The organism is Mycobacterium sp. 1164966.3, assembly GCF_001665395.1.
GTDB lineage: Bacteria > Actinomycetota > Actinomycetes > Mycobacteriales > Mycobacteriaceae > Mycobacterium.
The window spans coordinates 1-55297 of record NZ_LZSG01000011.1 but is presented as its reverse complement, the minus strand read 5'-3'; the positions used below and the strand labels follow the sequence as shown (position 1 = coordinate 55297).

Below are 55297 nucleotides of genomic sequence, written 5' to 3'. Positions count from 1 at the left end.
AATCGCTGCGGCCGTTGTGGGATGCGTGGCTGCACTCGACGGAAGTGCCGTAACGCTACAGATTAGCCAAATCGTCGGGGACGTCGACTTTGTGCTCCAGCAGCGCCTCGAGCGGCACCACCTCGAGGGTGCGTTCGTTGGTGGACGCCAACACCACTGGGGCGGCGCAGCCGTCGTTGTGGGCTCGCAGCCAGTTCAGGGCTGTGACGCACCAGCGGTCGCCTGGCAGCAGGCCGGGAAAGCGGTACTCGGGCACCGGCGTCAGCAGGTCGTTTCCGATCGAACGCTGGTGTTCCAGAAACTCTGCGGTCACCACGACACAGATCGTGTGCCTGCCAATGTCCTCGGTGCCACTCGAGCAGCAGCCGTCGCGATAGAAACCGGTGAGCGGGTCGGTACCGCACGGTTCCAGCGGGCCGCCCAGCACGTTGCGATCAACCACTCGTCCAGTATTGCGCTGCAGGCGCCAACTTTGAAGCACCTTCGTTTAAGTGCCCGCGGTCTACGCCGCGGCCGCCGAGTCGCTGGGTGTCCCGAAAACGGCACGCGTGACGTTCGTGGGAGAAAGTGCAGTTGTCGCCTTACGCGCGAAGTCGTTGGGCAACGAAAGTCTGAAGATCTTCTTCCACGCCGAGACAACCTGTTTCGACAAGGGACCGTTGGTGTAGGTGAGCCCGTAGCGCTCAAACAGGTCCTGCACCTTCGGCGCTATCTCCTGGTAGCGATTGCTGGGCAGATCAGGGTAAAGGTGGTGTTCGATCTGAAACGACAAGTTGCCGGTCATGAAGTGCATCAGCGGGCTTCCGCTGATGTTGGCCGAGCCGAGCATCTGCCGCAAATACCACTGACCGCGCGTCTCGCCGACGATCGATGTCTTCTCGTAGATCTGGACGCCCTCGGGGAAGTGCCCGCACATGATGACGGAGTGTGTCCAGAGGTTTCGCACCAGGTTGGCGGTCAGATTGGCAGTAAAAGTGGTGAGGGCCGCCGGACCAGATAGCAGCGGGTGCAGCGCATAGTCTTTGCGCACCTGCTTCCCGATCTTGGCGAGCACTTCTTTGAGCTGGCGATGAAACACGGCCTTATCGGCCTTGCCCTTCAGGTAGTCGTCGATCTCCAGGTCGTAGATGGCGATTCCGTACTGGAAGATGATCGCGTTTGCGAGATTGGTCAGCGGCTGGATGAGATGAAGCGGTGTCCAACTCTGTTCTTCGTCGACGCGCAGGATGCGAAAACCGAGGTCTTTGTCCTTGCCCAGCACGTTGGTGTAGGTGTGGTGCAGTTCGTTGTGCGAGTGCTTCCACATTTCCGACGGCACGGCGATGTCCCACTCCCAGGTGGTGGAGTGGATCTTGGGATCGCGCATCCAGTCCCATTGACCGTGCATGATGTTGTGGCCGAGCTCCATGTTCTCGACGATCTTGGAGATCGCCAATCCGGCGGTGCCCAATACCCACGCGGGCGGAAGCAGTGAAAACAGCAGCAGCGCGCGGCTGGTCAATTCGAGCTTGCGGTGGCCATCGATGACCTTGCGGATGTAGGCGGCGTCGCGCTCACCCCGGCTGGCGATCACCTCGGCGCGGATGGCATCGAGTTCGGCGCCGATGTCCTCGATGTCCTGGTCGCTCAGGTGTGCCGTCGGGTCGTCGTGTTTGCGTTGGATGGCAGTCATTTTGAGTTGTCTCCTTTGGGATTCAAAGATCGATGTCGCAGTCGCCGGCGGCCGCGGATATGCAGGTCTGAATCTGGATGCCGTCGCCCTCGGCGGCGGTGATGACGTCGCCGGTGCGCAGGTCACGAACGCTGCCCTGGCGCAACGGCGCGACACAGCCGAAGCAAATGCCCATCCGGCAGCCCGAGGGCATCAGCACTCCGGCGGTTTCGCCGGCATCGAGCAGGGTTTGCGAATTCTCGGCGTCGACAACAGTGCCGGTCTTCGTGAACGTGACGGTGCCACCGTCGCCGGTCACCCGGATGGACGGACGGAAGCGCTCGGTGTGCAGGTGGTCGGCGCGGCCGTCGGTCTCCCAACGGCGCTCGAGGGCGTCGAGCAGCCCGACCGGTCCGCATGCCCAGGTCTGGCGGTCGGCGATGTCGTCGACGATGTCGTCCAGTCGCGCCACGTCCAGCATTCCGTCGATGTCGGTGTGCCGCTCCACCAACCGGATTTGGCCATTGCGCGCCAGCATGCGCAACTCGTCGCCGAAGATCACGTCGGCGGCCGTCGGCGCGGAGTGCACGACGACGATATCGAGGTCTATGTCGGTGTTGGCCAGGTTGCGCAGCATACCCATCACCGGGGTGATGCCACTGCCGGCGGTGAGGAACAGGACTTTGGCCGGTGGTTGCGCACCGAGGGTGAATTCGCCCGTGGCCTGGTCGAGATGGACCAGGGTTCCGACGGCCGCCTTGCGGACGAGGTAATTGCTGACGACGCCGTCCGGGATTGCCTTCACGGTGATCGCGATGCAGCCGTCACGCCGGCTGGTTTCCGAGGTCAGCGAGTATGCCCGCCACTGGCGGACGCCGTCGACGTCGACGCCGACGCGAACGTACTGGCCCGGGACATGGGTGCGCCATCCGCGACCGGTCTTGACCACGACTGTGACCGCGTCGCGGGTTTCGGCCTCGACGGCGACGATGCGCCCGCGCAGGGCCGCACCCGAGCGCAGCGGGTCGATGACGTCGAGATAGTCGGACGGCATCAAAGGGGTGGTGAATCGTTCAGCGAACTCGATGACGCGTTCGCGCAATGTGCCGACGATGGTCTGGCGCGGCGCTGTCGTCGTCATTCCTCAATTCTGGCTAAATTTGAGATAAATTGTTTGGTTGTGGTGCGTGAAGTCCGGGAGTCAATTTGTTCGCAGGAGACAATTATGCCGGAACCGGCATTGCGCTTCACCGGCCTTGATCTGGCCGAGGAGGTCGTCGCCGCGCTGCAGGCGGTGCTACCGAGGATGGCCGAGCGCACGGTGACTGCGGTGACGCTCGAAGTACCCAGCTATGCCGACGCGTTCAGCGGTCGGATGGGCCAGATCATCGAGAACGCCGTGGAGATGGCGCTCGGCGCCTTTCTGCACTTGGCAGTGAGTGCACACGGTTCGGACCCGGCCCCGACGCTGACGCCCGCCCTCGATGCGGCCTACGAACTCGGACGCGGCGAAGCGCGTCAGGGCCGGTCCATGGACGCGCTGTTGTCGGCGTACCGCGTCGGAGGCCGGGTCGCGTGGCGGGAACTGTCCGAGACCGCGGTCGCCGCCAAGATGCCCGCCGAGACGGTGGCCCGGTTCGCTGAGATGGTATTTGCCTTCATCGACGAACTATCGGCATCCAGCCTTGCGGGACACGCGGATGAACTGGCGACCACCGGGCTGGTGCGCCAACGCTATCTGGAACGACTGGCCAGACAGCTGCTAGTCGGCGAACCGGCGGAAATGCTGCAGTTCAGCGCCGAAAGGGCCGGTTGGAAGGCTCCGGAGACTTTGACCGCCGTACTGCTCGCCGACGATCAAACCCGCGGACTGACAACACTTTTCGGGCGATCGACGCTGCTGCTCACCGAGGATCTCCCCGGAATTGAGCCCTCGGAGCCTTTGGCCGCGCTGCTGGTTCCCGACGTGGACGACCGGGACCGCGGACCGCTGCGCTCCGCATTGCAGGGTCGTGGCGCAGTGCTGGGGCCCGCGCGCCCGTGGATGCAGGTGGAGTCGTCGTACCGACGGGCGCTGCGGGCGCGCGAGTTGCGAATCGGCGACGACGCCGCGGTGGTCGACACCGACGAGCACCTCGTCGAGTTGGTGCTGACGGCCGACCGCGAAGCGACCGAGGATCTGCGGCGGCAGGTCTTGGCGCCGCTGGCTGGACTGCGGCCCACCACCGCGGAGCGGCTGGCCGAGACGCTGAGATCCTGGCTTTTGCACCGGGGGCAGCGCGATGCCGTCGCCGCCGACCTTTACGTGCATGCGCAAACGGTGCGCTACCGCATGGGTCAGCTGCGTGAACTCTACGGCGAGCGGTTGAACGATCCGCAGACGATCCTCGGGCTCACCGTGGCGCTGGGGATCCGGTCCGTTGCGTGAACCGAAATGTCCGCGAGAGTGCAACTAGCAACGCATTTCCCGAGAATCCTCCGTCGTCACTTGCACTTTCGCGAACAATCAATTCAGTGCCGGCAACACGACGTCGGTCAAGAGTTGCACCGACTTCCACGCTTCGTCGACCGGCATGCCACCCACCAACGGGTGCAACACGATTGGCCCATAGTCATCTGCCCCGCCAACTTCGGCGATCAGCTGGTCGGGAGTCAGGAAGCGATATCGTCCGGATGCCTGTACCTCCTCCAGCGTCTGCACGCCTGGCAGATGCATCAAAGATCGCTCTTCGCTTGACCATCCGCCGTAGGTGACCGCCTCCCAAAGGATGTGCTCGCCGAGTTCTGCCCATGCCCGGTCCGGGTCTTCGTGCAAGAAGATCATCCCGCGGTTGGTCGCGGCCGGCATGATGACGAGCGGCTTGAGGCCTTCCTCGGCACACAGCTCGCGGTAGTAGGCGGCGATCTCCGGCAGGTGATCGGCCAGGCTGAGAGGCAACCCGAACCGCGCGGCCCGCCGCGCCGTGGCCCGCACGCCGCCGCCGACGAACAGCGGCGGATGCGGCCGCGTCCAGGTACCGGTGCAAACTCCCGCGTCAGCATCACTACCGCTCCACACCGACAGCATCCGCGCAACCAGGTCGTCCATCAGATTGCCGCGCTGGCTGAAATCCACTCCGAGAGAGTCGTATTCGACCGTGCGATATCCCAGCCCGACCGTGGTGAGTAATCTGCCGCCGCTCATGTTATCGACGAGCGCGATGTCTTCGGCCAGCCGGACGGGATTCCATAACGGGCCCAGCGCACAGTCGACACTCGCCATCATCGTCGAGGTGCGGGCCAGGAACATCGCCGCCGCCATGATCGGATTGCAGCTCCATCCGTGTCCGGTGACGTGATGCTCGTCGACGCTTATCGAGGTGATCCCCCGTGTCTCACCCCACTGCGCCAGCTCGAGCGCGGTGTTGATCAACGCGCTCTGCTTGCGGGGTTTCCCTTGCGGTGAACCGAAATTGAAGCGCAGGACGGTTATCGGCATGTTCGGCTACCGATCGGAGGTCTGTGATTGCAGGAAGGCTTGCCAATCGGGAAACAGCGCGCGGTCGACGATCTCGATCCGAGTGCCGGATGCGTCGACGTAGTAAGCAAATAGCGCCAGCTCGGATTCCGACACGGCGGCGGTAGCTTCGAAGGTGAACCCGCTATCCTCCAACGCTCTCGCGCCGTCGGCCAGGTTGTCGGTGAAGTAGCCAAGATGGTGGACCGCATTGCCGGGTGCGGCCACCCACGGACTCCCGGGAACCTCTTGGATGAGTTCGATGTGCGGACTGTCTATGGAATAGACGATGGTTGAGGTGAATTCGTGGGTTCCGGCTGCCGCGGTGCGAAATGGAAGCGTGTAGGACAGCGGGGTGATCCACCGGTATCCGGCCAATGTGGTGAAGCGGGCCACGGCGGCCTCGAGGTCGGGCACCACGATGCCCGTGTGGTAGAGATCTTCGGATCGCAGTGTCATGAGTTCCTCGCTATCTGCTGCCGGAGCCAGGCAGTTTCCCAGAAATTCGTGCTATCGGCCAACAGAGCTTCGTGGGCCGCCCGAAGTATCTCGCGCGCACCACGCTGGTCTTCGGAAACGAGCTCGGCGAGATGAATGGCATGCAGTGGACGGCCCGCGCCGAGATGCGCCCGCGCCCGATCCACGAGTGCGTCGGCGCCGGCAAGCTCGACCACGTCGGCAGCGACCGCGTCGAAACCGACGGGGTAGAGCTCGGTCGTCGACCGGTGGTGGAACCAACCGGAGTAGTTTTCCCAGATGGCGCGCACATCCCAGGAGACCTTGCCGTAGCCTTGGCCCACTTCGTATTCCGCGGGCAAGGCGATTTCGCGCATCAGCGTCAGCACGTCCTTGCCGGCGTTCATTCCGGCGACGGTCTGATCGTGCACATACTGGATCGCGTCGCGCAGTCGGGTCAACTCGGCGTCGATGCGGTTCGCTCCCGCAATGGGGCCGAAGTGGCCGGTCACCAAGAGCTCCGGCTGCAGATTGCGCACCCGTTCCACGGATGCGACGGCGGACAGCGCGTCGCGGTAGCGATCACCCCGTATGGTGACCAGATTGGGGATATGTCCGAAGACAGGACCGAAGGTATTGCCACACAAGCAAATCCGCTCCTCCGGCAGCCACACCACCACCGAGTCGGTGGTTTCCCCGCCGGGCACCGAGATGAGCTCCAGCCGCCGCGCGCCGACCTCGAGGGTGAGCGTGTCCTCGAAGTCGAGATCAACCTTCGGGACGCTCTGGCCGGGCAATCGCGAGCTACCAAGACGTCGTTGAGTGGCCTGGATGCCGGCCGCCAATGTGTCTTTGAAGGCGAATGCGCTGCGGCTTGCGCGATACGGGATGAGGCGTTCGTTGTCGTCTCGCCATAGTGTCCAGTTGGCTTGTGCGACAACGGTTGTGTCTGGGTCGCGCACGCTGTCCAGGCCACCGACGTGGTCGACGTGTCCCTGGGTGAAGATGATGTAGCGTACGGGCGACGAGTCGACGGCGTCGAAGTTCGCCCGGTGTACCGGACCCTCGAAGCCCATCCCGGTGTTGACGATGACCCGCCCCTCGGCGGTGGTCAGCAGATAGGTGTTGGACAAACCTGGTGAGCACCAAAGCCCCGGAGCGATCTGCTCCGCCTGCTCGGCAGAAGCCGGGCGCATCGCGTCGGCGCCGGGGCGGGTGCGATAGATCGGTTCGAACATCGCTGGTGTCTCCTTCATTCGGCGCGGACGTCAAACCTGTTGAAGTAGAAGTCGAACCGCTCGCGGAGTTCGTCGGCCGTGATGCCGAAATGCCGTTGCAGCTCGTAGCGGATGCGGCCGTGCTTGCCACGTGGGTTGTTGTCCAGATACTCCTGGAACCGGCCGCGCACCTCCGGTGTCAATTCGACTCCACCGCGGCGATAAAGGTCTTCCAGCAACGGCATTTCGTTGCCGTTGAGATTGTGGAAGCCGATGTCGATGCTGCGTTCGGCGGGCACCAGCTCGCGGTCACGCACACACGCGCTCAACAGTCGGTGCACCCGGTCGCTCCAATAGTCCAGTAGCCAGTCCGAGTCGATGCTGGTGCGGCGCAACCGGTCGGAGTAGGCCATCATCGTGATCGCCGACTGGATGACCGCTGCTGGGTCACGGTGCGTGAAAGCCACGGTCGCGTCGGGGAAGGTCGTCATCAGCGGGCCCAGCTGTTCAGAGTGCTGAGGGCTCTTGAGCACCCAGGTGCGCGGGCCGCGCAGGAATGTCAAGGCCTGCAACACTTTTCTCATGTAGGCGTAGTGCCGCGTCTGATCCAGCCCCAGGTAGTAGTCACGCCAGTCCGGCACCCGCGCATGCCACTCCAGGACGTAGCCGGCCATATCGAGGTCCAGGAGTTCGACTTCCTCCTCGATCGCCTCGGGGAACCTGTCGTGCATTGCGGCCACCACGGGTGCACTCGCCATCAGCGCGTCGTGTTCGGCCTTGGCCCGCGTATAGCGGGGATCGACTCCGAAAATGTCGGGACCCTGGCCGTATGCCGGTATCGGTTCCTGGCTCTCCCAGTACGGTAGTGCGCGCCGTCGTGGGTCGGCCGCAACGAGATTCACCAGATGCGTGGTGCCCGACCGCGGCATGCCGACCACGATCAATGGCGTCTCGATCGGGATCGACTCGATCTCGGGATATCGCTTGACGAGGTCGGTCAACGACAACCGGTTCCGCAGCAGTCGAACCACCCGTTGCCGCAACGACGAGCGCGTCAGCTGGGTCAGCCCGTCATCGGCTTCGATCGCGGCCACGTGGATGCTCAAGCGCTCGCCGAAGCCATCCGTGTCATCCAGATCGTCGGCACCGGCCTGCTCTGCGGCCTCGGCGATCATCGCGTCCATGTCGAAGTCGACGTGCCTGGCTTCGGTGTACCGCAGAATCTGACGTTGCACGTCGGTCAGCTCAGGTGACGTCAGATCGTCGAAGTCGATGTCTTCGAAACTCTGGACGGCGTGGATCTCCTGGCCCGCTGAACCCACACGGCCTCCTCGACGTGCCTGGGCGAATATCACACCGACGCTAGCCGTGGACACGACCCGCCGCTAACCCGCCTCCCGCTGAGCGGAGTAGCGTGTGGACGCCACATGTAGAGGGGGTTAGCGATGGCGATGCCGAACCAACCTGTAAACCCGTCCGACCCAGGCGGGGAAGGCCAGTGGGGTTACCCGGGCCAGCCGTCCCATCAGTACGCCGGCTATCCCGGACCTGGCTACGCGCTCGATCCGTCTGCACCCTATGGACGCGATCCAGTCACCGGGATACCCCTCTCGGACAAGTCCGCTGCAGCCGCCGGCTGTCTGCAACTGTTCTTCGGCGTCTTCGGTGTCGGCCGGTTCTATATTGGTTCGAATTCGATCGCCATCGCGCAGTTGTGCCTCGGCCTGTTTGGGTTCTTCTTCAGCTTTTTGCTGGTGGGTCTTCCGGTGCTGTTGGGCGTCGCAATCTGGGCTTTCGTCGACGCGATCATGATGTTCACCGGGAGCGTCCGCGACGGCAACGGCCGGAAGCTGCGCTGAGACCATGCGGCGGTACCCTGCAGCGCGAACCAACCTGGAAACCCGCCCGATACCCCGGGCCGATGCGATCATTGAGTCTCCAAGCGCCCGCTATAGCGTTTGGTGAGTTTTGCTGCCGGACTGTACGGGGTGAACATGACCGATGCTCACGGCGCGAATGCCGAGTTGAGCGCGAAGAGGGCTCAGTGGCAGGAGTGGGCGCGTCAACAATTCAGTGGCAATGAAAGCCAGGTCCAAGCCGCTGCCGACGCGGCTCTACGCGCGGCACTAGCGGGTGCTTCCAGCCAGGAAGCCGCAGCTGCGGCCCGCGAGGCCGCCGGGCGCGCAGGCGCCACGCCGGTCGAAGGCCCGTCCGGCGGCAGGCAGCCTGCTCCACCGTCACCAGCCGGCGGCACCCCGATGCCGTCCGGTGACAACGCGCCGATCACGCGACCGTCGTCTCGAGTCCCGTGGTATCGCAAGCCGCTCGTGCTGCTGACAATCGCAGCGCTAGTCGCAGTTCTGATCGGCGTGGCGATCTGGGCCATTTCGTTGCGTGAGTCGGGCCCCAGTACCCCGCAGACATCCGTCGTTCCGACGACGAGCACGTCGAACCCGACCACGACAACGAAGCGAACGAGGAAACCCAAGACAACCAGCTCGACGTCACCGACCACGGGCGCAGCGAGCACTGGGGGCGTGACAATCACGATCCCGTAACAGTTTCCTGACCGCGGCATCTACTTTCTCGATTCCGGCCCGCCGGTACGCGGGCCGCCGTACTCTCACCAAACCAGTTGTCACAAGCGGCATTAAAGGAGTGCCGCCCAGGGGGTTGGGGGTTCCGATGGTTTGTGTTCTTGTGGCTGCCACGACCGGTTTCGGTGTTATTGGACCGCCGTAGCGGAGACGATACGGCCTACGTTCCAAAGCTCGACGCGACAACGACGGGATCGCCCGCGAGTCACGCTGGTGACTCGCTCCGCGTGTCGACGGCCTTCTCGCCCAAACACAGTGAATACTGCTGGGTGACAACGAGATAACAATTCTCCACCTCGAGGGATTGCGAATCCAGCATGCCCGCAGGGCAACATTATCGTCGCTACGTGCCCCGCCGAACGGCGCTGAAGCTGCCGCTGCTCCTGGCAGTTGGCACGGCATTGGCCCAAATGCCCCGTGCCTCAGCGGAAGAGAGCCGTTGGTCGACGGACCGGGTAAATCGCTGGTATCAAGGGCAAGGATGGCTCGTCGGGGCCAACTACATCACCTCCAACGCCATCAATCAGCTCGAGATGTTCCAGCCGGGCACCTACGACCCGCGGCGCATCGATGCCGAGCTCGGCTTGGCCCGCTTGCATGGGTTCAACACCATGCGGGTTTTCCTGCACGATCAGCTCTGGGCGCAGGACCGCCAACGGTTCCAGACGCGTCTCGCACAGTTCGTCTCCATAGCGGCCCGCCACGGCATCAAGCCGCTTTTCGTCCTATTCGATTCCTGCTGGGATCCGTTGCCCAAGCTAGGCCCCCAGCGCGCGCCGAGACCGGGCGTACACAACTCGGGCTGGGTGCAGAGCCCAGGTGCCGAACGCCTCGGTGACCGGAGCTACATCGCCGTCATGCGTGACTACGTGACGGGCGTGTTGAGCCAATTCCGCAACGACAATCGCGTTCTGGGTTGGGATTTGTGGAATGAACCCGACAATCCGGCTCGCGTGTATCGCAAGGTGGAGCGGGCCGACAAGCTGGAGCGTGTCGAGGAACTGCTGCCACAGGTTTTCCAATGGGCGCGTTCGGTCGACCCTGGTCAACCATTGACCAGCGGCGTATGGGACGGGGCCTGGGGAGATGCGGGGCGCCGCAGCGCCATCGCCAGTATTCAACTGGACAACTCCGACGTGATCACCTTTCACAGCTATGCGCCGCCAGCTGAGTTCGAGAGCCGAATCAACGAACTTTCCCCGCTGGGACGGCCGATCATGTGTACCGAATACATGGCCCGCTCCCAGGGCAGCACGGTGGAATCCATCCTGCCAATTGCCAAGCGGCACAACGTCGGTGCGATCAATTGGGGATTCGTAGCGGGCAAGACTCAGACTTATCTGCCGTGGGATTCCTGGGACCACCCGTACACCACGCCCCCGAAAGTTTGGTTCCACGACCTCCTGCAACCCGATGGGCGGCCCTACCGGGACAACGAAGTGCAGACGGTTAGGGGCCTTTCGGGCAATGTGTTGTTCGCCCAGGACCAGGCCGCCGGGCGCACACGGTAATTGTCGTGGGCCGCGTCGACGGCGGGGTGACCTGCCAGGTGCCCGTCACGACCTGATGTCCTGAAGCGAGCGCGTCGAACGTGGCTGGTATGCACGCGTTTTCGGGGTGTTCGACGAACGGCTCGCGACTAGGCCCGCGACGACCAGCAGCGCCGCATAGACGATCAGGTGGAGGTTTTCCAAGGGCTGCCATCCGACCAGTTTGGGCGCGAACAGGTACAGACCGATGCGCGGCGCGGGGTCGTGCGGCAACGAATGGGCCCATGAACCCATCACCGCCAGCAATGCCGCTACCCCGAGCCACCACCACGAGTTGCTCAGTGCCCGATGCACGAAGTAGACGATCATCGGTACGAGCCACACCCAGTGATGGCTCCAGGTGAACGGTGACACCGCGGAGGCGCTCAGTCCGGCCACGGTGATTGCGAGCAAGGATTCTCCGCGCCGGTACAGGCGCACGGCGATCCACATGCTGAGCGCCACCACGCACACGTCGGCGCCCAGCCACAACCACGGGGGCGGCACTGCAATGGTGAGTCGGGCAATCCCTCCGCGGACAGACTGGTTGGCGACGTGGAAGAGGGCTTTATTGAGTGGGCTGGAGTCGACGAACTTTCCGTGCCAGTACTGCCACGAGTCATTGGGCAGGACGAGCCAGCCCAGCCCTACTGTCGCGACGAAAGTGCCGAAGGCGACACCGGCGGCTCGCCACTGCCGCAAGAGAAGGTAGTACAGGACGAAATAAGCGGGAGTGAGCTTGATGCCCGCCGCGAGCCCGATGCCGATCCCTTTGAACCGGCTGCGCTCGCCCCGCGCGGCGTCCCATAGCACCATCAGCATCAGCAGCAGGTTGATCTGCCCGAAGAACAACGTGGTGCGCACCGGTTCCAAGAACGCGCACGCTATCGCGAGCAGCGCGGAGACGGCCGCGAGATACCGGGTCATGCGGTAGCCCTGTATCCGAAAGCACAGCATCACGGCTACAGCCAGCAGCACGACGTTTATCACCAACCAGATGAACTTGTCTGCGCCGTCGGGTAACCAGACCAACGGCGCGAAGAAGAGGGCCGCGAACGGTGGGTAGATGTATTCGAATTTGCAGTATTCCGGCTTCGCGTACAGCGGCACATCGTTGAGTGCATGCCGACCCCCGTCGCGGTAAATACAGAAATCCCACCCACCTGCGAGCAGGCCGACGTCGCGCGCCCAGAGCGTCACGAGCGTGGTCAGCAGCACACCGGAAAGGGCGGCTGTGACCAGCAGGATCGCGACCGTCGACCATCGGAATTCGAGCTGTCGACCTTCGGACTGAAAGTGCCCTTCCCGTTCCTGCGCGTCGGCTTCGCGCATCTTGCTCCCCCCATAGACGGTCATCGTTACGAGCCATACCCAGTGATGGCCGGGGTAATGCAGCTTGCCCGATGGCGCCTTGGGTCAGTAAATGTGGTCCTGACTTGTCGACAGGCCGTTGTCGCAGGTGATGGTGACGTGCCAAGTGGTCCCTGTCGCGGGGCCACGACGATCGATCCTCGTCTCCGCCGAGCCGGTCACGGTGAAATTGACGCTGTCGTTGTAGTTGATCTTGGTGGCGGGACCCGCGACCGCTACGGCCGTATAGACGCAACCGACCGGCGGTTTGTCTGCGTTATTGGTGATCGCGACGAAGGCAGGTATCCCATTGGGCGACGGGTCGCCGTACCACAGCCTGAGCTCTGAAGGCGGCGGAGGCGGCGGAGGCGGAGGCGCTGCCCTTGGGGGCGCCGCCGCCGGCGGCGGTGCGGTTTCGGGTGCCAGCGTTGAGGCCGTCGGCTCCGGCGTTTCCGAATCGCTCGCAACGAGCGAGAAGCTCGCCGCGCCGGTGCCGGCAGGCGCGGTGCCCGGCTCGTCCGTCGCCGACACGACAATTCCGACCTCGGCGATCAACGCAGCAAACGCAGCCGCAATGAGAATGCGCCGGTATCCCACGGCTGCTTCCTGGTGGCAGGAGTGACTGATGAATCTTTTCATCGCGCACGCCTCCTCGGGCCTGACGCCCCCAAAGGGGTTCGTTTAGCATACGAGCTGCCGGTCGGCAAGAGGCGCCAGAGATTCGGCTCGGACGCCCTCACGTATGTGCTCTATTGCGAATCGGTCTTCAGCTCTGCTCGGGCCTGGTCGATTTGGTCGTAGGCATAAGCCGCCATCGCGGCGGTGGTCATCGCCTCACCGCTGCAGGCTAGCGATTCATAGTTTGAAGCGCCGAGCACCTCACGAAGGTGTGCGATCGCAGCGTTGATCTCGGGTATCCAAGCTTGAGTGACGGGATTCGACGCAGAACCAGCGATGCGTGCGGCAGGTTCGTAGCGTCCAATCTTGTCCAGGAGCGCCACAAGGGCAGCTAAGGGGACCTTCACAACGATGGTGTTGCCCGAGTCATGGTAGTTACGGATGGCGAGGGCGAGGTTATCGAGTGCGGCCACTGGGTCTCCGTGCCTGGCCTCGAGACGACCAAGCACATTCGCGAGATGAGAAACGTTGTAACGGTTACCGCTTTCCTGCGCGATTGCCAAACCTCGGCGTAGAGCATCGCGCGCACGCGTCGGATCGGCGTCGCAACAGGCCATCCCGTAGATCATCAGTGCATACGACACCGCCCACGGATTCGCGATGGTGTTGATCTTCTCGATGAGGTGATTTGCGACGGCGATGGCCTCCGCATGGGCACCGGCTCGCATATATGCGACGACGAGGCCCGTAGTGGTCAAGGCATACGGATCCGCAATGCGCGCTAGTAGGCCGCGGCACCATTCAACTACGCGCTCGGGCTCACCCGTGAAGTTGTGCACCCCGCCAAGCCAGCTCTCAAATCCCGGCGGTGATGCCCTACTCCCGGCGAGGAGGAGCCTCTGACCGGCTTCGCTATAGCGAACTGCCTCCTCCACCCGGCCCACCATCCAGTACGCCGCCGCCATCATGTAGAGGGATGCGAGCTGAGAGTGGTCGGTAATGCGAGCGCGCTCGATAAGCTCGTCGGCCCAGGCGATTGGTTCGTAATTTTCGATCATCAGGCCGAGCACCATGGCATGCGTCGCAACGGAGATCGCTACATCGAGGTCGTTGTGGTCTGCTGCCCACCGGAAGGCAGTGCGCATATTGGCCAGCTCGACGGTAAACCAGTCATAAGCCTGTCTCTGGCGCGGGCTGTCCCATACTGCGAAAACCTCAACCACTTTCCCGGCGAAGTAACGGGCATGCGCGGCCCGGACCTCAGTAGCCGCGCCTTGGGCGACGAGTTGTTCCTCGGAAAACTGACGAATCGTCTCGAGCATCGAAAACCGCGTCTTCCCTGACAACCGATCAGCCACGACAAGCGATTTGCGCACGAGGGCATCCAGTTGATCGAGTACGGCGAGGTCGTCGTCGGAACCCGATATGGCGCAGGCGCTTTGGAGGTCAAATCCGCCGGCGAAGACCGAACAGTAGTCCAGCAGTGTCTTTTCGTTCTCTTCGAGAAGGTCGTAGGACCATGCGACCGCCTGGCGCAATGTTTGGTGTCGTTCTAGTCCGCGTCGTGATCCGACCAAGAGCCGGAACCGCTGACTGAGACGGTTTCGCATTTCTCTCGGGGTCATCGACGCCATGCGTGAGGCGGCTAGCTCGATAGCCAACGGGATGCCGTCGAGTTGATTGCATATATCCACCACCGCCGTAGCTTCATCGGCGTTTCCGAGCGAGAATCGCGGCGAAACAGCTTGCGAGCGTTCGACGAATAGGGATACTGCGGCAGAGTCGGTTCCCGCATCGACCTCCAGCGAGGGGACGGGCCATGAGTGCTCGTCGGTGATTCGTAATGCTTCTCGGCTGGTGGCCAGGACCGTCACTGTCGCGGAATGCGTGAGAATGGCTTCGATCAGGTCGGCGGCGGCGTCGAGAACGTGTTCGCAGTTGTCGATCACCAACAGCCGGACTCGGCCCTCCAATGCTGCCGCCACCGAGTCGCTCACGGTCTTGTCGGGCTGCTGGGTGATGCCGAGCACTGATGACACTGCATCCGGCACTGCTGCCGGATCGGTGACCGCGGCCAACTCGAAAATCCAGACGCCGTCGGGAAACTCATCGGCCAGCCGCGTCGCTACCTCCAACGCCAGGCGCGTCTTGCCCACTCCGCCAACGCCGGTCAGCGTCACCACCCGGTGGGACCGCACCGCATTTCTGATCTCGGCGACCTCCGACTCGCGCCCAATCAAGCTCGAGGTCGCAGGTCTCAGATTTCCAGGCGTCGTATCCAGCGCCCGAAGCGGCGGAAACTCCGTGCGCAGTCCCTGCGCCCGGACTTGAAATACCTTGACCGGCATGGGCACACCACGCAGCCTTCGCGGTCCCAGATCGGCCAGGTCTACTCCGTCGAGCAGAACGGCTGTCGAATCAGCCAGTAGGACCTGGCCGCCGTGGCCTGCCGCCATTACTCGGGCCGCTCGGTTGACTACCGCACCGAAGTAGTCCCCGTCCCGCAGCTCAGCCTCACCGGTCGCCAGCCCCATCCGCACTGGCAAACTCAGTTCCCGCTGGGCCGCGACCGCAGCATCCACCGCACACTTTGGTGACGCGAACGCGGCGCACACCCCGTCGCCGGTGTGCTTGAACAACCAACCGTCATGTTTCTCGATCACCGAGTGCAATACCTCGTCATGAACGGCCAGCGCCTCCCGCATGCCATCCGCGTCTGCTTCCCACCGAGGTGTCGAACCCTCGATATCAGTGAACAGAAACGTCACGACCCCGGAAGGCTGGCCGCCCGGTGTGGCTTTCACGGCCCTGCGAAGTCGCCGACGGCGGTCATCTTGTTGCCGTCCCAAGAGGTGGCGAAGCCGCCTGCGTTGAATGCGCAGTTCAGGATGATCGCTCGGTGTGCAGGGCTTCCCATCCACCAGTCGAGCGCGGCGCTTGGAGTCGCGGCGGATCCGGTGCCCCAGTAGACGATCTCGCCGGTGCGGCCGACCCTGGTGTAACCAGCATCCGCGATCCGCATCTGCGGTGAAGAGCCGTCCGATCCGGTATGGCCGTCCAGACCGTTTCTCAGCATGTCGTTGGCGTGGCGCTGCGCCGCCACTGTCAACCGCGGGTCGTCGCCGATTCCTCCGCATGTCTGGCGAAGCCGGTTGACGCCACTGTGCACCGCGGTCCCCAAATCGTCTGCGCGCGCGACGTTTTCAGCGACCGCGCTGAGACCCATCGGAACAACAGCGCAGATCGAGAAGGCGATGACAATCCTGACTTTCGTCGTCATGTTGCCTCTTGCCACACACGCTCGATTTGCTGTCTTCAGCAAACAGAATGCACGTTCACCACGCCGATATGTGCGGGATGCTCGAATTCGGGCGGAATTCAGCCGTGCTTGGCAGCCTCCTGGGCGAGCTGCACGCGCGAGGTCAGGCCCATTTTCGTGTAAACGTGCGTGAGATGGGCTTGGACCGTGCGTGGGGAGACGAACAGCCGTGCGGCAATGCTCTTATTGTCCAGTCCTTCGCCGACCAATCGCACCACGTCGAGTTCGGCTCGGGTGAGCGACGCCCAACCGCTGCTGACGCGCTTGCGCTCTCCGCGACCTCGGCGAACATAGGCGATGGCTTCCTCGATGGTCAGCGAGGCACCCTCATCCCATGCGGCACGGAAGTCGCTGTCGCTCAGATGATCTCGGAGAGTCGTGAGTAGGTGTTCATAGTCTGCCTCGAATATCCTGAATCGAGCGACACCCGTCTGCTGCCGAGCGGCATCTGCCGCGCCAAGTAGGCGCGCAGCTTCTCGACGATTTTCCGCTTCCGCCGCGACATAGGCGAGGCATTCGAACGCATCCGGAACGGTCATGTAGCCATGCGTTTCGACCGCAACATCGAGCGCGTCGCGAGCGTCAAGGTTGGCCTGCTCCAGCTCCCCCTGCGCGATCCCGACGCGGGCCCGAGAGGAAAGTGCCGCGACAAGTGAAACGCCGTTCGACATCGCGACCACCTCGTCGGCCCGGCGTCGGGCTGCTGTGAGCTCGCCGCAGGCCAACAGCGGCAACGCGATGACCCCATAGGAAAGCATCGTTGCCCGCGTCAGCGGTGTACGCAGCAGCGCTGCTTCGTAGGCTTCGAGAGCCGCTCTCGCATCGCCCGCCGTCAGGTTGACAAGGCCGAGCACCGAGTACCCGAAATGGTCGGCGAGGTCGCCGAGGTCCGTCTGGTCATTCAGGTACGCATCCGCCGCGGCCTTCGCATCGTCGACGTCGCCGCACCACGCCAACGCAAAAGTCAGGCCCAAAAGGGCGGACACTCTGCAGAACGGATCATGCGCGGCGGTCGCTTCGGCGAGGACGTCGCGCAGCGGGGCGATAGCCTGCGTTGGCTGGCCTCGATCGGTGTGGGTGTTCGCCAGCGCCAACCGGCACAGACGGCTGTTGAAGTCATCGCCGATCGTCTCGGCAAGTTCGTAGCCTTCGCCGGCCACCGCACTCATCGAGACGTGGTCCCCTACGCTCATCGCGGCCACTACATGCCAGCCGAGAATCTGACTGAGCCGCCACCGATCATCGAGTTCGCGCGCGAGGTTGCCGGCCTCATCGAAATCCGACCCAGCGACCTCGAAGTCGTGGGCATAGACGAAACCGTGGGCAATGAGGCACGCATGACAAGGGCCGGGTCTGCGATCTCGCGGGCCCGGGCAAGCGCCTCGTCGGCGACCGCCGCACCCGCGGTGGAACCGACGTACGCAAGCAGTAGCGCTTTGTCGGCGAGCGCTCGCACCCGTGCCGGCGGCTGATCGTCATCGGCTTCGGTTGCGGCGGCCAGGGCCGCGTCGAGCCAACCGAGCCCTTCCCGGATACGCCATCGCGAAAACCACACCGGCTGCAGCGACGCGGCAAGCCTCAGCGCGGTTGTGGTGTCGGAGTTTTCGAGACTCCAGGCAAATGCGCTTCTCAGGTTGTCGAACTCGACCAACGCCTGAGCTAGCCGCCGCGCATGGCCGGCGTCGGTCGGTGAGTCGAGTTCAGCTGCCATCGCCGTGTAGTAGTCGCGATGCCGGCCGCCTGCCAAATCGGTTTCGCCGGAATCGCCGAGCTTCTCCAGCGCGTACTGGCGCACAGTCTCCAGTAAGCGGTATCGCGTTCGGCCGCCTTGGTTTTCGGTGACCAGCAGCGATTTGTCGACCAGTAGGGTGAGTTGGTCGAGGACCTGATAGCGCTCACTGCCTTCGTCACCGGCTATTGCGTGTGCGGCATCAAGGTCGAAGCCACCCAGGAACACTGCCAGCCGGCGAAACAACACCCGCTCGGTCTCGGTCAACAGCGCATGCGACCAATCCACTGAAGCGTGCAATGTCTGCTGACGGCGCACCGCCCTACGCGCGCCGCCTGCCAACAGTCGGAAGCGGTCGTGTAGTCCGGCAAGGATCTCGTCGAGCGTCAGCGCCCGCACCCGGGCGGCGGCAAGTTCGATCGCCAGCGGCATGCCGTCAAGTCGCCGACAGATCTCCGTCACCGTCGCCGCATTGTCCTCGCCGATTTCGAAGTCGGGTTGCGTGCGGCGGGCGCGGTCTGTGAACAGCTCGATCGCCTCGTCGGTCAGCGACAGCGACGGCACCACGAACGTCACCTCACCGGGGATCCCGAGTGGTTCCCGGCTCGTGGTCAGAAGCCTCAATTCGGTGCATGCACTGAGCATTTCAGATGCAAGCGAAGCGCTCGCGTCCAGCAGATGTTCACAATTGTCGAACACAATCAGCAGTCGTCGGCGGGAGATGAACCGTACCAGCGTGTCGCCCGTTGAGCGCCCCGGCGCATCGGGCAGGCCCAACGCACGTGCCACGGCGACGGGTACGACGTCGGGATGGGTGATCGGAGCCAGGTCGACATACCAGACTCCGTCGGGAGTGCGACCTGTCAGCGCGGCTGCGACTTCCACCGCCAATCGGGTCTTTCCCGCGCCGCCGGCACCCGTCAGCGTCACGAGCCGGTCGGTGTCCAGCAGCTCCATCACCCTCGCCATCTGCGCGCCGCGACCGACGAAGCTGGTCAGCTGGGCCGGAAGGTTATGCGCCGCAGGGGCATTCGTAATCCGAAGGGGTGGAAACTCGTTGCACAGGTCTGGATGACACAGCTGAAAGACTCGCTCTGGCCGCGAAAAGTCCCGTAGCGGATGCGATCCCAGGTCGGTAAGCGCGACGGCGGCGGGAAGCTGATCGACGACCAGCAGCTCCGTTGCACCGGACAATACGGTCTGATCACCATGAGCGAGGTCGCGCAGCCGCGCGGTGCGATTGATCGTCGAACCGATGTAGTTGCCTTCGTCGCGCAGTTGCACGTCGCCGGTGTGCACGCCGATGCGCAGCTTGATCGGTGCCAGCGGTGCCTGCTGCAAGTCGAGTGCGCATGCCACCGCGTCGGCGGCACGGGAGAACGCGATCACGAAGCTGTCACCTTCGCCTTGCTCGACAGGTCGTACACCGTGATGCGCGGCGACGGCTGCGGCCAATGTCCGGTCGAGGCGCTCGACAGCGGCCTTCATCGCGTCAGGCTGGGTCTGCCACAACCGCGTCGAACCTTCGACATCGGCCAGCAGCAACGTGACCGTTCCAGTCGGAAGCTCGCTCATGTCCAGGCTCTTCCAGCTAGTTTCGTTCATGCTAGCCAGCATGCGTTGAGGTCTATCGCCGAAACATCAGCGAAATCGCCAAAGGTTTGAGCGTGGGCATGCGTACATACGCATCGGGCCACCGATGATTTAGGCGGATTGGCCGATGGTTCGCCCTGCGGCGCCGCCGGATAGTCGGCGCATGACGAAAACCATCACGGGATACGACTTCATCGTGGTCGGCGCCGGCTCGGCGGGTTGCGCGGTCGCCGGGCGATTGGCAACCGAGTCGACGGCACGTGTGCTGCTGATCGAAGCCGGCGGCTCCGATCGACGGTTCACGATCCGGGTGCCGCTGATCGCGTCCATGCAGTACGGGACTTCGCTGGACTGGGCGTACGAGACCGAACCGGAGTACGGCTGCGCCAACCGCCGGATCGCGCAACCGCGCGGCCGTGTCCTCGGCGGCTGTAGTGCGATGAACGCCATGTTCTGGGTCAAGGGCAGCAATCTCGACTACGACGGCTGGCAGCTAGCCGGTTGGGGCTGGAATGACGTGGCGCCGGTGTTCGATCGGATCGAGCTCGGTTCGATGCACATCACCCGCTCGCCATACCCCGATGAACTGTCTCATCGTTTCGTCGCCGCAGCGCGGGCCGCGGGTGTCGCGATCAGCGACGACGTCAGCGGACCAGAGCTCGACGGTGCGGCGATAACGCCGGTCAACATTTACCAGGGTCAACGCTGGAGCACGGCGCGTGGCTACCTCCGGGGCCAGGACAACCTCACGGTCGTCACCAAGGCTTTGGTCAACCGCGTGATCATTCGCGACGGTCGTGCCGTCGGAATCGAATACCGTCGCCGCGGACGGATGCACCAGGCTTTTGCCGACCACGAGATCGTCCTGAGTACCGGCGCATTCGGCACGCCACAGCTGCTGCAGCTTTCGGGCGTCGGTCCAGCGGATCACCTGCGACGGGTGGGGGTCACCCCGCTAGTCGACAGTCCCCGCGTCGGTAAGGGCTTGACTGACCACCCGTTGTTTTGGGCCGTATGGTCCCTCCTGCCCGGTTATGTCGGCCTCTCGGACGTCGCGAACCCAAAATGGTTGCTGCAGTGGCTGTTACGTCGCAGTGGGAAGCTGGCCAGTAACGGTGGGGAGGCGCTGGCCCATATCCGCTCGACGGTCGAAGCCCCGGCGTGCGACGTTCAGCTGATCTTCACCCCGGCCGACGCCAGGGCCAAACCTCGTGGGGGAAGATTTGCGCCCGCGCTGTCGGTCGGGCACTCGTATTGGACACCGAAGAGCCGCGGAAGCGTTTTGATTCGTGCATCGGATCCCGCTGTACCACCGGCGATTCGGATGAACCTACTCAGCGATCGCGATGATGTCGACGCACTTGTCCGCGCGGTTCAGCGCACTCGCGACATCATCGGCACTGAGCCGATCGCAGCAGCCGTCGAGCGTGAGCTTCTTCCGGGCTACGGCGAGGATCTCGAGGCCTGCATCAGGAACACCGCGCAAACCACCAGCCATCCGGCGTGCACCGTGGCGATGGGCAGGGACGCCGACAGCCCGCTTGACGAGAAGCTACGCGTTCGCGGGGTGGACAACCTTCGGGTAGCCGACGCGTCGGCGCTACCCGAGATACCCCGCGCGAACACGAATGCTCCCTCAATTATGATCGGCGAGCGGTGTGCGGATTTCCTCTTGCGGCTCGGAGTGGATGTCGCCATCAGCAAGACCAAAAGCACGTTTGGGCATTGACTTTGCGCTGAGGGGCGGCTCACTCGCACTTGTGAGCCGTATACGCAGCGCCAACGGCGAGATGCAGGGTAATTGGCGATAGCTGCCGCCGCGGCGTGGCGTACAGGTGGATGCGCCATTTTGTGTGAGCATCATCGAAAGGCGCCACCAAGCGATAACCGACCAAACTCCGCTTCGCCTCGCGACTGGCTCAACCGCGAAAGGGATGAAATGAACGTCAGTCAGGTCAGTCAGGTCACTCAGAAATTGCAAGTGGCCCGCAATCTCGTTGCGCAAGGCTGGATTGCCGGTGGCCACGTAAGTCTAGGGACTGACGGACTGCGCAGGTACTGTGCCAGGGGCGCTCTCAACAAGGCGTTCTTTGGCCGTGCCACATCTCAGGCAGAGATGACGCCGGACGATGAATTGCGTTTGGCGCAGCGGCTCCTCGCGGAGGCAATGCACGGTTCGGTCCTCGACGGATCAGACGCGACGGCGATCCGCCACGCGATCAGCACTTGGAATGACAGCCGGGCAGGACGGAACCCCAAGGCGCATGTGCTGGCTGCCTTCGACATGGCGATTGCCGAGTGCCAGCGGTTAGAGGCCCACGCCGAGTAAGTCGCATCAGCGGCGCGATTGCCGGTTTCCATTCACGCCGAACCCGATCGAGCGAATTTCCGTCTATTCCCTGACCTGGTCGCGAAGCCTCGGTGTGGAGAAAGCCAATAAGCTGTAGCAACCTTGAAATCCAGCAATGTAATTTCACGGTTAACGCCTAAACCTTGAAAAGATACGGCTTGATTTGAAGGTTGCATCCCTGCTCGGTCATCCGGCTCAGGTGTGGGCACGGGCCGCTGGAGACCACCCATCGAGTCCAGCAAAACCGCTTCTACCAGCAGAATTACCGCGGTGTGAAGGGCGGTGGCGGAGGGATTTGAACCCTCGGACGGTGTTAGCCGTCACACGCTTTCGAGGCGTGCTCCTTAGGCCGCTCGGACACGCCACCGTCGAGCAGCTTACCGAACCAAGCCCCGGTCACCCCAATCGCTGGCGGGCGAAGAACGCCTCCAGCGGTGCCGCACACTCCTCGGCCAGGACGCCGCCGCGCACGGCCGGGCGATGGTTGAGGCGCCGGTCGCGGACGACGTCCCACAGCGATCCGACGGCCCCGGTCTTGGGCTCCCACGCGCCGAACACCAGCCGCTCGACGCGGGCCAGCACCAGCGCACCGGCGCACATCGTGCACGGTTCGACGGTTACGGCCAGCGTCGTCCCCTGCAGCCGCCACCCGTCGCCTAGTACGGCGGCCGCCGCCCGTAGCGCAAGGATCTCGGCGTGCGCGGTCGGATCCCCAAGAGCCTCACGGGCATTCACCGCGCGGGCGAGTTCGGTGCCGTCGGGGCCGACGATCACCGCACCGATGGGCACGTCACGCGGACCGGCCGTCGCGGCAACCGCCAACGCGGCGCGAATCAGATCTTCGTCGGTCACCGGCCGAGGCGATCACCGACCGAGGCGGTCGATCACCGCCGACAGCTGGTCGGCAAAGCCCATCTCCCGGGCGATTCGGCCCAGTTGCTCGTCGGCGTACAGGTCGGTCTCGTCGAGGATGACCCCCAGCACCGCCTCGGGCAGCCCGATGTCGGACAGCAAACCGAGGTCGCCCTCTTCGAACGGCTCGGCGTCCTCGAGGTCCTCCGGATCGATGTCGGCGTCCAGATTGTCCAGGACCTCTGCGGCGATGTCGTAGTCCAGCGCGGCGGTGGCGTCGGACAGCAGCAGCCGCGTCCCGGACGGTGCCGGGCGCACGATGACGAAGAATTCGTCGTCCACGTCGAGCAGCCCGAAGACGGCGCCGGCGCTGCGCAGTTCACGCAACTCCGTCTCGGCGGCCGACAGGCTCGTCAGCGACTTGGGCGCCATTACCGAACAGCGCCATTGGCCCTCTTCACGCACGACCGCGACGCCGAAGCCGTCCGGCGCGTCCGCCGACGGGCCTGGTGCTTGGGCCCGTTGTGCTCCCATGGGCGCCTACGCTAGTCGCTGACCTGGCCTCTGACCAGATGAGCAGCCCGACCTCAAGACAGCGCGACCGTCGAGCTGTGCCAACCTTGGTCTGTGGTGCAAAGGCCGGTGTGCGTGCTCGGGCTGGGGCTGATCGGCGGTTCGATAATGCGTGCGGCCTCGGCTGCCGGACGCGAGGTATTCGGCTACAACCGGTCGGTGGAGGGCGCGCAAGGTGCCCGCTCCGACGGTTTCGACGCCACCACCCAACTCGGCGAAACGCTGCGCCGGGCGGCCGACACCGAGGCGCTGATTGTGCTGGCCGTGCCGATGCCCGCGCTGCCGAGCATGCTCACCCACATCCGCGATCTGGCCGCGAACTGCCCACTGACCGACGTCACCAGCGTCAAAAGCGCCGTGCTCGACGAGGTCGTGGCAGCCGGGCTGCAGGACCGGTTCGTCGGCGGTCACCCGATGACGGGCACCGCGCACTCGGGGTGGGCCGCGGGCCACGCCGGGCTGTTCGCCAGAGCCCCCTGGGTGGTCAGCGTGGACGACCATGTCGACCCCGCGGTGTGGTCGATGGTGATGACGCTGGCCCTGGACTGCTTGGCGGTAGTGGTTCCGGCCAGATCGGACGAGCACGACGCCGCAGCGGCCGCCATCTCACATTTGCCGCACCTGCTCGCCGAGGCGCTGGCTATCACCGCCGCCGAGGTTCCGCTCGCGTTCGCCCTGGCCGCCGGTTCCTTCCGGGACGCCACCCGAGTGGCAGGCACCGCTCCGGACCTGGTGCGTGCGATGTGCGAAGGCAACTCCAGCCAGCTGCTGCCGTCGGCCGACCGCGTCATCGACCTGCTCAGCCGCGCCCGTGACTCGCTGGCCGCCCACAACTCGGTTCAAGAGCTCATCGAAGCCGGCCATGCAGCACGAACGCGGTACGACAGCTTCCCGCGCTTCGACATCATCACCACGATCATCGGCGCGCCGAACTGGCGCGAGGAACTCGCCGCAGCCGGCCGGGCGGGCGGGGTGATCAGATCCGCTCTGCCAGGCCTGGATAGTCCTCAATGAAACCGTCAGCATCGACGGTCACCGTGGTGTCGGCCACCGGTGACCGCAGTTTGATCCCGTTCAGCCGTCCCTGGCTGGTGTAGCTCACGGTCGCCGCGGTGACAGACATGTCGGGCACGTTGACATAGACCATTGGCAGCACGATCGTGTCCGAGCGTTCGTGTAGACCCAACCGCCGGATCGGCAGCGCGTTGAAAAATGGGCTGAAGACGACGTCGACGTCAAGGGCGCCGTTGTATCCGGCTCGGCGCTCCCCCTGGTGGTCGGTGATCAACCACATGTTTTCCTCGTCGCGCGCGATTGCCAGCTGCCGTTCCCGCTCTGCCAGAGTGACGGTGAGTCCGAACCGCTTAGTGGCGCCGCTTTCATCGGTCTGCAGTTCGTAGTAGGCGCCGAACGCCGGGTTGCCTGCGGTAGCCGCTGCCACGATGCGGCCATTCGCCCGGATTCGCTTGCCAGACAACTGCACTCGCACTGATTCCATGCGCGAGACGTCTTGCGCACGCCAGGTCAACATCGCCGGCCATACGCGCGGAGTCGAATCAGAAGAGGCTGCGTTCACTCATCTACCGTAGAGCGTGTCCGCCGACCGCGGCAGGGCTGGTTTACGCAGCCGGCCAGTGCCGGGCACCGACGCCCACACGGCCAGCGCCAGTAGCCCATCGAGGATCAGCGCCAACGCCGCCACCATCAGCGCACCGACCAGGGCGAGGTGAAACTGGCGCACCTTGATCCCGTCGATCAGGTAGCCCCCGAGCCCGCCGAGGCTGGCGTAGGCGGCCACTGTCGCGGTGGCGACCACCTGCAGTGTCGCGCCCCGCAACCCGCCCAGGATCAGCGGCAACGCGTTGGGCACTTCCACCCGCAGCAGCACCTGGGTTTCCGTCATCCCCATGGCGCGGGCGGCGTCCACCACCGTCGGGTCGACGTTGGCGATGCCCGCGTAGGTGCCGGCCAGCAGGGCCGGAACACCCAGCAGCATCAGGGCAAACAGGGGCGGCCCCAGGCCCAGCCCGAACAACAGCACGCCGAGCAACAGCACTCCCAGCGTCGGCAACGCGCGCAACCCGTTCACGGCACCGACCACCAACAGCGTGCCGCGGCCGGTGTGCCCGATGATCAACCCGATCGGCACGGCGATCAGCGCCGAAGCCGCCACCGCCAGCGCGGTGTATTCCAGATGCTCCGCGATGCGCGCCGCCAGCCCGACCGGACCGGTCCAGTTGTCGGCGGTCAAGATGTAGGACACCGCCCGCTGCACGAAGTTCATCGCGCACCGCCCACTATCGGGGCTGCCACCGAACGACGGTGTGCTCGCGCGGCACGCTCCCACGGGGTTGCCAGCCGCCCGATCAGGTCGATCAGCACGTCGATGACGATCGCCAGGCTGAACAGCGCGATGATGCCGGCAACGATCTGGTCGCTCTTGTTGGCCTGGTAGCCCTCGGTGAACCAGGTGCCCAGGCCGCCGATGCCGATCACCGAACCCACCGAGACCATCGCGATATTGGTCACGACGACCACTCGCAATCCGGCAACGAGTACCGGAATTGAAAGCGGCAGTTCGACTTTCAGCATCCGGGTGATCGTGGGGTAGCCGACGGCGGTCGCGGCGTCACGCACCTGCGCCGGTACCGCGTCCAGCGCCTCGAGCACCGCGCGCACCAGCAGCGCGGCGGTGTAGGCGGTCAGCGCGACCATGACATTGGCTTCGTCGAGGATGCGGGTTCCGATGATCATCGGCAAGGCCACGAACAGCGCCAGCGACGGGATGGTGAACACGACGCTCGCGGTTGCCGTCGTCAGTCGCCGTGGCGTCGGCGCCCGCTGCACCAGCATGCCCAACGGCACCGCGATGGCAAGCCCGATGAGCACCGGCAGCAACGCCAGGCGCAGGTGGACCACGGTCAGCGCCCAGGCGTCGGGTAGATGGGTGAGCAGATAGTGCATGCCTCAGGCCCTTTCGGGCTTGCGCCGGGCTTCGGCGGCGGCGAGCACGTCGGTGGCCACGACTCCGCCGACCGCCTTGCCCGCCTCGTCGACGACGACGCCCACCGAAGACGGCGACGACAGCGCCGCATCCAGTGCCTGGCTGAGGTTGCCGCCCAGGTGGAACACCGAACCGACGGCGCTCATGCTGTCGGACAACGCCGTTCCGGCGCGATGCCGGCGCAGACCGTCGGCGTCGATCCAGCCCAACGGCGTGCTCTCGTCGTCAACCACCAGCGACCAACCTTGTGCCGGCTGAGTTTCCTCGTCGCCAAGTCCATCCGCACGGATTCGCTCGATGTCGTGCAACGGCAGGCCGTCGGCGTCCATCAGCTGCAGCCACCGGTAGCCGCGGCCCAGACCGATGAACCGCGACACGAACTCGTTGGCCGGCTCCGACAACAACCGCGCCGGCTCGTCGTACTGCTGCAGCACTCCGCCCCGCCCGAACACCGCGACTCTGTCGGCGAGCTTGAGCGCCTCGTCGATGTCGTGCGTCACGAAGACGATGGTCTTGCGCAATTCGCTTTGCAGGCGCAGTATCTCGTTCTGCAGCTCATGGCGCACCACGGGGTCAACGGCCGAGAACGGCTCGTCCATCAACAGGATCGGCGGATCTGCGGCCAGTGCTCGCGCGACCCCGATCCGTTGTTGCTCTCCGCCGGACAGTTGTGCGGGATAGCGGGTGGCGAGATTGGGGTCCAGCCCCACTCGTTCGAGCACGTCATAGGCGGCTTTGCGAGCGGCCTTGCGGGACTGGCCTTTTAGCACCGGCACGGTCGCCACGTTGTCGATGACCCGTTGATGGGGCATCAGGCCCGCGTGCTGGATGACGTAGCCGATTCCCAGGCGCAGCTTCACCGGGTCGACGCCTGCCACGTCGGACCCGTTCACGGTGATGGTTCCCGAGGTGGGCTCGACCATCCGGTTGATCATCCGCAACGCGGTGGTTTTTCCGCTGCCGGAGGACCCGACGAAGACCGTCAACTTGCCGTCGGGGACCTCGAGGCTCAGCTGGTCGACCGCGGTGGTGCCGTCGGGAAATACCTTGCTGACGCGGTCGAAAGTGATCACCTGGCCGCCTATTTCCCGATCGGGTGGTCGAAGCCGTTGTCGCGCACCCAATTTCGCGCGGCTTGATCGGGATCGATGCCACCATTGCCCGATACCGAGGCGTTGAGTCCGGCCAGACCAGCGGTGGTGAGCTTGGCCGACACGGCATCCAGCACATCCTTCAGGCGGTCCGATTTCTTCTGCGAATTAACCAGCGGCACAATGTTTCCGGCCAGGAAATTGTGCTCTGGGTCCTCAAGTGCGACCAGGTGGTTTTGCGGGATCGCCGGCGACGTGCTGAAGATGTTTGCCGCGGTGACCCTGCCTTCCGCCAAGGCACGCACCGTCACCGCACCTCCACCGTCGTTGACGGCAACGAAGTTGCCGGGGGCGATATCGAGGCCGTACTTCTGCCGCAGTCCCGGCAACCCGGCCGGTCGGGTTTGAAACGCCGACGGCGCGGCGAACTTAACCTCCGCCGAATGTGCGGCCAAGTCTGCGATTGTTCGCAGGTTCCACATGGCGGCAGTGCCATCGGTGACGGTGACCGTATCGGTGTCCGAGGCCGGCGACGGCGTCAGGATCGACAAATCTCCGGGCAGCCGTTTGTACAGTTCCAGCTCGACGGCGTCCAGCATGGTCGCCGTGGCGTTGGGCGCAAAGTAGAGAAGCAAGTTCCCGATGTACTCCGGCACCAGGTCGATGGAGTGGTCTTTGAGCGCCGGGATATAGGTTTCGCGGCTGCCGATCCCCATCCGTCGGCCGATGTCGAAGCCGTTGGCCTGCAACGCCTGTGCATAGATTTCGGCGACGATCTCAGATTCGGGGAAGTCAGCGGATCCGACCACGATGGATTTCATGCTGCGGGTTTCGGGGCCCAGCGGATCGGAGTTGCTGCACGCCGCCACCAGAAACACCGTCGCCAGACACAAGGCCGCGGGAATCTTCGCGCTCAGCGCGCGCCGCAGCGTTGTCATGCTGCAGACACTAACGGCCCAGGGCGGGAAAAGCCGCTATGGCCGCTGGCGGGCACGGTTCCTGACGGTGGCGACCCGCCGCACCCGGCTTCGCCGCGCTTGCGATCGCCACGGTTCCTGACGATGGCGACCCGCCGCGCCCGGCTTCGCCGAGCTTGCGATCGCCACGCATTGGCTGCGTGGCGCCGTTTCATTCCGTCGCGAATGGGGCAAAGATGGCTACATGAGCAGCACTCCCTCTGCCTTGCCCGACGAACCCGCCGGTAAGCCTGCGCCAACCCCGCCGCCCCCGCCAGCGCCAGCACCAGCGCCGCGCACCAAAACAAAGGTCGTGGATCCGGCCGTCGGACTGACCCGCGCCGGTGCCCTATGGGCTTCGCTGGTCATGGGCTTTCTCGTACTTATCCTGCTGCTGGTGTTCGTCACCCAGAACATCGAATCCGCGACGTTCTTCTTCTTCGGCTGGAAGTGGAGCCTGCCGAAAGGGGTGGCCATTCTGCTCGCGGCAGTGGGTGGTGGGCTGCTCACTTTCGCGGTCGGCACGGCGCGGATTCTTCAGCTGCGGCGAGCTGCCAAGAAGCACGCCATGGCTCCCGAAGACTAAGCGTCTTCGGGTCCCGCGCTTCCGTTGCCGCAGACTCGAATAACGGCTAGAGCTTGGCGAGTTCGGCGAGCCCGCGGGAGATCAGCGGCGCCACGACTTCGGGCGCGTCGGACGTTTCGTCCCTCCCCTGCGCCTTTTCCGACATGCGTCTGCGGAAATCGATACCGGCCGCGATGATGGCCAGCTTGAAGTAGGCCAACGCCATATAGAACTCCCAATGGCCCAGGGACAGCCCGGACACCAGCGAGTAGCGGTCGGCGAGCTCGTCGGCGGTGGGCAGCAACGGGGATGTCCAGGCGGCCTGCGTATTGACGATCAGATCCAATGCCGGATCGCGGTAGACGCACATCAGAGCGGCGTCGCTGAGCGGATCCCCCAGCGTCGAAAGCTCCCAGTCCACGACCGCGCATACCCGCGTCGGGTCGTCCGCATCCAGGATCGTGTTGTCGATCCGGTAGTCGCCGTGCACGATCGAGGTGCGGCTCTGCTGCGGAATCGATTGCTGCAGACCGGAATGCAGTCGCTGGACGTCGGCGTCGCGGTAGTCGTCGGGCAGGCGCACCAACTCCCATTGCGAACCCCAACGACGTACCTGGCGCTCCAGGTAGCCGCTGGGCCTGCCGAAGTCACCGAGCCCGACCGCGTTCGGGTCGACGCTGTGCAGGTCGACGAGCACTCGAATCAGCGAGTCGACGCAGCCGTCGATGGTCCTGCGGCCGAGCGCTTCGAGTTGCGCACGCCGGCGCACCACTTGTCCGGCAACGAATTCGACGATCTGAAACGGCGCACCCAGCACCGAATCGTCCTCGCACAGCGCGATCGTGCGCGCCACCGGGACTGGTGTTTCCTGCAGCGCTGCGACGACCTTGTACTCGCGGGACATGTCGTGCGCCGACGGTGTCAGGCCGTGCAGTGGCGGACGCCGTACCAGCCAGTTGGTCTTGTCGTCGTAAACCCGGAACGTCAGGTTGGAGCGACCACCGGAAATGAACTCGCCGCGCAGTTCGCCGTCGCGCGCGATGCCGAGCGCACGCAGGTATCGGTCCAGTGCGGCCAGGTCGAGTCCGTCGAGACGGTCAGCCGAAGTCACCTGACTTGTTTACCACCGCGCTGCTGATGCCATCGACTCTGCGCCTGTGGCGTCGACGCTGCATTGGCGCCTCACCACCGCTGATTGCGCGGCAGCAGGTCCCAGACGTGTTCGGTGGAGTTGACCGTCGACACCGTGGCCTGACCGGTCCGGGAGAACAGCAGCCGCGTCACCGACGCGTAGTCGATGGGGAACGACAACAGCCGGGCCGTGCCCAGGATCTCGTGCAGCAGGACGTTGATCACCCCGCCGTGGCTGAACACCGCGACGGTGTCATCGGGATCGGCTTTGGCGACGAGGTCGTCGACCGCCGCGCGAACGCGTGCCCGGAATGCGTCTTCGTCGACCGCGCTGGGCAGTCGGCCCTCGGCCATGCGCGCCCACTCGTCGGGGTTTTCCCGACGGATCTGCTCGACGGGGATGTACAGCGGAAGGTCGCGGTCGTACTCGGCGAACCGGTCGTCGATGTCGACGGGCAGCTCACACGCCACCGCCACCGGTTCGGCGGTCTGGATGGCCCGCCGCTGCGGGCTGCTCACCACCCGTGAGATCGGAAATCTGGCAAGCGCCTTGGGTAGCCGGGCGACCTGCGCAAACCCCTCCTCCGACAGGTCCGGGTCGGAGCCCTCACCGTGTTCGCTGCGCAGCGGCAACGCATGCCGGACCAGAAGCAGTTGCATGGCCCAAGCCTCGCATGCGGAATTCCAGCCTTTCCAAGCCGCCGGAGAATGCTATTCTCTCTCAGGAGATTGGGGTGTGCATGGATGCGGATGTTCTCGGTCGTTGGCTCGATGCGAACGACGCACCGGGCCACGGCGAGAAGCCGGCGCTCGATCAGCTCAGCGGCGGGTCGCAGAACACGCTCTATCTGATCAGGCGCGGTAGCGAGCGCATGGTGCTGCGAATGCCCGGCCCCCGCGCCGACGCCGCCCGCATTGACGGCCTGCTGCGCGAGATCCGGCTGGTAAGAGCGCTGTCGGGAACCGATGTGCCGCACGCGGAGCTGATCGCCGCCGACGACACCGGCACGGTCCTGGGCACGCCGTTCTACGTGATGCGCGCGATCGACGGCTGGAGCCCGATGGACGGCGGGTGGCAGGCACCGTTCGACACCGACCTGCAGGCCCGGCGCGGGCTGGCGTTCCAGCTCGTCGAAGGCGCCGCCAAACTGGGCCGAGTGGACTGGCGTGCCCAGGGCCTCGACGGCTTCGGCCGCCCTGATGGCTTCCACGACCGGCAGGTCGACCGCTGGCTGGCATTCCTGGACGCCTATCGGGTGCGCGAGCTTCCAGGCCTGGACGTGGCAGCGGACTGGCTGCGGCGCAACCGGCCCGAGCACTACCGGCCGGGGATCATGCATGGCGACTACCAGTTCGCCAACGTGATGTTCGCGCACGGGCAGCCGGCCCGGCTGGCCGCGATCGTGGACTGGGAAATGACCACCGTCGGCGATCCGCTGCTGGATCTGGCCTGGGCGCTGCTGGGCTACGACGGAGAGGAACCGCGCGCCGACGGGTTCTATCTGGACATGCGGGGCATGCCTGGGCGCAGCGAATTGCTCGAGCACTATGGGAAGGTCAGTGGGTTGTCCACTGAGAACATCGACTACTACCTGGTGTTGGCCAACTGGAAGCTGGGCATCGTGCTGGAGAAGACCTATGCCGCCGGAGTGCGTTCCGGACAAGTCGACCCCAAGATCACCGAGACGTTCGGGGCGATGATTCCTCAGCTCATCGCCACCGCGGCTGAGCTCGCCCGCTCCCTACCGACCAAGGCCCGCTGAAATGGGTTACGCGGACCAGCTTTTCGACCTCACCGGCCAAGTGGTGCTGATCACCGGGGGCAGCCGCGGGCTGGGCCGCGAAATGGCATTCGGTGTCGCGCACTGCGGCGCCGACGTGGTGATCGCCAGCCGCAACATGGATAACTGCGTAGCAACGGCTAAGGAGATCGAAGCCGAGACCGGACGCTCCGCCATGCCGTACCAGGTCCATGTGGGCCGCTGGGATCAACTCGACGGATTGGTCGACGCGACGTACGACCGGTTCGGCAAGGTCGACACGTTGATCAACAACGCCGGCATGTCACCGCTTTACGACAAGCTGAGCGCGGTTACGGAGAAACTCTACGACTCGGTGTTCAACCTCAACCTCAAAGGCCCGTTCCGATTGTCGGCTTTGGTCGGCGAGCGGATGGTGGCCGCCGGCCGCGGTTCGATCATCAACGTGAGTTCGGCGGGATCACTGCGGCCGAGCCCGGACATCGTCCCCTACGCCGCGGCCAAAGCCGGACTCAACGCCATGACCGAGGGGTTCGCGCGGGCGTTCGGGCCGACGGTACGGGTCAACACGCTGATGGCGGGACCGTTCTTGACCGACGTCAGCAAGGCCTGGAATCTCGGCGAGCGGGAAGCCGAGATGTTCGGGCACCTGTCGTTGAAGCGGGCCGGACAGCCGTCCGAAATCATCGGGGCTGCACTGTTTCTGGCGTCCGACGCGTCCAGTTTCACGACGGGTTCGATCCTGCGCGCCGACGGCGGAATCCCCTGAGTTTCGAAGAGACAGGAGTATTCGGATGTCTTGGGACTTTTCTACCGAACCCGAGTTCGAGAAGAAGTTGGATTGGATTCGCGAGTTCGTCCGCGAAGAGGTGGAACCGCTGGAAGTGCTGTTCCCCGGTTGCGAGTTCCTGCCACTGACCGACGAGCGGCGCCGGATAGTCGACCCACTCAAACAGCGGGTCCGCGAACAGGGCTTGTGGGCACCGCATTTGGGCCCCGAACTCGGCGGGCAGGGCTTCGGCGCGGTGAAGCTGACGTTGATCAATGAGATCCTCGGCCGCAGCCCTTGGGCGCCAATCGTATTCGGCACGCAAGCACCCGATACCGGCAACGCGGAGATCATCGCGCGCTTCGGCACCCAGGAGCAGAAGGACCGCTACCTTGAGGGGCTGTTGTCCGGTGAGGTCTTCTCGTGTTTCTCCATGACGGAACCGCAGGGCGGTGCCGACCCGCGGGTTTTCACCACGCGCGCCGTTCGCGACGGTTCCGATTGGGTGATCACCGGTCGGAAGTTCTTCTCCTCCAATGCCGCTGTGGCATCGTTCTTCATCGTCGTCGCGATCACCGATCCGGACGTGCCCGTCCATCGCGGTGCGTCGACGTTCCTGATACCGGCGGGCACCGAGGGCCTGACCATCGAGGCCAACTACCACCTCGTCGGCGCCTCTCCGAACGAGCCGGGACACTCCTTGGTGCGCTACGAACGGGTGCGGGTGCCTTCCGATGCGCTCCTCGGTGAACCCGGGCAGGGCTTCCTGATTCTGCAGGCGCGACTGGCCGGCGGGCGCCTGCACCATGCGATGCGCTCGATCGGCGTAGCGCAGCGGGCGGTGGAGATGATGTCCCGTCGAGCGAAAAGCCGGTTCACCCAAGGGAGTTCGCTGGCCGACAAGCAGTTGGTCCAGCAGTTCATCGCCGACTCCTACACCGAGCTGATGCCATTCCGGCTGGCGGTGCTGCACGCGGCCTGGGTGATCGATACCGCCGGCGAGCACGCCGCCCGCGCCGAGATCGGGGCCTGCAAGATCCTGGCGTCGCAGGTGCTCAAATCCATTGGGCTACGAGCGATCCAGGTGCACGGCGCATTGGGCACCACCGACCAGCTGCCGTTGGTCAACGTGTTGCTCGGTGGGGTGGCACTGGGGCTGGCCGATGGACCCACCGAGGCACACAAGGTCAACCTGGCCAAGCTGCTCCTTAAGAACTACGAGGGCGAGGATCCGGAGTGGCCCAGCGAATTGCGGGACCTCCGTCGCGAGGCCGCCCTGGCCAAGTATGGGGATCTCGTTTCGTCGCTTGCTGATTCGCGGTGAATACCCGCGTTACCGCGGCCGTCGAGCGAGCACTCGACGACCGGCAGCGGGAGGCCACCGAAGAGGTGGAGCGCATCCTTGCCGCCGCCGTGCGGGCGATGGAACGTGCCGCGCCCGAACCTCCGCGCGTCAGCGATATCGTCGCCGAAGCCGGATCGTCGAACAAGGCGTTCTACCGATACTTCGCCGGCAAGGACGATCTCATCCTCGCCGTCATGGAACGTGGGGTGGCAATAGTCGTGTCCTACCTGCAGCATCAGATGGCCAAGGAGCCCCGGCCGGAGGACAAGGTGGCGCGCTGGATCGAGGGCACCCTGGCACAGGTAGCCGACCCGCACCTGATCAGCATGAGCCGCGCCGCCGCCGGGCAGATGTCGGCCGGAACCAATCGGCGGGCAGCCGAACGAGAGATGATGAGCCCGTTGCGTGATCTGCTGATCGAGCCCGTCGCCGCACTGGGCAGCGGCGACGTCAACCGCGACGTCGAGGCGGTGTTCAGCTGCACGGCCGCAACCATGCGGCGATATGTGGGTTCTTCGGACCGTCCTGATGACGACGACATCGCCCACCTGGTGCGGTTCTGCTTGAGCGGGCTGGGGGTCGGTTAGTGCGCGCGGTCGTCTGCAATGCCTACGGTCCGCCCGAGGATCTGGTGATCGCCGACGTCCCCGATCCGATTCCTGGTCCGGGTCAGCTGCTGGTACGGGTACACGCCGCGGCGGTCAACTTTCCCGACGTGCTGTTCATCGCCGGCAAGTATCAGATCCGAATTCCGCCGCCGTTCACGCCCGGCAGCGAACTCGCCGGTGAAGTGGTGGCCGTCGGCGAAGGGGTCAGTTTCAGCCCCGGCCAACGGGTCTTCGGGACCACCGCCGTCGGGGCGTTCGCGGAACTAGCGCTGCTGGATGCGGCGGCGGCGTCATTGGTACCCGACGACGCCGATTTCGCCTCCGCGGCGGCCTTCGGTGTCACCTACCGCACGGCGTACCACGCCCTGCGGTCGGTTGCCCAAGTCGCCCAAGGCGATTGGGTGGTGGTGCTGGGTGCCGCCGGCGGCGTGGGATTGGCCGCCGTCGATCTGGCGGTTGCCATGAAGGCGCGGGTGCTGGCGGCGGCGTCCGGAGCGGACAAGCTGCGGCTGTGCGCCCAGCGGGCCGCGGAAGCTACCGTCGACTACGACCGGGAGGACCTGAAAACCCGCATCCGCGAGCTCACCGGCGACGCTGCCCGAGTGGTCCTCGACCCCGTCGGCGGACCATATGCGGAGCCTGCGCTGCGGGGCCTTGCGCGTGGTGGAGCATTCGTCACGTTGGGCTATGCCGCCGGATCGATCCCGGCTATCCCGCTCAATCTCGTTCTGCTCAAGGGCATTTGTATTCGCGGCATGGAGATTCGGACCTTTATGGCTGATCATCCTCTGGAGGCCGCACGTGACCTGGCTGAGTTGTCTGATATGTTCGCCGACGGGACGGTCCGCCCGCACATCGGTGCGAGATTTCCCTTGGCCGAGACTCCGGCGGCATTGCGATATGTGGCCGAGCGCAAGGCACTTGGCAAGGTGGTCATCGAGGTAGCTGACGCCTGAGCCTGAAATCGGTGGGCGATGTGCGGCGGGCTCCATGGCTTTGCGTGTGAATCCTTGGCTTTGCGTGTGAATCCTTGGCTTTGCGTGTGTAGCCAGGGCGGAAATCTGGTCCGAATCCCGCCGTAGACTCACTCTGAAAACCATCAATTCACAGCCAAAGCCGTCAGTTCACAGCCAAAGCGCTCGGGTCACCCGAACCGGTATTAGTACGGAGACGCTCTACTGGAAGCAACGCAAGCGCGTCGGTGACGTGTACTGTCGACGCCCCATCTTCGAGCCAAACGCCGGCCTCGCAGTGCCGAGCAGACGCAAAATCCCCTATCTTGCAGCGAAATTGGGGAACTTTGCGTCTGCTCGCGCTGAATAGCTACGGGGTGACGATGTTGAAATTCGGGTCGGGTTGATCGAGTGCGCCCAGCAGCGTCTGCAGCGCCGCCGGATCGCCGGACAGTTCAAGTCCAGGTGAGCTGAAGTCGCCGACGGAGGCCATTAATAGCCGAAACTTGCTGTCCAGCTTCGCCGTAACGGTCGCCGTGTCAGGATCGGCCGCAACCTTGCGGTAGACCAGCACGCCATTGCGCAGCGTCAGCCGATAGTTGGCAGCCGAATCCGCGAAGGTGACGTCGATGGTGATATCGAGGTCCCAGCTGCGGGGTCCATTTACCCGGATGGCTAGACTGTCGAAAATCTGTTCCGGCGTAAGCTGGGAAAGCAGTGTCGGCGACGTGATTTGAGCCGCGGTACCGAAGTTGCCGTCGCGCAATTCGGTCGCTCCGGATAAGAAGAAGTTGCGCCACGTCGCGTTCTCTGCACCGTAGGCAAGCTGCTCCAGAGTGTCGGCGTACAGAGTCCGTGCACCGGCATGCTGCGCGTCGGCGAACACCGCGTGGTCCAGCAGCGTAGCCGCCCAACGAAAATCGCCTGAATCGAAAGCGGTTTGGGCAAGTACTACGACGCGCTCGATGCCGCCGAGCGCCTCGACGTAGCGTGGGCCGAGCGCCTCTGGCGGATGCGGCCACAGCCGGCCGGGGTTGCCGTCGAACCAGCCCATATAACGCTGATAGACCGCCTTCACGTTATGGCTGACCGAGCCGTAGTATCCCCGGCTATGCCAGGCCTGCTCCAAAGCCGGTGGCATCTGGAACATTTCGGAGATTTCCACGCCGGTATACCCCTGGTTGAGCAGCCGTAGCGTCTGGTCGTGCAGATAGGCATACAAATCGCGCTGCAGTGACAGGAACTCGACGATGTTCTCCCGCCCCCACGTCGGCCAATGGTGCGACGCAAACACGACATCGGTACGGTCGGCGAAAGTGTCGATGGCCTCGGTGAGGTAGCCCGACCAGGCATGCGGATCGCGCACCAACGCGCCCCGCAGGGTCAGCAGGTTGTGCAGGTTGTGCGTGGCGTTCTCCGCCATGCACAATGCGCGGAAACGTGGGAAGTAGAAATGCATCTCGGCGGGTGCCTCGGTGCCCGGCGCCATTTGGAACTCGATCTGAACGCCGTCGATGGTGTGCGTCTCGCCGGTCTCGCGGATGTCGATGGTCGGGACGATAATGGCCACCTCGCCGGTCGACGGGATCTGGCCGAGACCACAGCCCACCTGGCCCTGAGGTCCGCGCGCCAGCTGCGAGCCATACATGTACGTCGCGCGGCGCGTCATCGCCGGTCCCGCATAGACGTTTTCCTGGACGGCATGAGCGGTGAACCCTTCGGGTGCCAGCACCGCCACCGCACCCGAATCGACGTCGGCCTCCCAGGTGACGCCCAGGACCCCGCCGAAATGGTCGACGTGACTGTGGGTGTAGATCACCGCCACAACCGGACGATCGCCGCCCCGGTGAGTTCGATACAAGCCGAGTGCCGCGGCGGCTACCTCGGTGCTTACCAACGGATCGATGACGATGATTCCCGTATCGCCCTCGACAAAGGTGATGTTTGAAATGTCGAGTCCGCGTACCTGATAGATGCCCGGCACCACTTCGTAGAGCCCTTGCCTGGCGGTCAGCGTGGACTGCCGCCACAAGCTCGGGTGCACCGATGTTGGCGCGGGACCGTCGAGAAACGAGTAGCCGTCGTTGTCCCAGACGACGCGTCCGTCGGCCGCTTTGACGACGCACGGGGACAGGGCAGCAATGTATCCACGATCGGCATTGTCGAAATCCGCGGTGTCGTGGAACGGCAGCGCGTGTTCGCTATGGGCCGTTGCGATTACTGCGGTAGGGGGTTTCTGGTCCACCGCCAATACCTTGCCACCACCGGGCCTCACCGAGAAGGACCTGCTCAGCGGATGACGACTCTACGAAGACGTAAATAATTTCTCCAAGAACCTAGAACTTCTGTGCAGTTAACCCGCATACTTCCGAGACGGTCCGCACTGTCCGCGGACCGCAACGGTCGGGCAAAGGAGAACAGGTGAAGCGTGGGCTGACGGTCGCGGTGACAGCGGCAGTTCTGGTGGTGGGTCTTTCTGGGTGTTCGAGCAACAAGTCGGGTTCGGGTGGTAGCGGAACCTCAGGGGGTCCCACATCGGCAGCCGCCGGCGGGACCGCCGGTACCAAGGTCGTCATCGACGGGAAGGACCAGAACGTCAGCGGCGGGTCGGTCGTATGCGCAAAGGTCGGCGCGGATGTCAGCATCACGATCGGTGGCGCCGGCAGCGGCATCAATGCTCTGGTCACCGACGCCAACCCGCCCGAGGTGAAATCCGTCGGGCTCGGCAGCGTCAACGGTGTCGCGCTGGCCTACACGGCCGGGTCCGGACAGGGCGACGCGAAGGCCACCAAAGACGGCAACAAGTACAAGATCTCCGGGAATGCCACCGGCGTCGACGTGGCCAATCCCATGACGCCGGTGAAGAAGCCGTTCGAAATCGACGTCACTTGCCCCTAGCTTGGTGACGATGCGGGCCGGCACGGCCCGAGAGGAAGCCGGGCAATCAGGCCTAGCTTGGTGACTAGCGGTGCGGTTGCCACCCGTTGAGTGGCAACCGCACCGTAAGCTCAACGTCAACATCGATGGGATCAGACGCCTGAGGGCGTCTTAACGGTGGAGAAAACCGTGCACGACGCACCCGGCAGCTCTGCAGCAAAAGACGCCGGCGATTCCGTCGACGAAGTCAACAGCGCGTCAGAGCCCTCGAATCCTCCGCCCGCCGAACGCGGTACGCCGTTCGGCCGGTACCGGCTGATCGAGTTGCTGGGCCGCGGAGGCATGGGCGAGGTGTGGCGGGCGCTCGACACGGAGGCCAACAACCGCACCGTGGCGATCAAATTGCTTCCCGCGCATCTCGCCGGGGACAGCTCGTTTGTGCAGCGGTTCCGGCGCGAAGCCGAAGCCGCGGCGCATCTGAACAATCCGCACATAATTCCGATTCACAACTACGGCGAGATCGACGGCCAGCTGTATGTGGACATGCGGTTGGTTGAGGGGCGTGATCTGCAGGACGTGCTCTCGGGTGGGCCGTTGGAGCCGGCGCGGGCGGTGCGGATCATCGAGCAGGTGGCAAAAGCGTTGCAGGCCGCCCATAAGGTCGGCCTAATCCACCGGGACGTCAAGCCGTCCAACATTCTGGTTGACGACGACGATTTCGCCTATCTGATCGATTTCGGTATCGCCCGCGGCGCCGATCAGACGGGCTTGACCGGCACCGGGAACATGATCGGCAGCTTGCATTACATGGCACCGGAGCGCCTGCAGGCCCAGGAGGCCGACGCCCGGGCCGACATCTATGCGCTGGCGTGCGTGCTCTATGAGTGCCTCACCGGGAGCCGTCCTTTCCGCGGCGACTCGTTGGAAAGCCAAGTGGCCGCGCATCTTACGGAACCGCCGCCTCAACCGTCGAGCCAATCGAATGTGCCCGCGCAATTGGACGCGGTGATTGCCAGGGGAATGGCCAAGAACCCAAATGTGCGGTATCCCACCACAATCGAGTTGGCAACCGCCGCGCGAGATGCGATTACCGTCCCGAATCCTCTGCCCGCACCGAACATGCCATCGCCTGCGATGACGCGACAAGCGACGTTCCAGCCGACAGAGCAGGGCCACGACGCAGCCGCCTTCCGCCCCAATACACCTGGCCCCGAGATGTTCGGGAACCCGCTTCCGCCGCTGTGGCCCGCCCCGTACGTCCCGGCGGGCAATGCAAGGAGCAGCCGGGGCGTGGCGATAGCGCTGATCGGCGGTGCGATCGCACTTGTCGTGGTGGTCGCAGTCGTCGTGGGCATTTTCTTGGTGGGCAAGTTCAGCCAGAAGAGGTCGTCCCCAACAGCTTCCGAACCCCCGACAGCAGAATCCTTCGGCATCCAGACCGCTCCGCCATCCACTAAACCGTGGAGCGTCCCGTCGGTTGCCCCTGGCGCCGGCGGCGCCGGGGCCGCGAAAGTGCTCATCGACGGGGTCGACCAGAACGTCAGCGGCACGGTCGTCTGCATGACATCGGCAGGCAACGTCAACATTTCGATCGGCGGTGCATCGGCCGGCGTCGCCGCCGTCGTCACCGACGCCACCCCTCCAGTGGTGAAATCCGTTGGGCTGGGCAATGTCAACGGCGTGACACTGGCATATTCGTCGGGCATGGGGCAGGGCGACGCTTCTGCCACCAAGAACGGCAACAGTTACAAGATCACTGGGACCGCCACCGGAGTTGACATGGCCAATCCGACGGCGCCGGTGAAGAAGCCGTTCGAAATCGACGTCACTTGCCCATAATTCAAGCGGATGATTGAAATCCGTTGAGGGGCAGCCGGACCGTGAACTCGGTGTGGCCGGGCGAACTCCTGACGGTGATCGTCCCGTGGTGCGCCTTGACAACGGCGGAAGCGATCGCCAGACCGAGACCGGTGCTGCCGCCTTTGCGCGACCGCGAGGAATCGCCGCGCGCGAACCGCTCGAAAACCTCCGACTGGAGTGCCTCCGGAATCCCAGGGCCGTTGTCGATCACCTGAAGAACGGTGTGCGCCGGTTCGGTGGACAACCGCGTCGTGACGACGGTACCTGCGCCGGTGTGGATGCGGGCGTTGGCAAGCAGGTTCGTCACCACCTGATGCAGCCGCGCCGCGTCACCCGGCACCAGCACGGGTTCTTCGGGCAGGTCCAGTTCCCACTGGTGATCCGGCCCGGCCACATGCGCGTCGCTGACCGCGTCCACCGCCAGCCGGGAGAGGTCGACCGGCTCACGTTCCAGCGGCCGGCCCGAGTCCAGACGGGCCAGCAGCAGCAGATCCTCGACAAGGCGCGTTACCCGCTCGGTCTCGGACGCCACCCGGCTCATCGCATGCGCCACCGCTTCGGGGTCATCGCCCATCCGCTGGGTGAGTTCGGTGTAGCCCCGGATCGCGGCCAGGGGTGTGCGCAGCTCATGGCTGGCGTCTGCCACGAACCGGCGAACCCGGGTCTCACTGGCTTGCCGCGCCGACAGCGCGGAGGCGATGTGGTCGAGCATCCGGTTCAGGGCCGAACCGAGTTGGCCCACTTCGGTATAGGGGTTTGCGTCGGACTCCGAGACCCGCACCGGCAGTTCGACCTCGCCGCGGTCCAGCGGCAGATCGGCGACCTTGCTGGCGGTTTGCGCGACGCGGCGCAGCGGAGCCAGCGCGCGCCTGATGATGACGATGCCCGCGGTGGGCGCGGCGACCCCCGCGACCACCGTGACGATCGCGAAGATCAGCAGCATCCGCAACATCGTGGCGTCGATGTTGGACATCGACAGGCCGGTCACGATGATGTCGCCGCCGCTGCGACTGGGCGCGGCCACCACGCGGTACCGCCCCAGCCCGTCGAGGTCCACCGTCACCGGTCTGCGGCTGCCGGCGATCTGTTGCAGCTGGCCCTGCGCGGTCGGGGTCAACGCGGCGCGGGAACCGGTGCTGGTCAGGTAACCGGCGTCGACCGTCGTGCCCTTGTTCACCACCGCCGCCACCATGCCGGCCGGCTGGCCCGGCGCATCAAGGAATCTGGGGCCCGGACCCGGCCTGACGTAATGCTCATGCCGGCGCGGCGGTTCGGGGTACATCAAGGCCGAGCGGTAGGAGGTGCCCCCGAGTTGCTGGTCGAGTTGCTCCAGCAGGTGGTGCCGCAGCGCCAGCTCGGTCACCGCGGTGATTCCCACGCAGACCACGGCCAGCACCACCACCTGTCCGACCAGCAGCCGCAAGCGGAGCGACCAGACTCGCGGAGCCCTAGCGGGCCGGCTTGAGGACATAGCCCGCGCCGCGCAGCGTGTGGATCATTGGTTCGCGACCGCTGTCGATCTTCTTGCGCAGGTAAGAGATATACAACTCGACGATGTTAGACCGGCCGCCGAAGTCGTAGCTCCACACCCGGTCCAGGATCTGTGCCTTGCTCAGCACCCGCTTGGAGTTGCGCATCATGAACCGCAGCAGTTCGAATTCGGTGGACGTCAAAGAGATCGGTTCGCCCGCGCGGGTCACCTCGTGGCTGTCTTCGTCGAGTACCAGGTCGCCTACTACCAGTTGGGCACCGCTGTCCACGGTCGTCACCCCGGTGCGCCGCAGCAACGCCCGCAACCGCAGCACGACCTCCTCGATGCTGAACGGCTTGGTGACGTAGTCGTCACCGCCCGCGGTCAGTCCGGCGATGCGATCCTCCACCGCGTCCTTTGCGGTCAACAGCAGCACCGGCAGCTGCGGAATCTCTTCGCGCAGTTTGTGTAATACCTCCAGGCCGCTCATGTCGGGCAGCATGACGTCGAGAACGACGACGTCGGGACGCTGGGCGCGGGCCGCGGCGATCGCGGACAATCCGTCGCCTGCGGTGGCGATGTTCCAGCCCTCGTACCGCAGCGCCATCGACACCATTTCGGCGAGAACGGGCTCGTCGTCGACTACCAGCACGTTGATCGGGTTGCCGTCGGCGCGGCACATGACCACGCGCTCAACCGCCGTTCGGGGATACGACACAGCTTCAAGTATCCGTATGCGACTGGGCCAACGCTATGGCATTCCTTTGGGTGAACTGTGAAAAACCGCGTGACTGCCGAAGCAGTCACGCGGTTTCCACCCGCTCCGATTTGTGTGGACTTAGTACCAGTACCGCCTACCGGCGACCGGGCGACCTACAGATCCCATGATCCACAAGATCGCACCGATTACCAGCAACACGATGCCGAGTGTCCACAGAATATGGAGCGTAGGGAACACAAGTCCCAGAATGATCAAGACGACACCAAGTGCGATCATGGTCAACTTCCTTTGTTTGAGAGGGTAGAGGGTTCACTTATTGCTTGGGCTGCGGCACATTCACCGGCGGCACGTCGCAATGGACTGCGGGATTGAGTTTGTAATTCAATGGCCCCGCAATCACCGTTGTTGCGATGGAAGCCGCTGAGGCGCAGTTAGTTGGCCCATTCTCGAAGTAGTGCCGCTGCCACGCCGCGAATACGCCGATGAGCAGCCACACTACGACAATCGCGCCAATAATTCCGCGGCCTCGCATAGTGACCTCCGTTGTGTCCGAGATTAAATCCCGTGGCACTAGCGATACCCATTGGCCCGTTGTCTAAACATCTTCTTAGACTGAGCCGTTGCGCTTTGTCAGGCGCTACGGCTGTCGGGCGAGCCAGGTGGTGGCGCGTTTCTTCGATGCCCGCGACAACCAGGCGTCCTGAACCAACTCGGTCAATTCGGCCTTGCCGATTTCCTTGAGCCGGCACGCGCGCACCAGAACCGAAGGATGCCCGTCGAAATGGCGGGTGGTGAAGAACGGCGAGTTGGGGTCTTGAACCAGCGCCAATTTGTCGCTCTCCGACTCCACCCAGAGCATGATCACGTCGGCATAGCGTTCGCCGGTGACCGGGTCGGTTGCGTCGGGCTGCGGAGTTCGGAAGAACACGAACGACTTGCCACCCACCTGATAGATGGCGTTGCCCTTCGGTCCTTCCAGGCGGGTGACGTGGGGCATCGACGCGGCGATCCGATGCACGTCGTCAACCCGGGCGGGGCGGTCAGCCATTATCGCGGCGATACCCGGCGCCGTCGTCGTCGCGTCGCTGCGCAGACACGAAAAGCGTTGGGGGCATTGACTCCTCGGTACCGTCCGGAATGCTGCGGCCGTAGCGCGCCATCAACTCGGGGAAGGTGGCCGCCGATGTGTCCCAGCCGTGTGCACGCAGCCAGTCGGCGACGGGTGTACGTTCTTCGGCGTACCACAGGTCCTCGAAATCCGTTATTTCCGCGTCGACGAGTTTCGCGGCCGCCGCCCTCATGCGGCGCATCTCCTCGCGTTGGCGCTCCACTCGCTCGGGAGCGGTGAATCCTTCGGCGGGAACGTTGGAGGCCAGCCAACTGCCTCCCGAACTGAGGGCATGTACGCGGTCGAACAAGAGATCTTGGGCCTGCGCCGGCAGATACCGCACCAGACCCTCAGCCGACCAGGCGACCGGTTGTGAGACGTCAAACCCGGCTTCCTGCAGAGCTTTCGGCCAGTCCTGGCGCAGGTCTATCGGCACGTTGACCAATTGCGCCGTCGGTTGAGCGTCGTGATCCTGCAGCGTGGTGGATTTGAATTCCAGCACCTTGGGCTGGTCCAGCTCGTAGACGACGGTGCCCTCGGGCCACGGCAGCCGCCAGGCCCGCGCGTCCAGGCCGGACGCCAGAATCACCACCTGCCGAACACCGGCTTCGGCCGCGCCCAGGAAGAATTCGTCGAAAAACGCTGTGCGGGTGGCCATGAAATCGACCATCAGACGTAGCCGTGCCCGCACGTCGGGCTCCACGTCGGACGTTTCGGCCAGCAGCGCTGGGTTCAAGTACAGGCTCCACATCCCGTCGCCCGCCGCCTCCACAAACAGCCGTGCGAACGGATCGTTGATGAGCGGGTTGTCACTTGCGGTCTCCGCAGCGCGAGCCGCAGCGACGCCCAATGCGGTGGCGCCGACACTGTGCGTGATGTCCCAGGAATCGTTGTCCGTGCGCGGCATGTGCTGTTCTCCCGGCTGGATAGTCAGTTTCGCGAACCATTCTTCCAGCCATCCCGGTCCTGGTTGGCGGCTCCAACCGTTCGTCAAGCGTGCCCTACGCTCATTTCCCAGAACGATGGCCAGGTTATCGAGAGGTCGAGGAGCGCCATGACTCGTACGCCGCAGCAAGTATTCGCCCACCACGGGCAGGCGCTCGCCGCAGGCGACCTCGACGAGATCGTCGCCGACTACGCCGACGACTCGGTGGTGATCACCTCGTCAGGTGTGGCGCGCGGCAAGGACGACATTCGAAAGGTGTTCGTTAAGCTGCTCGACGATCTGCCCGATGCGGCGTGGGACTTGAAGACTCAGATACTCGAGGACGACGTGCTCTTCCTCGAGTGGTCCGCCGATTCGGCGGAGAACCGGGTTGACGACGGCGTCGACACGTTCGTGTTCCGCGACGGGATGATCTGGGCGCAGACGGTCCGGTACACGCCGCGGGCCAAGGGCTGAGCCTCGTGGAGGCCGTAGACCTGAAAGCCGTTGCGGACTGGATGTCCGAGCAGGGGCTGGGCGATGGTCCGCTGAGCGATGTCTCGGCGGTGACCGGCGGAACCCAGAACGTCATGATGCGCTTCAACCGGTCCGGCCGCTCCTATGTACTCCGCCGCGGACCGCGGCACCTCCGACCCCGCAGCAATAGCGTGATCCTGCGGGAAACCAAGGTGCTCGCCGCGCTGGCCGGCTCCGACGTGCCACACCCGCACCTGATCGCCGCCTGCGATGACCCCAGCGTGCTCGGCGATGCCGTGTTCTATCTGATGGAGCCGATCGACGGATTCAACGCCGGGGAAGGGCTGCCGCCGCTGCATGCCGGCGATCCAGAGGTGCAGTACGGCATGGGGCTGTCGATGGCCGATGCTCTGGCGAAGCTTGGCGCCGTCGACCACGTCGCCGTGGGCCTTGCCGATTTCGGTAAAGCGGACGGCTTCCTGGAACGCCAAGTGCCACGCTGGCTTTCGGAACTAGAGTCCTACCAGGAGTACGACGGCTACCCCGGCCCACAGATCCCGGGCGTCGATCAGGTCGCCGCGTGGCTGGAGAGCCATCGGCCGAAGACGTGGAAACCCGGCATCCTGCACGGCGACTACCACGCGGCCAACGTGATGTTCTCCCGCACCGGGCCGGAGGTGGTGGCCATCTGTGACTGGGAGATGTCGACGATCGGCGACCCGTTGCTGGATCTGGGCTGGCTGCTGGCGACTTGGCGGCAGGATGACGGGTCGTCGGTCTTCAGCCATTTTCTGGGCACGCAGGAGGGGTTGGCCAGCACCGACGACCTGCTGGAGCGGTACGCCGCCAATACCACCCGCGACCTTTCCCAGATGACCTGGTACACCGTGCTGGCCTGCTTCAAGCTCGGCATCGTGATCGAGGGAACGCTGGCCCGCGCGTGCGCGGGCAAGGCCGAGAAGGAGGTCGGCGACCAACTTCATGCGGCCACCGTGCAGCTGTTCGAGCGAGCGTTGGGGCTTATCGAGACGCGGACTTGAGCTGCAGCCGGGCGCTTCTCCATGCCGTCGCCGCTTTCCTGCCGGCCGCTGGAACTAAGCCGTTGGGGATGGGCCGCGAGTGTCCGGCGCCGCAGTCCGTGCTGCCACGGTGGGTTTATCGCGTCGTCGCGCCAGTCCGGCGAGCCCGAGCAGCCCCGCAAGCCCGGCCAGCCCCCACAACCCGCGGTTGTCACTGCGGTTGTTGTCGGCGTTATTGTCGGCGATTGTCGTAGTCGACGATGACGACGCCGGAGTCGGCGCAGGAGGTTCGACAACCGCGCCGCCGAACAAGAGCGCCCCAGCGGCCGCGGTGACAGCAATGCTCATTCGCATAGCAAACTCCAAACGCGAGTAGGTAAGGCCTACCAACCGCGTACCCCGCAAACCCCGTAGTAAATCGACTTGTGTGTTATAAGCGTGTCGGTTTGGGGAACTCGTTGTCGAAGATGGAGCCCACCGAGGGCGCCGTTACTGACAGGAGTTGCAATGATCGGCACAATAGTTCTCGCCATCGTGGTGGGCGCGGTTATCGGTTTGGTGGCGCGTCTCGTCATGCCTGGCAAGCAAGACATCGGCATGATCATGACCATTGCGCTGGGGGCCCTAGGCGGGTTGATCGGCTCATGGGTGGCCGGCTACTTCGGATACCACAATGCCAACGGTGGAATCGCCTGGATTCCGTTCTTCATCGGAGTCGGTGCGGCCGTGGTCCTCATCGCGATCTGGGAGGCCGTGCGGGGTCGTAGTGCCCGCCGTAGCGGGTTGCTTCGCCGATAGCTGCTCGGCCGGCCGCTGGCTGTTTGCCCGGCACTCGGGCAAACAGTGCTGCCGTGTTGCGCGCATAGCCACCGTGGTGTAGTCGCTAACCTTCGCTACCCCACGGTGCAGTGGCGGGTCTGCGCAGAACGTCCTCCACCGAATTTAAGGTTTATCTAAGATTTGACGTTTGTCTAACAGGTCGTGGGGTACGGGGACTGTACGAGTCAAAACACTGGATCCACCGCATCAGAGCGGGTGAGGATGATGTCAAAACCATCGATAGCGGCGCGCGAAGCGGCCCAACTAGCCCCGAAATATATCGCTGAGATGACCTGTCGACAGCCGGAGCGGATCACCGCGGTCGAACCCGACAACCAGGGCGGATGGTTCGTCGAAGTGGAAGTTGTCGAAGACCGGCGAATCCCGTCGTCGGCGGACATCCTCGCGCTGTATGAACTCGAGCTGGATGTCGACGGGGCACTGCTGGGCTATGGACGAATTGGTCGCTATTCGCGCGGCCAGACGCTGGAACTGACGCCGGATGAGCCGTTCACCACAGACGGGGACACTAGTCCTCCCTCCCCGGAAATTCACGGCCGGTCCGGCGATCAGCATGGCAACGCATAGGACACCTCCGTTCCGTCCACAGCATGCGGCAAGGCCGCATTACGCACGAAAGGTGGTGCCGTGTGATGACCGTTGAATCAGGCCGGGCGGGAGTCGATCCGCCGCGGGCGGCGGATGTCCCGATCGCCGAGTTGATGACGCAGCTGTCGGGACAGGTTTCGCAGCTGGTTCGTGACGAGATGCGGCTGGCCCAGAAAGAATTCCAGCAGTCGGCCAAGCACGCAGGCATTGGCGCCGGACTGGTCAGCGTGGCCGGACTGCTCGCGGTGTTCGCCTTCGCCACGCTGGTCGCTGCCGCGGTGGCTGCGGTGTCGGTGGTGGTACCGGTGTGGGCTGCGGCGCTGATCGTCTCGGCCGTGCTAATCGTGACAGCCGCAGTTGCCGCATTGCTTAGCCGGCGCCAGGTCCAGCAGGTATCCGCAGTTCCTCAAACCGCGACCGAAAGCATCAAAAAGGACATCAAGCAATTAAAGGATGCCGGGCATGACCGAAGCTGACCGATCCGTGCCAGAGCCGGGGCCCCAGGCCGACGTCGAGGGCCTGCAGGCCGATATCGAACGCACCCGCACCCAACTCGGCCAGACCGTGGAGGCGCTGTCGGACAAACTCGACGTGAAGGCGCAGGCCAAACAAAAGGCGGCAGATGCGCGAGGCCGCCTTGCGTCCAAGACCCAAGAGGCTAAAGGGCGCGCCTTCGAGACCGCGCGAGCTCTGCGATCCAACGCAGCCGAAGTTCGTTCTAAGATGGCCGGTGCGGTAACAAATGATCAGGGTTCGATCAGACCCACTGTGCCAATGGCCGGTATTGCGGTCGCTGCGGCCGTCACCATCGGAATCGCTGTGGGGATGCGGCGCCGATAACCGGCTGCAAAACGTTCCGTACAGCAGCCAACGGGCGCGTTCGAACCAGGGACTTCGTTCCCCCTTGTCGGGCGGACGATATTGATCAGCCTCCGGTGTGCGCGGCCTCGGTGTGCGCGATGTCGATAAGTTGGCGGTCGATGGCTTCCAGTTGTCTGGAAAGCGCACGTATTTGGGCGAGCAGGTCCACCCTCCGGCGAGCGAGCTTCTCTCGGCGAATGGCGAGGGTGACGCAAAGATCGTCTTGGTCGGCGATCTCTCGCCTGGCTTCATTGGCGCTCATGGAGGGTGCCCTCCTTATTAATGGATTTGCAGCGCCCGCTCCTGGTGGGCGTATGCGCCCGTTCGCTGGGTCCCGGACGCCCACGTCCCGCCGAATCCATTTGAGTCGGTCCCGGACGCCAACGTCCCACCGGACCGCCGAACAACGATGACGTTACACCGCAACGTGCTGCTTGCGAATGTCCGGTAATTGGGCCCACGATGCAGGGAATCGTGTTCTCTGCGGTTGAAATCGGCTGTTCCGGACGTGCAGTGTATGGAGTCCACAGGTCGCGGATGCGGCAAGAAGTCGAGCTAGCCAAGGTCGCCGTGAGCCGTGAGCGCGCCCGAAGAGATTCGAACTCCCAACCTTCTGATCCGTAGTCAGATGCTCTATCCGTTGAGCTACGGGCGCATGTCTTCAGTTGTCTTGCGTGGCGGAGGCGAGAGGATTTGAACCTCCGGTCCCCTTGAAGGGGGACAACTCATTAGCAGTGAGCCCCATTCGGCCGCTCTGGCACGCCTCCATTGGACTTCCTGAGGGTACCCGACTTCTTTTCGGCATCCCCGAACCGCCGGAGGGTTAGCGTACACAGCGGCGACATATGCTGTCGAAGTGAGCGCCCGCCTGCGTCCCGTGCTGGCCGGCCTTCCCGTTTATGTTCCCGGCAAGACGGTGCCGGGCGCGATCAAACTGGCCAGCAACGAGACCGTGTTCGGCCCGCTGCCCAGCGTTCGCGGCGCAATCGAACGGGCCACCGACGTCATCAACCGCTACCCCGACAACGGCTGCGTGCAGCTCAAGGCCGCCCTGGCCAGGCATCTGGGCTCGGATTTCGCGCCCGAGCACGTCGCAGTCGGCTGCGGATCGGTCAGCCTGTGCCAGCAGCTTGTGCAGATCAGCGCCTCGGCGGGCGACGAGGTGATCTTCGGCTGGCGCAGCTTTGAGCTGTATCCGCCGCTCGTCCAGGTCGCCGGCGCGATTCCGGTCAAGGTGGCGCTGACCGACCACACCTATGACCTCTACGCCATGCTGGCCGCGATCACCGACCGCACCCGGCTGATCTTTGTCTGCAACCCCAACAACCCCACGTCCACCGTCGTCGACCCGGACGCACTCACGCGCTTCGTCGAGGCGGTGCCGCCGCACATCTTGATCGCCATCGACGAGGCCTATGTCGAGTACATCCGGGACGGCCTATTGCCCGACAGCTTGGACCTGGTCCGCGCCCACGGCAATGTCGTTGTGCTGCGCACGTTTTCGAAGGCTTACGGACTGGCGGGATTACGCGTCGGCTATGCCATCGGGCAGCCCGACGTGATCACCGCGCTGGACAAGGTCTACGTGCCGTTCACCGCGACGAGCGTCTCGCAGGCCGCCGCCATCGCCTCGCTGGGTGCCGCCGACGAGCTGCTTGCTCGCACCGACGCCGTTGTCGCCGAACGTATTCGGGTCAGCCACGCGCTGCGTGATGCCGGATTCACCCTGCCGTCCTCGCAGGCCAACTTCGTCTGGCTGCCGCTCGGGCCGCGCACCCGGGACTTTGTGGAACAGGCCGCCGAAGCGCATATCGTGGTTCGCCCGTACGGCACCGACGGCGTCCGGGTCACGATCGGCGCGCCCGACGAGAACGACGTTTTTCTCGAGTTTGCGCGAGGTTTCGCCCCGCAGCTGGAACAGCGATCGTAAGGAGTGACGATGAGCCTGGCGCGTAAGAAGTTCGCCGATTTCAAGGACCGCAGCGTTTCCGACGCCGAGCTCGACGATTACTGGGCCAGTCTGGTGCCGGCGACCATCGAAGGCATGCTCGGCGAGTGGTCCGGTGGCGAGTTCGTCACCGGCCACAAGATGAACGGCAAGCTGGAAAAGGCCGGCTGGTTCGGCAAGACGTTCAATTCGGCCACTGACGTCCAGCCGCTGGTGTGCCTGGACGCCGACGGCAACAAGTTTTCCAACGTGGCGATGGGCAAGGGCGAAGCCAGCCTCTGGCTCGAAGAATTCCGCGGCGAAGTCACCGCCACGATGGTGTACGACGGGCAGCCCGTGCACGACCATTTCAAAAAGATCGATGACGACGCGGTGATGGGCATCATGAACGGCAAGGGCGTCCTGGACGACGGCCGGTACTACTACTTTTATCTGGAGCGCGTTTAGTCGACGCGCCAAGCCGGGTTGCGGCCGGTGAAGGCGACCAGCTGGTCCATCGGGTTGGCATCGGCCGGCACCTCGACCGGCTCGGCGAACCCGCCGCGGGCCCGTTGGTCCGGCTGGATGAGTCGCTGCGCCAATCCAAAGACGTATTCGACCAGCGGATCGGGCGCCTTGACCTCGCGTCCCAGGGCCGCGGCGTAGTCCCAGGCGTGGACCAGGAACTCGACCGACAACACTGACGCAGCGACCTGGGCGGGTATCTCGGATTCGCCCAGCGAGACGTTGCCCTCCAACCCGTGCCGGTGCCAGGCATCCAAAGTGGGCCGGGCGGCGCCGATGATCTGGCCCTCCACGGCGTCGGTCGGTTCACGCGCCGAATAGTCAGCGCCCACCATGCCCCCGAGCGTCGTGATGGAGTTCAGCAAATGCTCGGTCAACTGCGATATGTCGTACTCCGAACATGGTGTCTGCCTGGACATGTCGTCATCGGCGATGGTGTGCAGGACCTGCTGCAACACCGCCAGGGACTGCTCGGCGCTGCGTAGCTCGTCGGTCGGCGGCGAATCTGGTCCGGGTCGCAAATCAGAGGGCATATCAGCCACGCTACGGTCTGGGAATGGGCGAAACATATGAATCCGTCACCGTCGAAACCAAGGACCAGGTAGCACAGGTGACGTTGATCGGGCCGGGCAAGGGCAACGCGATGGGGCCCGCCTTCTGGTCCGAGATGCCGGAGGTGTTCGCGAAGCTGGACGCCGACCGCGACGTGCGGGCGATCGTGATCACCGGATCGGGCCGCAACTTCAGCTACGGCCTGGACGTGCCCGCGATGGGCGGTTCGTTCACCGCGCTGCTGACCGACGGCGCGCTCGCCCGCCCGCGCGCCGATTTCCACGCCGAGGTCAAACGGATGCAGGGCGCGATCAGTGCCGTCGCCGACTGCCGTACCCCGACCATCGCCTCGATACATGGCTGGTGCATCGGCGGCGGCGTCGACCTGATCTCTGCGGTGGACATCCGCTACGCCAGCGCTGATGCCAAGTTCTCGGTGCGTGAGGTCAAGCTGGCCATCGTCGCCGACGTCGGCAGCCTCGCTCGTCTGCCGCTGATTCTGAATGACGGCCATCTGCGGGAACTTGCGCTGACGGGCCGTGACATCGATGCGGCCAGGGCCGAGAAGATCGGTCTGGTCAACGATGTATACGAGGACGCCGAGGCCACGCTGGCGGCCGCGCATGCCACCGCCGCCGAGATCGCCGCCAATCCACCGCTGACCGTCAACGGCATCAAGGATGTCCTTGACCAGCAACGTATTTCAGCGGTTTCGGAGAGCCTGCGCTATGTCGCGGCCTGGAACGCGGCCTTCCTGCCGTCCAGGGATCTGACCGAAGGCATCCAGGCGACGTTCGCCAAGCGTCCGCCGCAGTTCACTGGCGAGTGACTCCGCGGCTTGACCATAAAGCCGCCACGAGAATCAGAGTGCCCGCTACCAAGCCCGCGGCCTCGAGCCACCCGACGCTGGTGCCGGCGCGGTGCTGGGTGTCGACGATGTGGCTGAGCGCATGTAGCGACCAGTGCGCGGTGGCGAAGGCCAGCGCCGGCACCCGCCACGTCGGCCAGCGCAGCGCGCCCAGCAGCAGCAGGCCCAGCGGCAACTCGAACGACGCGTTGTCGAAGATGTAGTGGTTGTTGCGAACGCCGAACGCGCCGAGGGTATCGAAGAAGACGCCCGGCGCCGCCAACATAAAGGCTCCGAGGACCACCGAGTAGATCCCGAAGACGATCAGGGTCACATCGACAAGGCGTGCGCGGATGGGCATAGGACCACGCTAAATGCAATCCCGGGCCGGGGACACGTACCCTCATCCGAGATGACTCCAGACGGAAAGATTCGCGTGCCGACTGACCTGGATGCCGTCACGGCAATCGGCGAAGAGGACCACTCCGAAATCGACAGTGCAGCCGTCGAGCGGATCTGGCAGGCCGCGCGGCATTGGTACCAGGGCGGCATGCACCCCGCGATTCAGCTCTGCATCCGGCGGAACGGCCGTGTCGTACTCAACCGGGCCATCGGCCACGGCTGGGGCAACGCCCCGACCGATCCCCTCGACGCGGAGCAGATCCCGGTCACAACGGAGACACCTTTCTGCGTGTACTCGGCTGCCAAAGGCATCACCGCGACCGTCGTGCACATGCTCGTCGAGCAGGGGCACTTCTCGCTCGATGACCGAGTCTGCGAGTACATCCCCCCGTACACGAGTCATGGCAAGGACCGCACCACGATCCGCCACGTGCTGACCCACAGTGCCGGCGTTCCGTTTCCCACCGGACCCAGGCCAGACCTCAGCCGCGCGGACGACCACGAGTACGCACAAGAGCAGCTCGGCAAACTGAGACCGCTGTACCGGCCGGGCCTGGTGCACATCTATCACGCGCTCACCTGGGGTCCGCTGATGCGCGAGATCGTCTATGCCGCCACCGGCAAGGACATTCGCGACATCCTGGCCACCGAGATCCTGGACCCGCTGGGCTTCCGGTGGACCAACTTCGGCGTCGCCAAGCAGGACATCCCGTCGGTTGCGCCCAGCCACGCAACGGGCAGGCCGTTGCCGGCGGTGATCGCGGCGATCTTCCGCAAGGCGATCGGCGGGACCGTGCACGAGATCATCCCCTACACGAACACGCCGGCCTTCTTGTCCACCGTGGTCCCGTCGTCCAACACGGTGTCGACCGCGAACGAGATGTCGCGCTTCGCCGAGATTTGGCGTCGGGGTGGTGAACTCGACGGCGTACGGATCATCAGCGCGGAGCGGATGTACGGCGCGGTGCAGGAATGCCGCCGGTTGCGGCCGGATTTCGCCGTGGGTCTCATGCCGGCTCGCTGGGGCACGGGCTACATGCTGGGTACGAACCGGTTCGGACCGTTCGGGCGCAACGCGCCCGCGGCATTCGGGAATCTCGGCCTTTCCAACATCGCCATCTGGGCCGACCCGGCGCGCGGCATATCCGCCGGTGTGATCAGCAGCGGCAAGCCCGGGCGTGATCCGTTTCTCGACCGCTACACGGCGCTGATGGACACGATCACCGCTCAGATCCCCGCCGGTTAACAAAGCGGGCGGTGGGAACACTGCCGGTATGGCTACCTACCGAGTGCTCAACCCCAAAGGCGATGTGGTCGCCACCAAGGACATCGAAAGCGCCGACGACGCGCACGCCTGGTTCGTCGACAACAAGGTCGAGGGCAACGAACTGGGCTGGCGCATGGAGGTCGAGCACGACGGCGAATGGCATTTCTTCGACGACAGCGAGGGCGACCGTAGCTACTAGTTTGTCGCTCACCTGGCGGGGCAACCACAAAGATGGATTCTGAACGCTTCCGCAAGTTGGTAGGGGCCCCCGGACCATTCGCGTCCGTCCATTTCGACGATTCGCACGACACCCACGACGCCGAAACTCAGCTCGAGCTCAAATGGCGCGGTCTGCGGGAAGACCTGCTTCGGCAGGGCGCCAAGGAATCGATCGCCGAGGAGATCGGCCGGGCCGTCTTTGAGCTACGCCCGCCGATCGGCCGCAGCGGCCGCGCCGTCGTAGCCAGCGCGGAGGCCGTGCTGATGAACGAGCACCTGATCAAGCCACCGTCAGCGCCCATCGTGCGGGTCTCCGAATTGCCCTATATCCTCCCGATCGTCGAGGACGGCTTCGAGTACCCGGATTATCTGCTGGTGGAGGTCGACCACACCGGCGCCGACCTCACGTCAAGGATCGACGGCACCTTTCGCTCCGAGATCGTCGACGGCGGCGGCTATCCCGTGCACAAGGCTGCCGGCGCAGAAACCGCGGGATACGGCGATCCTCAGTTACGCACGGAAGAGGCCGGGCGCAAGAACATACGCGCCGTCGCCGACCGCATCAACGAGGTCATTGACCGCACGGCGATCGAGCTGATCTTCGTCGTGGGTGAAGTGCGCTCGCGTTCGGACCTCATCGCCGCTCTCCCGGAGCGAATCGCCGAGCTCGTGGAGGTGCTGCAAGTCGCAGCGCGGAACACCGGACACGACGACGAGTTGCAGCACGCGATCGAAGCGGCGTGCCTGCATCGGCACCTGAGGACGATCGGAGATGCCGCCGAACGCTTCTCGGCCGAGATGGGCCGCGATCACGGCTTGGCCGCCGAGGGACTCGGCGCGGTCTGCTCGGCGCTGCGGCAAGGCGCGGTCGAGACGATGATCATCGGCGATGGGATCGACGGCCTCACGGTCGTGGCCGACGCGGGACTGACGACCGTCGCCCCCAATGCGGACGTGCTGTCCGAGCAGGGCGCCGCGCCCGACAAGATCTTGCGAGCCGACGAGGCGCTGCCGATCTTCGCGATCTCGATCGGGGCGTCGTTGGTGCGTACCGACGAACGCATCTCGCCGGCGGACGGCGTCGCCGCCGTGCTTCGGTATGCGCCGACGCTGCACTGAGGGTTTGTCGCGCGTCGCGAGTGTGCACAAATGTCGCTTGAACCGGCCTGTCGGCGTGCATATGCGCACCTTGGCGGTCCATGACGCGACTCATCACAGTGGCGGTGTCCGAGGGGGTGTCTGAGTTCACGACATAGGTGACAGATGAGTCGAGTCATGGGTGACACCTGGGGTGATGGC

57 protein-coding genes, 3 tRNA genes and 3 pseudogenes (1 of these 63 cut by a window edge) are annotated in these 55297 nt (G+C 64.6%); 27 read left to right on the top strand and 36 right to left on the bottom strand.

Features of this window, described 5'->3' with window-relative positions; genetic code table 11:
• Nucleotides 1-53, top strand: partial view of a M1 family metallopeptidase gene (locus A9W99_RS05320; RefSeq protein ID WP_067374527.1) — the end only. Its footprint begins 1264 nt before the window's first position; the window shows 53 of its 1317 coding nt (coding positions 1265-1317); its start codon lies off the left edge, out of view; its stop codon occupies nt 51-53.
• A gap of 2 nt (nt 54-55) precedes the next feature.
• On the opposite strand, the gene A9W99_RS05315 is transcribed toward A9W99_RS05320, so the two are convergent.
• Genes A9W99_RS05315 through A9W99_RS05305 form a run of 3 tightly spaced genes read right to left on the bottom strand, consistent with a single transcriptional unit; the run spans nt 56 to nt 2792 of the window.
• Nucleotides 56-442, bottom strand: coding sequence for a DUF2237 family protein (locus tag A9W99_RS05315; RefSeq protein ID WP_067374524.1), 387 nt, complete (start codon nt 440-442; stop codon nt 56-58).
• 60 nt (nt 443-502) lie between these two features.
• On the bottom strand, nt 503-1672 hold the full coding sequence (locus tag A9W99_RS05310) for an acyl-CoA desaturase (protein ID WP_067374522.1): 1170 nt from the start codon (nt 1670-1672) through the stop codon (nt 503-505).
• A 22-nt stretch (nt 1673-1694) separates the two neighbouring features.
• Nucleotides 1695-2792, bottom strand: a complete 1098-nt coding sequence (locus A9W99_RS05305; protein WP_067374520.1) for a ferredoxin reductase — start codon at nt 2790-2792, stop codon at nt 1695-1697.
• A gap of 84 nt (nt 2793-2876) precedes the next feature.
• Between A9W99_RS05305 and A9W99_RS05300 the strand changes: the two genes are divergently transcribed.
• On the top strand, nt 2877-4079 hold the full coding sequence (locus tag A9W99_RS05300) for a CdaR family transcriptional regulator (RefSeq protein WP_067374518.1): 1203 nt from the start codon (nt 2877-2879) through the stop codon (nt 4077-4079).
• 78 nt (nt 4080-4157) lie between these two features.
• Here A9W99_RS05300 and A9W99_RS05295 read toward each other — a convergent pair whose 3' ends face one another.
• The 4 genes from A9W99_RS05295 to A9W99_RS05280 are packed head-to-tail and all read right to left on the bottom strand — an operon-like array spanning nt 4158 to nt 8142.
• Nucleotides 4158-5129: an LLM class flavin-dependent oxidoreductase gene (locus A9W99_RS05295; protein WP_067374516.1), complete on the bottom strand. Its 972-nt coding sequence runs from the start codon at nt 5127-5129 to the stop codon at nt 4158-4160.
• Between the two features lie 6 nt (nt 5130-5135).
• Nucleotides 5136-5606: a VOC family protein gene (locus A9W99_RS05290; RefSeq protein ID WP_067374514.1), complete on the bottom strand. Its 471-nt coding sequence runs from the start codon at nt 5604-5606 to the stop codon at nt 5136-5138.
• Nucleotides 5603-6841, bottom strand: coding sequence for an MBL fold metallo-hydrolase (locus tag A9W99_RS05285; RefSeq protein WP_067374602.1), 1239 nt, complete (start codon nt 6839-6841; stop codon nt 5603-5605). The genes A9W99_RS05290 and A9W99_RS05285 overlap by 4 nt, the downstream gene beginning before the upstream one ends.
• 14 nt (nt 6842-6855) lie before the next feature.
• Nucleotides 6856-8142 (bottom strand): sulfotransferase, encoded by a 1287-nt coding sequence (locus A9W99_RS05280; protein ID WP_253869612.1) that lies wholly within the window; start codon nt 8140-8142, stop codon nt 6856-6858.
• 129 nt (nt 8143-8271) lie between these two features.
• On the opposite strand from A9W99_RS05280, the gene A9W99_RS05275 reads away from it, so the two are divergent.
• Nucleotides 8272-8679 carry a TM2 domain-containing protein gene (locus A9W99_RS05275; RefSeq protein ID WP_253869616.1) on the top strand — a complete coding sequence of 136 codons (408 nt, stop codon included), beginning with the start codon at nt 8272-8274 and terminating at the stop codon, nt 8677-8679.
• Nucleotides 8680-9764: 1085 nt separating this feature from the next.
• Nucleotides 9765-10928, top strand: coding sequence for a cellulase family glycosylhydrolase (locus A9W99_RS05265; protein WP_067374507.1), 1164 nt, complete (start codon nt 9765-9767; stop codon nt 10926-10928).
• Nucleotides 10929-10973: 45 nt separating this feature from the next.
• Here A9W99_RS05265 and A9W99_RS05260 read toward each other — a convergent pair whose 3' ends face one another.
• From A9W99_RS05260 to A9W99_RS05240, 6 genes and pseudogenes are all read right to left on the bottom strand, one after another.
• The gene (locus tag A9W99_RS05260) at nt 10974-12302 is read right to left on the bottom strand and encodes a glycosyltransferase 87 family protein (RefSeq protein WP_253869611.1); all 1329 of its coding nucleotides are present in this window, start codon (nt 12300-12302) and stop codon (nt 10974-10976) included.
• A gap of 60 nt (nt 12303-12362) precedes the next feature.
• Entirely contained in the window at nt 12363-12935 is a 573-nt protein-coding gene (locus tag A9W99_RS05255; RefSeq protein ID WP_067374496.1) for a hypothetical protein, read from the bottom strand.
• A gap of 110 nt (nt 12936-13045) precedes the next feature.
• Entirely contained in the window at nt 13046-15097 is a 2052-nt protein-coding gene (locus tag A9W99_RS05250; RefSeq protein ID WP_371514919.1) for an NB-ARC domain-containing protein, read from the bottom strand.
• Nucleotides 15098-15256: 159 nt separating this feature from the next.
• Nucleotides 15257-15682 (bottom strand): annotated as a pseudogene (locus A9W99_RS27675) (adenylate/guanylate cyclase domain-containing protein); the annotation flags it as partial.
• A gap of 32 nt (nt 15683-15714) precedes the next feature.
• Entirely contained in the window at nt 15715-16194 is a 480-nt protein-coding gene (locus A9W99_RS05245; RefSeq protein WP_172828809.1) for a CAP domain-containing protein, read from the bottom strand.
• 98 nt (nt 16195-16292) lie between these two features.
• Nucleotides 16293-19579: pseudogene (locus A9W99_RS05240) on the bottom strand (LuxR family transcriptional regulator).
• 139 nt (nt 19580-19718) lie between these two features.
• Here A9W99_RS05240 and A9W99_RS05235 point away from each other — a divergent pair.
• The gene (locus tag A9W99_RS05235) at nt 19719-21284 is read left to right on the top strand and encodes a GMC family oxidoreductase (protein ID WP_067374493.1); all 1566 of its coding nucleotides are present in this window, start codon (nt 19719-19721) and stop codon (nt 21282-21284) included.
• 210 nt (nt 21285-21494) lie between these two features.
• Nucleotides 21495-21884, top strand: coding sequence for a hypothetical protein (locus A9W99_RS05230; protein WP_067374490.1), 390 nt, complete (start codon nt 21495-21497; stop codon nt 21882-21884).
• Between the two features lie 301 nt (nt 21885-22185).
• Here the strand turns inward: A9W99_RS05230 and A9W99_RS05225 are convergent.
• The 3 genes from A9W99_RS05225 to A9W99_RS05215 all read right to left on the bottom strand — a co-directional run bounded on the left by A9W99_RS05225 (nt 22186) and on the right by A9W99_RS05215 (nt 23291).
• Nucleotides 22186-22272, bottom strand: a tRNA-Ser gene (locus A9W99_RS05225).
• A gap of 29 nt (nt 22273-22301) precedes the next feature.
• Nucleotides 22302-22757 (bottom strand): nucleoside deaminase, encoded by a 456-nt coding sequence (locus A9W99_RS05220; protein WP_067374487.1) that lies wholly within the window; start codon nt 22755-22757, stop codon nt 22302-22304.
• Between the two features lie 12 nt (nt 22758-22769).
• Nucleotides 22770-23291 (bottom strand): tRNA adenosine deaminase-associated protein, encoded by a 522-nt coding sequence (locus tag A9W99_RS05215; protein WP_067374484.1) that lies wholly within the window; start codon nt 23289-23291, stop codon nt 22770-22772.
• Nucleotides 23292-23399: 108 nt separating this feature from the next.
• Between A9W99_RS05215 and A9W99_RS05210 the strand changes: the two genes are divergently transcribed.
• Nucleotides 23400-24344 carry a prephenate dehydrogenase gene (locus A9W99_RS05210; protein WP_067374481.1) on the top strand — a complete coding sequence of 315 codons (945 nt, stop codon included), beginning with the start codon at nt 23400-23402 and terminating at the stop codon, nt 24342-24344.
• Here the strand turns inward: A9W99_RS05210 and A9W99_RS05205 are convergent.
• From A9W99_RS05205 to A9W99_RS05185, 5 genes and pseudogenes are all read right to left on the bottom strand, one after another.
• Nucleotides 24307-24906, bottom strand: coding sequence for a putative glycolipid-binding domain-containing protein (locus tag A9W99_RS05205; protein ID WP_067374479.1), 600 nt, complete (start codon nt 24904-24906; stop codon nt 24307-24309). The two genes, A9W99_RS05210 and A9W99_RS05205, sit on opposite strands and share 38 nt — an antisense overlap.
• A 4-nt stretch (nt 24907-24910) precedes the next feature.
• A pseudogene (locus A9W99_RS05200) lies at nt 24911-25614 on the bottom strand (ABC transporter permease).
• Nucleotides 25611-26294 carry an ABC transporter permease gene (locus tag A9W99_RS05195; RefSeq protein ID WP_067374474.1) on the bottom strand — a complete coding sequence of 228 codons (684 nt, stop codon included), beginning with the start codon at nt 26292-26294 and terminating at the stop codon, nt 25611-25613. The pseudogene A9W99_RS05200 and the gene A9W99_RS05195 overlap by 4 nt, the downstream one beginning before the upstream one ends.
• A 3-nt stretch (nt 26295-26297) precedes the next feature.
• Nucleotides 26298-27407, bottom strand: coding sequence for an ABC transporter ATP-binding protein (locus A9W99_RS05190; RefSeq protein WP_067374469.1), 1110 nt, complete (start codon nt 27405-27407; stop codon nt 26298-26300).
• Nucleotides 27408-27415: 8 nt separating this feature from the next.
• Nucleotides 27416-28363 (bottom strand): ABC transporter substrate-binding protein, encoded by a 948-nt coding sequence (locus tag A9W99_RS05185; protein WP_067374466.1) that lies wholly within the window; start codon nt 28361-28363, stop codon nt 27416-27418.
• A gap of 223 nt (nt 28364-28586) precedes the next feature.
• Between A9W99_RS05185 and A9W99_RS05180 the strand changes: the two genes are divergently transcribed.
• Nucleotides 28587-28967 (top strand): lipopolysaccharide assembly LapA domain-containing protein, encoded by a 381-nt coding sequence (locus A9W99_RS05180; protein WP_067374464.1) that lies wholly within the window; start codon nt 28587-28589, stop codon nt 28965-28967.
• Nucleotides 28968-29013: 46 nt separating this feature from the next.
• Here A9W99_RS05180 and A9W99_RS05175 read toward each other — a convergent pair whose 3' ends face one another.
• Both A9W99_RS05175 and A9W99_RS05170 read right to left on the bottom strand, forming a co-directional pair.
• On the bottom strand, nt 29014-30057 hold the full coding sequence (locus tag A9W99_RS05175) for a phosphotransferase family protein (protein ID WP_067374463.1): 1044 nt from the start codon (nt 30055-30057) through the stop codon (nt 29014-29016).
• A 71-nt stretch (nt 30058-30128) separates the two neighbouring features.
• Nucleotides 30129-30737 (bottom strand): histidine phosphatase family protein, encoded by a 609-nt coding sequence (locus A9W99_RS05170; protein WP_067374460.1) that lies wholly within the window; start codon nt 30735-30737, stop codon nt 30129-30131.
• An 80-nt stretch (nt 30738-30817) separates the two neighbouring features.
• Between A9W99_RS05170 and A9W99_RS05165 the strand changes: the two genes are divergently transcribed.
• Genes A9W99_RS05165 through A9W99_RS05145 form a run of 5 tightly spaced genes read left to right on the top strand, consistent with a single transcriptional unit; the run spans nt 30818 to nt 35515 of the window.
• A complete protein-coding gene (locus tag A9W99_RS05165; protein ID WP_067374459.1) occupies nt 30818-31840 on the top strand; it encodes a phosphotransferase family protein in 1023 nt (340 codons plus the stop codon).
• Nucleotide 31841: 1 nt separating this feature from the next.
• On the top strand, nt 31842-32606 hold the full coding sequence (locus A9W99_RS05160; RefSeq protein WP_067374456.1) for an SDR family NAD(P)-dependent oxidoreductase: 765 nt from the start codon (nt 31842-31844) through the stop codon (nt 32604-32606).
• Nucleotides 32607-32631: 25 nt separating this feature from the next.
• A complete protein-coding gene (locus tag A9W99_RS05155; RefSeq protein ID WP_067374453.1) occupies nt 32632-33930 on the top strand; it encodes an acyl-CoA dehydrogenase family protein in 1299 nt (432 codons plus the stop codon).
• The gene (locus A9W99_RS05150; protein WP_067374448.1) at nt 33927-34538 is read left to right on the top strand and encodes a TetR/AcrR family transcriptional regulator; all 612 of its coding nucleotides are present in this window, start codon (nt 33927-33929) and stop codon (nt 34536-34538) included. Before A9W99_RS05155 ends, A9W99_RS05150 begins: the two co-directional genes overlap by 4 nt.
• Nucleotides 34538-35515, top strand: a complete 978-nt coding sequence (locus A9W99_RS05145) for an NADPH:quinone oxidoreductase family protein (RefSeq protein WP_067374445.1) — start codon at nt 34538-34540, stop codon at nt 35513-35515. Before A9W99_RS05150 ends, A9W99_RS05145 begins: the two co-directional genes overlap by 1 nt.
• Nucleotides 35516-35882: 367 nt before the next feature.
• On the opposite strand, the gene A9W99_RS05140 is transcribed toward A9W99_RS05145, so the two are convergent.
• Nucleotides 35883-37757 (bottom strand): alkyl/aryl-sulfatase, encoded by a 1875-nt coding sequence (locus A9W99_RS05140; RefSeq protein WP_067374440.1) that lies wholly within the window; start codon nt 37755-37757, stop codon nt 35883-35885.
• Between the two features lie 176 nt (nt 37758-37933).
• Between A9W99_RS05140 and A9W99_RS05135 the strand changes: the two genes are divergently transcribed.
• Both A9W99_RS05135 and A9W99_RS27110 read left to right on the top strand, forming a co-directional pair.
• On the top strand, nt 37934-38410 hold the full coding sequence (locus A9W99_RS05135; protein WP_067374435.1) for a lipoprotein LpqH: 477 nt from the start codon (nt 37934-37936) through the stop codon (nt 38408-38410).
• Nucleotides 38411-38566: 156 nt separating this feature from the next.
• Nucleotides 38567-40228, top strand: coding sequence for a lipoprotein LpqH (locus tag A9W99_RS27110; protein ID WP_067374433.1), 1662 nt, complete (start codon nt 38567-38569; stop codon nt 40226-40228).
• 1 nt (nt 40229) lies between these two features.
• On the opposite strand, the gene A9W99_RS05125 is transcribed toward A9W99_RS27110, so the two are convergent.
• The 6 genes from A9W99_RS05125 to A9W99_RS05105 form a co-directional block, all read right to left on the bottom strand.
• Nucleotides 40230-41720, bottom strand: a complete 1491-nt coding sequence (locus A9W99_RS05125) for a cell wall metabolism sensor histidine kinase WalK (protein ID WP_067374431.1) — start codon at nt 41718-41720, stop codon at nt 40230-40232.
• A complete protein-coding gene (locus A9W99_RS05120) occupies nt 41698-42402 on the bottom strand; it encodes a response regulator transcription factor (RefSeq protein WP_067232792.1) in 705 nt (234 codons plus the stop codon). The genes A9W99_RS05125 and A9W99_RS05120 overlap by 23 nt, the downstream gene beginning before the upstream one ends.
• A gap of 156 nt (nt 42403-42558) precedes the next feature.
• Nucleotides 42559-42717 carry a DUF6131 family protein gene (locus tag A9W99_RS27105; protein WP_231995815.1) on the bottom strand — a complete coding sequence of 53 codons (159 nt, stop codon included), beginning with the start codon at nt 42715-42717 and terminating at the stop codon, nt 42559-42561.
• 37 nt (nt 42718-42754) lie between these two features.
• The gene (locus A9W99_RS27100; RefSeq protein WP_067374428.1) at nt 42755-42973 is read right to left on the bottom strand and encodes a hypothetical protein; all 219 of its coding nucleotides are present in this window, start codon (nt 42971-42973) and stop codon (nt 42755-42757) included.
• Between the two features lie 105 nt (nt 42974-43078).
• Nucleotides 43079-43489, bottom strand: a complete 411-nt coding sequence (locus tag A9W99_RS05110; protein ID WP_067374425.1) for an MmcQ/YjbR family DNA-binding protein — start codon at nt 43487-43489, stop codon at nt 43079-43081.
• Entirely contained in the window at nt 43482-44456 is a 975-nt protein-coding gene (locus A9W99_RS05105) for a class I SAM-dependent methyltransferase (protein ID WP_067374423.1), read from the bottom strand. The genes A9W99_RS05110 and A9W99_RS05105 overlap by 8 nt, the downstream gene beginning before the upstream one ends.
• A 147-nt stretch (nt 44457-44603) precedes the next feature.
• On the opposite strand from A9W99_RS05105, the gene A9W99_RS05100 reads away from it, so the two are divergent.
• Together A9W99_RS05100 and A9W99_RS05095 are read left to right on the top strand one after the other, a co-directional pair.
• Entirely contained in the window at nt 44604-44951 is a 348-nt protein-coding gene (locus A9W99_RS05100) for a nuclear transport factor 2 family protein (protein ID WP_067374416.1), read from the top strand.
• 41 nt (nt 44952-44992) lie between these two features.
• Nucleotides 44993-45991 (top strand): phosphotransferase family protein, encoded by a 999-nt coding sequence (locus tag A9W99_RS05095; RefSeq protein WP_067374590.1) that lies wholly within the window; start codon nt 44993-44995, stop codon nt 45989-45991.
• 54 nt (nt 45992-46045) lie between these two features.
• On the opposite strand, the gene A9W99_RS05090 is transcribed toward A9W99_RS05095, so the two are convergent.
• On the bottom strand, nt 46046-46318 hold the full coding sequence (locus A9W99_RS05090; RefSeq protein WP_253869609.1) for a WGxxGxxG family protein: 273 nt from the start codon (nt 46316-46318) through the stop codon (nt 46046-46048).
• 159 nt (nt 46319-46477) lie between these two features.
• Here A9W99_RS05090 and A9W99_RS05085 point away from each other — a divergent pair, with 159 nt between their 5' ends.
• The 4 genes from A9W99_RS05085 (at nt 46478) to A9W99_RS05070 (ending at nt 48238) form a co-directional block, all read left to right on the top strand.
• Nucleotides 46478-46768 (top strand): GlsB/YeaQ/YmgE family stress response membrane protein, encoded by a 291-nt coding sequence (locus A9W99_RS05085; protein WP_067374411.1) that lies wholly within the window; start codon nt 46478-46480, stop codon nt 46766-46768.
• Nucleotides 46769-47011: 243 nt separating this feature from the next.
• Nucleotides 47012-47377, top strand: coding sequence for a gas vesicle protein GvpO (gvpO, locus tag A9W99_RS05080; protein ID WP_082929825.1), 366 nt, complete (start codon nt 47012-47014; stop codon nt 47375-47377).
• A 65-nt stretch (nt 47378-47442) separates the two neighbouring features.
• Entirely contained in the window at nt 47443-47874 is a 432-nt protein-coding gene (locus A9W99_RS05075; protein ID WP_067374407.1) for a phage holin family protein, read from the top strand.
• Nucleotides 47861-48238: a DUF3618 domain-containing protein gene (locus A9W99_RS05070; RefSeq protein ID WP_082929832.1), complete on the top strand. Its 378-nt coding sequence runs from the start codon at nt 47861-47863 to the stop codon at nt 48236-48238. The genes A9W99_RS05075 and A9W99_RS05070 overlap by 14 nt, the downstream gene beginning before the upstream one ends.
• Nucleotides 48239-48323: 85 nt before the next feature.
• Here the strand turns inward: A9W99_RS05070 and A9W99_RS05065 are convergent, their stop codons facing one another.
• The 3 genes from A9W99_RS05065 to A9W99_RS05055 form a co-directional block, all read right to left on the bottom strand.
• On the bottom strand, nt 48324-48521 hold the full coding sequence (locus A9W99_RS05065) for a hypothetical protein (protein ID WP_067374396.1): 198 nt from the start codon (nt 48519-48521) through the stop codon (nt 48324-48326).
• A 320-nt stretch (nt 48522-48841) separates the two neighbouring features.
• A tRNA-Arg gene (locus A9W99_RS05060) sits at nt 48842-48914 on the bottom strand.
• Nucleotides 48915-48934: 20 nt separating this feature from the next.
• Nucleotides 48935-49026: transfer RNA gene (locus A9W99_RS05055), tRNA-Ser, on the bottom strand.
• A gap of 89 nt (nt 49027-49115) precedes the next feature.
• Between A9W99_RS05055 and A9W99_RS05050 the strand changes: the two genes are divergently transcribed.
• Nucleotides 49116-50189: a pyridoxal phosphate-dependent aminotransferase gene (locus tag A9W99_RS05050; protein WP_067374393.1), complete on the top strand. Its 1074-nt coding sequence runs from the start codon at nt 49116-49118 to the stop codon at nt 50187-50189.
• Nucleotides 50190-50198: 9 nt separating this feature from the next.
• Nucleotides 50199-50654 (top strand): DUF4334 domain-containing protein, encoded by a 456-nt coding sequence (locus A9W99_RS05045; protein WP_067374387.1) that lies wholly within the window; start codon nt 50199-50201, stop codon nt 50652-50654.
• Here A9W99_RS05045 and A9W99_RS05040 read toward each other — a convergent pair.
• Nucleotides 50651-51244, bottom strand: a complete 594-nt coding sequence (locus A9W99_RS05040) for a TIGR03086 family metal-binding protein (RefSeq protein ID WP_067374382.1) — start codon at nt 51242-51244, stop codon at nt 50651-50653. The genes A9W99_RS05045 and A9W99_RS05040 overlap by 4 nt on opposite strands.
• Before the next feature lie 23 nt (nt 51245-51267).
• Between A9W99_RS05040 and A9W99_RS05035 the strand changes: the two genes are divergently transcribed.
• On the top strand, nt 51268-52092 hold the full coding sequence (locus A9W99_RS05035; protein WP_067374380.1) for a crotonase/enoyl-CoA hydratase family protein: 825 nt from the start codon (nt 51268-51270) through the stop codon (nt 52090-52092).
• Here A9W99_RS05035 and A9W99_RS05030 read toward each other — a convergent pair.
• Nucleotides 52079-52471 (bottom strand): hypothetical protein, encoded by a 393-nt coding sequence (locus A9W99_RS05030; protein WP_067374378.1) that lies wholly within the window; start codon nt 52469-52471, stop codon nt 52079-52081. The two genes, A9W99_RS05035 and A9W99_RS05030, sit on opposite strands and share 14 nt — an antisense overlap.
• A gap of 51 nt (nt 52472-52522) precedes the next feature.
• Here A9W99_RS05030 and lipE point away from each other — a divergent pair, with 51 nt between their 5' ends.
• The 3 genes from lipE to A9W99_RS05015 are packed head-to-tail and all read left to right on the top strand — an operon-like array spanning nt 52523 to nt 55117.
• Nucleotides 52523-53758 (top strand): lipase LipE, encoded by a 1236-nt coding sequence (gene lipE / locus A9W99_RS05025; protein ID WP_067374375.1) that lies wholly within the window; start codon nt 52523-52525, stop codon nt 53756-53758.
• Nucleotides 53759-53786: 28 nt separating this feature from the next.
• Nucleotides 53787-53978 carry a hypothetical protein gene (locus tag A9W99_RS05020; RefSeq protein ID WP_067374371.1) on the top strand — a complete coding sequence of 64 codons (192 nt, stop codon included), beginning with the start codon at nt 53787-53789 and terminating at the stop codon, nt 53976-53978.
• Between the two features lie 32 nt (nt 53979-54010).
• The gene (locus A9W99_RS05015) at nt 54011-55117 is read left to right on the top strand and encodes a hypothetical protein (RefSeq protein WP_067374368.1); all 1107 of its coding nucleotides are present in this window, start codon (nt 54011-54013) and stop codon (nt 55115-55117) included.
• Nucleotides 55118-55297 lie beyond the last annotated feature (180 nt).

Coding starts and splice junctions, on each gene's coding strand:
- A9W99_RS05290 (WP_067374514.1), bottom strand. CDS start 5,606: ATGACACTGCGATCCGAAGATCTCTACCACACGGGCATCGTGGTGCCC.
- A9W99_RS05110 (WP_067374425.1), bottom strand. CDS start 43,489: ATGGCTGACCGCCCCGCCCGGGTTGACGACGTGCATCGGATCGCCGCG.
- A9W99_RS05275 (WP_253869616.1), top strand. CDS start 8,272: ATGCCGAACCAACCTGTAAACCCGTCCGACCCAGGCGGGGAAGGCCAG.
- A9W99_RS05260 (WP_253869611.1), bottom strand. CDS start 12,302: ATGACCGTCTATGGGGGGAGCAAGATGCGCGAAGCCGACGCGCAGGAA.
- A9W99_RS05165 (WP_067374459.1), top strand. CDS start 30,818: ATGGATGCGGATGTTCTCGGTCGTTGGCTCGATGCGAACGACGCACCG.
- A9W99_RS27105 (WP_231995815.1), bottom strand. CDS start 42,717: ATGATCGCACTTGGTGTCGTCTTGATCATTCTGGGACTTGTGTTCCCT.
- A9W99_RS05285 (WP_067374602.1), bottom strand. CDS start 6,841: ATGTTCGAACCGATCTATCGCACCCGCCCCGGCGCCGACGCGATGCGC.
- A9W99_RS05045 (WP_067374387.1), top strand. CDS start 50,199: ATGAGCCTGGCGCGTAAGAAGTTCGCCGATTTCAAGGACCGCAGCGTT.
- A9W99_RS05030 (WP_067374378.1), bottom strand. CDS start 52,471: ATGCCCATCCGCGCACGCCTTGTCGATGTGACCCTGATCGTCTTCGGG.
- A9W99_RS05125 (WP_067374431.1), bottom strand. CDS start 41,720: ATGTCCTCAAGCCGGCCCGCTAGGGCTCCGCGAGTCTGGTCGCTCCGC.
- A9W99_RS05015 (WP_067374368.1), top strand. CDS start 54,011: ATGGATTCTGAACGCTTCCGCAAGTTGGTAGGGGCCCCCGGACCATTC.
- A9W99_RS05310 (WP_067374522.1), bottom strand. CDS start 1,672: ATGACTGCCATCCAACGCAAACACGACGACCCGACGGCACACCTGAGC.
- A9W99_RS05170 (WP_067374460.1), bottom strand. CDS start 30,737: ATGCAACTGCTTCTGGTCCGGCATGCGTTGCCGCTGCGCAGCGAACAC.
- A9W99_RS05185 (WP_067374466.1), bottom strand. CDS start 28,363: ATGACAACGCTGCGGCGCGCGCTGAGCGCGAAGATTCCCGCGGCCTTG.
- A9W99_RS05255 (WP_067374496.1), bottom strand. CDS start 12,935: ATGAAAAGATTCATCAGTCACTCCTGCCACCAGGAAGCAGCCGTGGGA.
- A9W99_RS05295 (WP_067374516.1), bottom strand. CDS start 5,129: ATGCCGATAACCGTCCTGCGCTTCAATTTCGGTTCACCGCAAGGGAAA.
- lipE (WP_067374375.1), top strand. CDS start 52,523: ATGACTCCAGACGGAAAGATTCGCGTGCCGACTGACCTGGATGCCGTC.
- A9W99_RS05020 (WP_067374371.1), top strand. CDS start 53,787: ATGGCTACCTACCGAGTGCTCAACCCCAAAGGCGATGTGGTCGCCACC.
- A9W99_RS05075 (WP_067374407.1), top strand. CDS start 47,443: ATGACCGTTGAATCAGGCCGGGCGGGAGTCGATCCGCCGCGGGCGGCG.
- A9W99_RS05040 (WP_067374382.1), bottom strand. CDS start 51,244: ATGCCCTCTGATTTGCGACCCGGACCAGATTCGCCGCCGACCGACGAG.
- A9W99_RS05195 (WP_067374474.1), bottom strand. CDS start 26,294: ATGCACTATCTGCTCACCCATCTACCCGACGCCTGGGCGCTGACCGTG.
- A9W99_RS05105 (WP_067374423.1), bottom strand. CDS start 44,456: ATGCCGCGCACGGACAACGATTCCTGGGACATCACGCACAGTGTCGGC.
- A9W99_RS05235 (WP_067374493.1), top strand. CDS start 19,719: ATGACGAAAACCATCACGGGATACGACTTCATCGTGGTCGGCGCCGGC.
- A9W99_RS05100 (WP_067374416.1), top strand. CDS start 44,604: ATGACTCGTACGCCGCAGCAAGTATTCGCCCACCACGGGCAGGCGCTC.
- A9W99_RS05065 (WP_067374396.1), bottom strand. CDS start 48,521: ATGAGCGCCAATGAAGCCAGGCGAGAGATCGCCGACCAAGACGATCTT.
- A9W99_RS05035 (WP_067374380.1), top strand. CDS start 51,268: ATGGGCGAAACATATGAATCCGTCACCGTCGAAACCAAGGACCAGGTA.
- A9W99_RS05155 (WP_067374453.1), top strand. CDS start 32,632: ATGTCTTGGGACTTTTCTACCGAACCCGAGTTCGAGAAGAAGTTGGAT.
- A9W99_RS05245 (WP_172828809.1), bottom strand. CDS start 16,194: ATGACGACGAAAGTCAGGATTGTCATCGCCTTCTCGATCTGCGCTGTT.
- A9W99_RS05300 (WP_067374518.1), top strand. CDS start 2,877: ATGCCGGAACCGGCATTGCGCTTCACCGGCCTTGATCTGGCCGAGGAG.
- A9W99_RS05305 (WP_067374520.1), bottom strand. CDS start 2,792: ATGACGACGACAGCGCCGCGCCAGACCATCGTCGGCACATTGCGCGAA.
- A9W99_RS05085 (WP_067374411.1), top strand. CDS start 46,478: ATGATCGGCACAATAGTTCTCGCCATCGTGGTGGGCGCGGTTATCGGT.
- A9W99_RS05160 (WP_067374456.1), top strand. CDS start 31,842: ATGGGTTACGCGGACCAGCTTTTCGACCTCACCGGCCAAGTGGTGCTG.
- A9W99_RS05070 (WP_082929832.1), top strand. CDS start 47,861: ATGACCGAAGCTGACCGATCCGTGCCAGAGCCGGGGCCCCAGGCCGAC.
- gvpO (WP_082929825.1), top strand. CDS start 47,012: ATGATGTCAAAACCATCGATAGCGGCGCGCGAAGCGGCCCAACTAGCC.
- A9W99_RS05215 (WP_067374484.1), bottom strand. CDS start 23,291: ATGGGAGCACAACGGGCCCAAGCACCAGGCCCGTCGGCGGACGCGCCG.
- A9W99_RS05180 (WP_067374464.1), top strand. CDS start 28,587: ATGAGCAGCACTCCCTCTGCCTTGCCCGACGAACCCGCCGGTAAGCCT.
- A9W99_RS05230 (WP_067374490.1), top strand. CDS start 21,495: ATGAACGTCAGTCAGGTCAGTCAGGTCACTCAGAAATTGCAAGTGGCC.
- A9W99_RS05095 (WP_067374590.1), top strand. CDS start 44,993: ATGTCCGAGCAGGGGCTGGGCGATGGTCCGCTGAGCGATGTCTCGGCG.
- A9W99_RS27100 (WP_067374428.1), bottom strand. CDS start 42,973: ATGCGAGGCCGCGGAATTATTGGCGCGATTGTCGTAGTGTGGCTGCTC.
- A9W99_RS05120 (WP_067232792.1), bottom strand. CDS start 42,402: ATGTGCCGCGCCGACGGCAACCCGATCAACGTGCTGGTAGTCGACGAC.
- A9W99_RS05090 (WP_253869609.1), bottom strand. CDS start 46,318: ATGAGCATTGCTGTCACCGCGGCCGCTGGGGCGCTCTTGTTCGGCGGC.